This is a genomic window from Priestia sp. SB1 (assembly GCF_038898415.1).
This window is the reverse complement of record NZ_JBBJSS010000001.1, coordinates 862819-920489: the sequence shown is the minus strand read 5'-3', so window position 1 is coordinate 920489 and position 57671 is coordinate 862819. Positions and strand designations below refer to the sequence as shown.

The 57671-nt window shown below is 38.3% G+C and carries 56 protein-coding genes and 2 other annotated features (2 of these 58 only partly in view); of the genes, 49 read left to right on the top strand and 7 right to left on the bottom strand.

Annotated elements, in window-relative coordinates:
• Window positions 1-107: the beginning of a branched-chain amino acid transport system II carrier protein gene (gene brnQ / locus WKH56_RS04740; RefSeq protein ID WP_014458014.1), read on the bottom strand. 1249 nt of this gene lie to the left of the window's left edge; 107 of the gene's 1356 nt are visible here — the first part of the coding sequence; it begins with the start codon at window positions 105-107; its stop codon lies beyond the left edge, outside the window.
• Window positions 108-329: 222 nt separating this feature from the next.
• On the opposite strand from brnQ, the gene WKH56_RS04735 reads away from it, so the two are divergent.
• The 4 genes from WKH56_RS04735 (at window position 330) to WKH56_RS04720 (ending at window position 4683) form a co-directional block, all read left to right on the top strand.
• A complete protein-coding gene (locus tag WKH56_RS04735) occupies window positions 330-1472 on the top strand; it encodes a cysteine desulfurase family protein (protein WP_342834731.1) in 1143 nt (380 codons plus the stop codon).
• Window positions 1473-1478: 6 nt separating this feature from the next.
• Window positions 1479-2690 carry a tRNA uracil 4-sulfurtransferase ThiI gene (thiI, locus tag WKH56_RS04730; protein WP_014458016.1) on the top strand — a complete coding sequence of 404 codons (1212 nt, stop codon included), beginning with the start codon at window positions 1479-1481 and terminating at the stop codon, window positions 2688-2690.
• Between the two features lie 88 nt (window positions 2691-2778).
• Window positions 2779-2967 (top strand): alpha/beta-type small acid-soluble spore protein, encoded by a 189-nt coding sequence (locus WKH56_RS04725; protein WP_013059477.1) that lies wholly within the window; start codon window positions 2779-2781, stop codon window positions 2965-2967.
• 123 nt (window positions 2968-3090) lie between these two features.
• Entirely contained in the window at window positions 3091-4683 is a 1593-nt protein-coding gene (locus tag WKH56_RS04720) for an amidohydrolase (protein ID WP_310884115.1), read from the top strand.
• Between the two features lie 23 nt (window positions 4684-4706).
• Here WKH56_RS04720 and WKH56_RS04715 read toward each other — a convergent pair whose 3' ends face one another.
• The gene (locus WKH56_RS04715; RefSeq protein ID WP_048019687.1) at window positions 4707-5507 is read right to left on the bottom strand and encodes an NAD kinase; all 801 of its coding nucleotides are present in this window, start codon (window positions 5505-5507) and stop codon (window positions 4707-4709) included.
• Between the two features lie 149 nt (window positions 5508-5656).
• Here WKH56_RS04715 and sppA point away from each other — a divergent pair, with 149 nt between their 5' ends.
• The 8 genes from sppA (at window position 5657) to WKH56_RS04675 (ending at window position 12954) form a co-directional block, all read left to right on the top strand.
• A complete protein-coding gene (gene sppA, locus WKH56_RS04710) occupies window positions 5657-6667 on the top strand; it encodes a signal peptide peptidase SppA (RefSeq protein WP_028411801.1) in 1011 nt (336 codons plus the stop codon).
• Between the two features lie 10 nt (window positions 6668-6677).
• Entirely contained in the window at window positions 6678-7181 is a 504-nt protein-coding gene (locus WKH56_RS04705) for an RDD family protein (protein ID WP_033579607.1), read from the top strand.
• 320 nt (window positions 7182-7501) lie between these two features.
• Window positions 7502-8200, top strand: a complete 699-nt coding sequence (locus tag WKH56_RS04700) for a DUF2953 domain-containing protein (RefSeq protein ID WP_047749746.1) — start codon at window positions 7502-7504, stop codon at window positions 8198-8200.
• 13 nt (window positions 8201-8213) lie between these two features.
• Window positions 8214-8681 carry a GerW family sporulation protein gene (ytfJ, locus tag WKH56_RS04695; RefSeq protein ID WP_028411798.1) on the top strand — a complete coding sequence of 156 codons (468 nt, stop codon included), beginning with the start codon at window positions 8214-8216 and terminating at the stop codon, window positions 8679-8681.
• Between the two features lie 177 nt (window positions 8682-8858).
• Window positions 8859-9353, top strand: coding sequence for a thiol peroxidase (tpx, locus tag WKH56_RS04690; protein WP_310884114.1), 495 nt, complete (start codon window positions 8859-8861; stop codon window positions 9351-9353).
• A gap of 147 nt (window positions 9354-9500) precedes the next feature.
• On the top strand, window positions 9501-10493 hold the full coding sequence (locus WKH56_RS04685) for a class I SAM-dependent methyltransferase (protein WP_310884113.1): 993 nt from the start codon (window positions 9501-9503) through the stop codon (window positions 10491-10493).
• Window positions 10494-10689: 196 nt separating this feature from the next.
• On the top strand, window positions 10690-11880 hold the full coding sequence (locus tag WKH56_RS04680; RefSeq protein WP_013059468.1) for an acetate kinase: 1191 nt from the start codon (window positions 10690-10692) through the stop codon (window positions 11878-11880).
• 228 nt (window positions 11881-12108) lie between these two features.
• Window positions 12109-12954 (top strand): EcsC family protein, encoded by an 846-nt coding sequence (locus tag WKH56_RS04675; RefSeq protein ID WP_223260323.1) that lies wholly within the window; start codon window positions 12109-12111, stop codon window positions 12952-12954.
• Window positions 12955-12979: 25 nt separating this feature from the next.
• Here WKH56_RS04675 and WKH56_RS04670 read toward each other — a convergent pair whose 3' ends face one another.
• The gene (locus WKH56_RS04670) at window positions 12980-13294 is read right to left on the bottom strand and encodes a hypothetical protein (protein ID WP_028411794.1); all 315 of its coding nucleotides are present in this window, start codon (window positions 13292-13294) and stop codon (window positions 12980-12982) included.
• Window positions 13295-13607: 313 nt separating this feature from the next.
• Here WKH56_RS04670 and WKH56_RS04665 point away from each other — a divergent pair, with 313 nt between their 5' ends.
• From WKH56_RS04665 to WKH56_RS04635, 7 genes are all read left to right on the top strand, one after another.
• Window positions 13608-14816, top strand: coding sequence for an argininosuccinate synthase (locus WKH56_RS04665; RefSeq protein WP_033579611.1), 1209 nt, complete (start codon window positions 13608-13610; stop codon window positions 14814-14816).
• Window positions 14813-16201 carry an argininosuccinate lyase gene (gene argH / locus WKH56_RS04660; protein ID WP_014458026.1) on the top strand — a complete coding sequence of 463 codons (1389 nt, stop codon included), beginning with the start codon at window positions 14813-14815 and terminating at the stop codon, window positions 16199-16201. The genes WKH56_RS04665 and argH overlap by 4 nt, the downstream gene beginning before the upstream one ends.
• A 164-nt stretch (window positions 16202-16365) precedes the next feature.
• Window positions 16366-16533 (top strand): hypothetical protein, encoded by a 168-nt coding sequence (locus tag WKH56_RS04655; protein ID WP_013059463.1) that lies wholly within the window; start codon window positions 16366-16368, stop codon window positions 16531-16533.
• Between the two features lie 150 nt (window positions 16534-16683).
• Window positions 16684-17805, top strand: a complete 1122-nt coding sequence (gene ald / locus WKH56_RS04650) for an alanine dehydrogenase (RefSeq protein WP_014458028.1) — start codon at window positions 16684-16686, stop codon at window positions 17803-17805.
• Window positions 17806-17918: 113 nt separating this feature from the next.
• Entirely contained in the window at window positions 17919-18596 is a 678-nt protein-coding gene (locus WKH56_RS04645; protein WP_033579823.1) for a metal-dependent hydrolase, read from the top strand.
• 232 nt (window positions 18597-18828) lie between these two features.
• Complete coding sequence (locus WKH56_RS04640) at window positions 18829-19065, top strand: hypothetical protein (RefSeq protein WP_033579613.1); 237 nt, start codon at window positions 18829-18831, stop codon at window positions 19063-19065.
• Window positions 19066-19146: 81 nt separating this feature from the next.
• Window positions 19147-20463 carry a CBS domain-containing protein gene (locus WKH56_RS04635; RefSeq protein ID WP_028411790.1) on the top strand — a complete coding sequence of 439 codons (1317 nt, stop codon included), beginning with the start codon at window positions 19147-19149 and terminating at the stop codon, window positions 20461-20463.
• A gap of 270 nt (window positions 20464-20733) precedes the next feature.
• Here the strand turns inward: WKH56_RS04635 and WKH56_RS04625 are convergent, their stop codons facing one another.
• On the bottom strand, window positions 20734-21030 hold the full coding sequence (locus WKH56_RS04625; protein WP_028411789.1) for a YtpI family protein: 297 nt from the start codon (window positions 21028-21030) through the stop codon (window positions 20734-20736).
• 251 nt (window positions 21031-21281) lie between these two features.
• On the opposite strand from WKH56_RS04625, the gene WKH56_RS04620 reads away from it, so the two are divergent.
• A complete protein-coding gene (locus tag WKH56_RS04620; RefSeq protein ID WP_033579614.1) occupies window positions 21282-22220 on the top strand; it encodes a DHH family phosphoesterase in 939 nt (312 codons plus the stop codon).
• Between the two features lie 38 nt (window positions 22221-22258).
• On the opposite strand, the gene ytrI is transcribed toward WKH56_RS04620, so the two are convergent.
• Window positions 22259-22777 carry a sporulation membrane protein YtrI gene (gene ytrI, locus WKH56_RS04615; RefSeq protein ID WP_014458035.1) on the bottom strand — a complete coding sequence of 173 codons (519 nt, stop codon included), beginning with the start codon at window positions 22775-22777 and terminating at the stop codon, window positions 22259-22261.
• A complete protein-coding gene (ytrH, locus tag WKH56_RS04610; protein ID WP_013059455.1) occupies window positions 22774-23109 on the bottom strand; it encodes a sporulation membrane protein YtrH in 336 nt (111 codons plus the stop codon). The genes ytrI and ytrH overlap by 4 nt, the downstream gene beginning before the upstream one ends.
• Window positions 23110-23250: 141 nt before the next feature.
• Here ytrH and dnaE point away from each other — a divergent pair, with 141 nt between their 5' ends.
• The 7 genes from dnaE to WKH56_RS04575 all read left to right on the top strand — a co-directional run bounded on the left by dnaE (window position 23251) and on the right by WKH56_RS04575 (window position 33509).
• Window positions 23251-26601 carry a DNA polymerase III subunit alpha gene (gene dnaE, locus WKH56_RS04605; RefSeq protein WP_310884112.1) on the top strand — a complete coding sequence of 1117 codons (3351 nt, stop codon included), beginning with the start codon at window positions 23251-23253 and terminating at the stop codon, window positions 26599-26601.
• A 202-nt stretch (window positions 26602-26803) separates the two neighbouring features.
• Window positions 26804-28033: an NADP-dependent malic enzyme gene (gene ystJ, locus WKH56_RS04600; RefSeq protein ID WP_028411786.1), complete on the top strand. Its 1230-nt coding sequence runs from the start codon at window positions 26804-26806 to the stop codon at window positions 28031-28033.
• Between the two features lie 67 nt (window positions 28034-28100).
• Window positions 28101-28715, top strand: coding sequence for a FadR/GntR family transcriptional regulator (locus WKH56_RS04595; protein ID WP_342834729.1), 615 nt, complete (start codon window positions 28101-28103; stop codon window positions 28713-28715).
• A gap of 226 nt (window positions 28716-28941) precedes the next feature.
• Entirely contained in the window at window positions 28942-29823 is an 882-nt protein-coding gene (accD, locus tag WKH56_RS04590; protein ID WP_028411784.1) for an acetyl-CoA carboxylase, carboxyltransferase subunit beta, read from the top strand.
• The gene (accA, locus tag WKH56_RS04585; RefSeq protein ID WP_047749772.1) at window positions 29817-30794 is read left to right on the top strand and encodes an acetyl-CoA carboxylase carboxyl transferase subunit alpha; all 978 of its coding nucleotides are present in this window, start codon (window positions 29817-29819) and stop codon (window positions 30792-30794) included. Before accD ends, accA begins: the two co-directional genes overlap by 7 nt.
• A 479-nt stretch (window positions 30795-31273) precedes the next feature.
• The gene (pyk, locus tag WKH56_RS04580; protein WP_033579617.1) at window positions 31274-33034 is read left to right on the top strand and encodes a pyruvate kinase; all 1761 of its coding nucleotides are present in this window, start codon (window positions 31274-31276) and stop codon (window positions 33032-33034) included.
• Window positions 33035-33116: 82 nt separating this feature from the next.
• The gene (locus WKH56_RS04575; RefSeq protein WP_033579618.1) at window positions 33117-33509 is read left to right on the top strand and encodes an FxsA family protein; all 393 of its coding nucleotides are present in this window, start codon (window positions 33117-33119) and stop codon (window positions 33507-33509) included.
• Window positions 33510-33548: 39 nt separating this feature from the next.
• On the opposite strand, the gene ytvI is transcribed toward WKH56_RS04575, so the two are convergent.
• Window positions 33549-34658 (bottom strand): sporulation integral membrane protein YtvI, encoded by a 1110-nt coding sequence (gene ytvI / locus WKH56_RS04570; RefSeq protein ID WP_154991851.1) that lies wholly within the window; start codon window positions 34656-34658, stop codon window positions 33549-33551.
• A gap of 113 nt (window positions 34659-34771) precedes the next feature.
• Here ytvI and WKH56_RS04565 point away from each other — a divergent pair, with 113 nt between their 5' ends.
• The 22 genes from WKH56_RS04565 to rplT all read left to right on the top strand — a co-directional run.
• A complete protein-coding gene (locus WKH56_RS04565; protein ID WP_033579620.1) occupies window positions 34772-35233 on the top strand; it encodes a DUF441 domain-containing protein in 462 nt (153 codons plus the stop codon).
• A 360-nt stretch (window positions 35234-35593) separates the two neighbouring features.
• On the top strand, window positions 35594-36712 hold the full coding sequence (gene citZ / locus WKH56_RS04560) for a citrate synthase (RefSeq protein WP_033579621.1): 1119 nt from the start codon (window positions 35594-35596) through the stop codon (window positions 36710-36712).
• Window positions 36713-36786: 74 nt separating this feature from the next.
• The gene (gene icd, locus WKH56_RS04555) at window positions 36787-38079 is read left to right on the top strand and encodes an NADP-dependent isocitrate dehydrogenase (protein ID WP_255255780.1); all 1293 of its coding nucleotides are present in this window, start codon (window positions 36787-36789) and stop codon (window positions 38077-38079) included.
• A 28-nt stretch (window positions 38080-38107) separates the two neighbouring features.
• Window positions 38108-39046 carry a malate dehydrogenase gene (gene mdh / locus WKH56_RS04550; RefSeq protein ID WP_013059443.1) on the top strand — a complete coding sequence of 313 codons (939 nt, stop codon included), beginning with the start codon at window positions 38108-38110 and terminating at the stop codon, window positions 39044-39046.
• Window positions 39047-39179: 133 nt separating this feature from the next.
• Window positions 39180-39656: a MaoC family dehydratase gene (locus WKH56_RS04545; protein WP_098112321.1), complete on the top strand. Its 477-nt coding sequence runs from the start codon at window positions 39180-39182 to the stop codon at window positions 39654-39656.
• 178 nt (window positions 39657-39834) lie between these two features.
• Window positions 39835-40551, top strand: a complete 717-nt coding sequence (locus WKH56_RS04540) for a response regulator transcription factor (protein ID WP_013085192.1) — start codon at window positions 39835-39837, stop codon at window positions 40549-40551.
• A complete protein-coding gene (gene pnpS, locus WKH56_RS04535; protein ID WP_028411777.1) occupies window positions 40544-42316 on the top strand; it encodes a two-component system histidine kinase PnpS in 1773 nt (590 codons plus the stop codon). Before WKH56_RS04540 ends, pnpS begins: the two co-directional genes overlap by 8 nt.
• Before the next feature lie 329 nt (window positions 42317-42645).
• The gene (gene polA / locus WKH56_RS04530) at window positions 42646-45273 is read left to right on the top strand and encodes a DNA polymerase I (protein ID WP_155007625.1); all 2628 of its coding nucleotides are present in this window, start codon (window positions 42646-42648) and stop codon (window positions 45271-45273) included.
• A 21-nt stretch (window positions 45274-45294) separates the two neighbouring features.
• The gene (gene mutM / locus WKH56_RS04525) at window positions 45295-46128 is read left to right on the top strand and encodes a DNA-formamidopyrimidine glycosylase (protein ID WP_028411775.1); all 834 of its coding nucleotides are present in this window, start codon (window positions 45295-45297) and stop codon (window positions 46126-46128) included.
• Window positions 46129-46188: 60 nt separating this feature from the next.
• Window positions 46189-46818, top strand: coding sequence for a sporulation membrane protein YtaF (gene ytaF, locus WKH56_RS04520; protein ID WP_033579623.1), 630 nt, complete (start codon window positions 46189-46191; stop codon window positions 46816-46818).
• Window positions 46819-46841: 23 nt separating this feature from the next.
• The gene (gene coaE, locus WKH56_RS04515; protein WP_033579624.1) at window positions 46842-47438 is read left to right on the top strand and encodes a dephospho-CoA kinase; all 597 of its coding nucleotides are present in this window, start codon (window positions 46842-46844) and stop codon (window positions 47436-47438) included.
• Between the two features lie 275 nt (window positions 47439-47713).
• Complete coding sequence (locus WKH56_RS04510; RefSeq protein ID WP_013059435.1) at window positions 47714-48745, top strand: glyceraldehyde-3-phosphate dehydrogenase; 1032 nt, start codon at window positions 47714-47716, stop codon at window positions 48743-48745.
• A gap of 424 nt (window positions 48746-49169) precedes the next feature.
• Entirely contained in the window at window positions 49170-49550 is a 381-nt protein-coding gene (speD, locus tag WKH56_RS04505; RefSeq protein ID WP_013059434.1) for an adenosylmethionine decarboxylase, read from the top strand.
• 93 nt (window positions 49551-49643) lie between these two features.
• Window positions 49644-50030 carry a hypothetical protein gene (locus tag WKH56_RS04500; RefSeq protein ID WP_028411774.1) on the top strand — a complete coding sequence of 129 codons (387 nt, stop codon included), beginning with the start codon at window positions 49644-49646 and terminating at the stop codon, window positions 50028-50030.
• Between the two features lie 243 nt (window positions 50031-50273).
• A complete protein-coding gene (gene nrdR, locus WKH56_RS04495; protein WP_013059432.1) occupies window positions 50274-50735 on the top strand; it encodes a transcriptional regulator NrdR in 462 nt (153 codons plus the stop codon).
• Between the two features lie 72 nt (window positions 50736-50807).
• The gene (locus tag WKH56_RS04490) at window positions 50808-52235 is read left to right on the top strand and encodes a replication initiation and membrane attachment family protein (RefSeq protein WP_048019696.1); all 1428 of its coding nucleotides are present in this window, start codon (window positions 50808-50810) and stop codon (window positions 52233-52235) included.
• Between the two features lie 32 nt (window positions 52236-52267).
• Window positions 52268-53200 carry a primosomal protein DnaI gene (gene dnaI, locus WKH56_RS04485; RefSeq protein ID WP_013059430.1) on the top strand — a complete coding sequence of 311 codons (933 nt, stop codon included), beginning with the start codon at window positions 52268-52270 and terminating at the stop codon, window positions 53198-53200.
• A 96-nt stretch (window positions 53201-53296) separates the two neighbouring features.
• Entirely contained in the window at window positions 53297-54157 is an 861-nt protein-coding gene (gene ytxC, locus WKH56_RS04480) for a sporulation protein YtxC (protein WP_048019697.1), read from the top strand.
• Between the two features lie 60 nt (window positions 54158-54217).
• Window positions 54218-54466, top strand: a binding site (T-box leader).
• Between the two features lie 43 nt (window positions 54467-54509).
• Entirely contained in the window at window positions 54510-56468 is a 1959-nt protein-coding gene (gene thrS / locus WKH56_RS04475) for a threonine--tRNA ligase (protein ID WP_260508405.1), read from the top strand.
• A gap of 171 nt (window positions 56469-56639) precedes the next feature.
• Window positions 56640-56762 (top strand) — a sequence feature (ribosomal protein L20 leader region).
• Window positions 56763-56831: 69 nt separating this feature from the next.
• Window positions 56832-57335 (top strand): translation initiation factor IF-3, encoded by a 504-nt coding sequence (gene infC / locus WKH56_RS04470; RefSeq protein WP_013059427.1) that lies wholly within the window; start codon window positions 56832-56834, stop codon window positions 57333-57335.
• Window positions 57336-57356: 21 nt separating this feature from the next.
• On the top strand, window positions 57357-57557 hold the full coding sequence (gene rpmI / locus WKH56_RS04465) for a 50S ribosomal protein L35 (protein WP_013059426.1): 201 nt from the start codon (window positions 57357-57359) through the stop codon (window positions 57555-57557).
• Between the two features lie 39 nt (window positions 57558-57596).
• On the top strand, window positions 57597-57671 hold the beginning of the coding sequence (gene rplT, locus WKH56_RS04460) for a 50S ribosomal protein L20 (protein WP_013059425.1). Its footprint extends 285 nt past the window's final position; 75 of the gene's 360 nt are visible here — the first part of the coding sequence; the start codon lies at window positions 57597-57599; the stop codon falls past the right edge of the window.

Here is a 57671-nt window from a genome sequence, read left to right as displayed (position 1 = left end):
TGTCCGAGCAAAGGAGGGAAAATCATATTTCCCGCTCCGAAAAAGAGAGCAAACAGCATAAGACCGATGGCAAGTATTTCTTTGTTAGTGAGTGCTTTGGTTTTCATAATGCCTCCTAGTGTTTCTTATGTTGATGATTAAATTTTCTGACTTTTTAAAAACTAAAAGTACGTGATACATACTACCACATTTATGGAATCATATATAGGTTTTTTTGAAAAAATCTAAATAGTTTATTAATAATAAAAGGAACGCCTAATTTAAAAAAATACCAAGGTGTGGTATGATAATACGTTGTTCCGAAAAAATGAAGAAGGGGGCGCGCATCCTTGATTTATTTAGATAATAGCGCTACAACAAAACCCTATAATGAAGTCATACAATCTTTTACCAAAGTAGCTACAACTTATTATGGCAATCCATCGTCCCTCCATCAATTTGGCGTACAGGCGGAGAATTTGTTGAGCCGTTCACGTGAGCAAGTAGCAGAATTGCTGCACGTATCGTCAAATGAAATTATCTTTACATCAGGAGGAACAGAAGGGAATAATTTGGCTATTAAAGGCGTAGCGATGCAATATAAAAGCCGAGGTCAGCATATCATTACGACAAATATTGAACATGATTCCGTTCATGAACCATTTAAGCAGTTAGAAGCACTAGGATTTAACGTTACGTATGTTCCGGTAGATTCAAGTGGATTTGTGTCACCTGCGGCTATTGAATCAGCTATTACGGATGAAACCATTTTAGTATCTGTTATGCATGTAAATAATGAAATTGGCACCATTCAGCCAATTGAAGAAATTGGACAGATGCTCACGAACTATTCGAAGGTGCTTTTTCATGTCGATCATGTGCAGGGGGTTGGAAAAGTTCCGCTTTCTTTAGCAAATCATAAAATTGATTTATGCACATTATCAGGACACAAAATTCACGGCTTAAAAGGAACGGGAATTTTATATAAACGAAATGGAGTTCAGCTTCATCCGTTGCTTAGCGGAGGCTCTCAGGAAATGCAGCATCGATCAGGCACGGAAAATGTTCCGGGAATCGTAGCATTTGCTAAAGCACTTCGTTTAACACTTGAACATGCAGCTCAGAATCAGCAAAAAATGCAGAAAATAAAAGCAGAACTGATGGACAAACTTTCTGCTCACGAAAGAATCACGATTAATACGCCGAATGAGCATTCAGCTCCCCATATTATAAATTTTACAGCGCAAGGTATTAAAGGTGAGGTTTTTGTTCACGCTCTTGAAGAAAAAGGAGTGTTTGTATCAACTACATCTGCCTGCTCATCAAAACGAAAAAAGCCAAGTAAAACGCTTTTAGCTATCGGTAAAAATTACGAAAAAGCCGATCAGTCCATTCGTTTGAGCTTGTCAGGATTAAATGACTATAATGAAGTAACGCCCATTATAAATGCTATTTTCACAGTAATTGAAGATCTAAAGAAAGTAATGAGGTAAATAACTATGATATATAACCATATTTTAATTCGATACGGAGAAATCTCCACTAAAGGACAAAATAGAAAAAAATTTGTTGCGCAGCTAAGAAAAAATATTGTAACGGCTCTTAGTGCATTCCAAAACATTCACGTAAAATACACAAGAGACCGCATGTATATTCACTTAAATGGTGAAAATCACGAGCCTATCATTGAACGTCTTCAGCAAATCTTTGGTATTCAAAGTTTTAGTTTAGCATTAAAAGTTGAAAATGAACTTGAAGCCATTCAAGAAGCAGCGCTAGAAGCAATGAAAGAATTTGATATAGAAGGAAAAACGTTCAAAGTATCTACTCGAAGAGCGTACAAACAATTTCCTCTTGATACAAACGAATTAAATTATGCAGTAGGAAGTCATATTCTACGAAATACAGAGCATCTACAAGTAAATGTAAAAGAGCCAAGCGTAAATGTACGAGTAGAAGTGAGAAGTGAAGCAACGTATATTACATGTTTTGATTATCGCGGAGCAGGGGGTCTTCCAGTTGGTACGAGTGGAAAAGCGATGCTCATGCTTTCTGGAGGAATCGACAGCCCGGTTGCAGGATACTTAGCTATGAAGCGCGGTTTAGAAATAGAAGCGGTTCATTTTTATAGTCCGCCTTTTACAAGTGAACGTTCTAAGCAAAAAGTAATTGATTTAACGCAAAAATTAACGGCTTATCACGAAAAAGTAAAGCTTCACATTGTACCGTTTACAGCTGTACAGCAAGCGATTCAAAAGCAAATTCCAGAGAATTATACCATGACCTCTACACGCCGTATGATGCTTCGAATTACGGACCTTATTCGTGAAAAAAATGAATCGTTAGCTATCGTAACTGGCGACAGCTTAGGGCAAGTAGCTAGTCAAACGGTTGAGAGCATGTATGCGATTAATGAAGTGACGAATACGCCAATTTTGCGTCCGCTTGTGACAATGGATAAAACGGAGATTGTGGAAATTGCCCGTAAAATTGACACACATGAAATTTCGAATCGTCCGTATGAAGACTGCTGTACCATTTTTACGCCAAGCTCACCAAAAACTAAGCCAAAGCGTGAAAAAATAAATCGATACGAACAATTTTATGATTTTGAAACATTAATTCAAGAAGCGGTAAATAATGTAGAAACGCTTGAGATGACAGCTTCTTCGGCTACAAATACCGCAGACAGCGTAGAAGATTTGTTTTAAAAGTAAAATTTCATAAAATTACCAAAAAAATAATGTATGATGCCATGTGTTTTGACACAATCTATATTCAACAAGGAGGTGAAAACACATGGCAAACACAAACAAATTAGTAGCTCCTGGTTCAGCAGCTGCTATCGACCAAATGAAATACGAAATCGCTTCTGAATTCGGTGTAAATCTTGGACCAGAAGCAACAGCTCGCGCTAACGGATCTGTTGGTGGAGAAATCACTAAACGCTTAGTTCAAATGGCTGAGCAACAACTTGGTGGTAAATAAGTCATATTAATTAAATAATGATGGCTAAAAAGAGTGGGGGAAACCTCACTCTTTTGTCTTGTTTGTTTTGTCACGTATAATAGAGACAAGATCAAGCTTTATAAAGTAAAGGAGATGTTGGCGATGGGGACTTTATTTTACGGCGGCAAAATATATACGATGCTAAAAGAAGGTGAGCATGTAGAAAGCGTATATGTTGAAAAAGGATTCATTGAAGATATAGGCGCAGAAGAAGATCTAAGAATCAAATGGGGTGCTGAGATTGACAAAGAAGTACACCTCAAAGGACACCCAATGTATCCGGGCTTTGTAGATAGCCATCTTCACTTAATTGGTCACGGTGAAAAGCTTCTTCGGCTTGATTTGTCTCAAGCTACTTCTCGGGAAGACGTGTTGAGGCGTGTTCGACAAAAAGTAGAGAGTACACCAAAAGGAGAATGGGTGATCGGGGAAGGCTGGGATGAAAATCAGTGGGAAGATTCCTCATTGATTCAGTATCAAGATCTTGATCAGCTTTCAACTGAACATCCTATTATGTTGAAGCGAGTTTGTCGTCACGGATTAGTAGCGAACGGAACAGCTCTTAAAATAGCCGGAATTACAGCTGAAACACGTGATCCGGAAGGAGGTATTATCCAGAGGGATGAAGCTGGAAATCCTACCGGTTTTTTGGCTGATCAAGCGCAAGAATTAGTAACGACTCATATTCCTCAAGTATCAGAAGCCTACATTCGACAAGCGCTTTCAGTGGCCATTAAAGATTGTGTTCGGCACGGATTAACGGGTGGACATACGGAAGATTTAAATTATTATGGAGGCTTTCTGCGTACATATCAAGCATTTCAAGACGTTATTCATAAAGAAAAGCAGCTGTTTCGTGCTCATTTACTTGTTCATCATGAAGTTGTAGATGATATGTATACATACTGTGAAGAAAAGAAAGACACATCCGATTTTATCGAAATAGGACCAATGAAGATTTTTGCTGATGGTTCGCTTGGCAGTCAATCTGCGCTTTTAAGCTTTCCCTACAAAAGCGACCCTTCTACAAGAGGTGTAGCTATTCAATCACTAGATGAATTAAAGCAGCTAGTGCGGAAAGCGAGAGAATTGGGCATGACCGTTGCAATTCATGCGATTGGTGATTTAGCGTTTCAATATGTAGTAGAAAGCATCGAGCAATATCCTCCTCAAACAGGGCAAAGAGATCGTATCATTCATGCGCAGATTTTACGAAAAGATTTAGTTGATCTTGTAAAAAATCTTCCTGTTGTATTGGATATTCAGCCTCGATTTTTAGCCAGTGATTTTCCATGGGTTATTGAAAAAATTGGAGAAGAGCATTTGGATTATTGCTATGCGTGGAAAACGTTATTGGACGAGGGCGTTATGTGTGCAGGGGGATCGGATGCGCCTATTGAACCTATCAATCCAATGTTAACGATTCATGCAGCGGTTTCAAGAAAAACTTCTCCAAACAGCTCGGTCGTTTACATACCTTCTGAGCGACTGACTGTATTTGAAGCTGTTCAGCTGTTTACGTTAGGAAGCGCGCAGGCCATTCATCAAGAGCATAAAAAAGGATACGTTCAAAAGGGTTATGTAGCTGATTTTACCGTATTAGAAAGAGATCTGTTTGAGATACCTGCAGATGATATTCCATGGGTACGGGTGCAGATGACTGCTATTGATGGAGAAATTGTATATCAAAAATAAAAAGCGCCCAAGGGCGCTTTTTGTTATAGAAATGTACGCTTAACTCGTTGCCAGAAAGAGTTATCTTTCAGCTTAACCGTTTTAATTTGACGGTCGCTTAAACGAATTTGAACTTGATCAACTTGACGTGCATTTAATGCTTCGTTATCTATTCCAATAATTGGATTGTGGTTGTTGTCATTGGATAGTTTTAAAGTGAGCGTATGCTCAGCGCTTAGGATGAATGAAGATCCTAATGTACGATAGTTATTATTATTTAACGATGCCAATTCGCTGACTTGCATACAAGGAATTAACGGATCAACTACGGCTCCATTTACCGATTTATTATAAGCCGTACTGCCTGTTGGTGTTGAAATAATCATCCCATCCCCACGGAATGTTTCAAAGTGATTTTCGTTAATAAAAACATCTAGACTGAATGTTTTTATAACACCTGATCGAATGGAACATTCATTTAAGCAATAAAAAGAAGTTCCTTGATCAATTTGAGTTTGTAAAACGGGAAATCGACGTACTTCTATATTTTCTGTTGTAATAGCTTCAATCATTTTATCCGTTTCATCAATATGAAAATCGCAGTAAAAGCTTAGCTGATCTGAAGTTGTGACACCAGCATATAAGCAGTCATCTCGAAAGCCAGATTGACGGACAGCCTGCAAGAAAGCTCCGTCACCGCCAATACTTACAATGATGTTAGCGCTGTCGAAATGGTCTACTACATGAAAATCATATTGTTTTGCAAGTTCAATAAGTGGACTTACGAGCGTCTTTGTTTCCTGGTTTTTTGGATGAAAGAAATAAACGTTGCGACGATTTGGCATAGATAGTTCCCCCTTGTTTGTCTGATATGTAAAATATTAGCGATAAAGTAAACTTTTTAAAAAAAGTTTGTTACAATAATTATAGCATTATTGCTTTAAAAATTAAAAGAATAATCTTTTAATTCTGACACCTAAAAAGGAGGATTTTCATGAACAAAAAAAGGTGGATTGCTCTTTTGATTGCGGCCTGCTTATTCATTTTCTCTGCGATTGTTAATGTTGGTTTTTCAGTCAAAGAAGAAAAAGATGACGGTCTGGCAGGCATATTTGGAGGAGACGACAGTGAACTATCAGAAACAGTTATCGAAAAAGGGAATGCAGCTAAGAAAATTGCAGTACTAGAGGTCAATGGAACGATTCAAGATACAGGAAGCGGTTCCTCTCCGCTTATGTCTCAAAATGGTTATAACCACCAAGCATTTTTAAAGCAGCTAGAGGCTGCAAAAAATGATAAGGCAGTTAAAGGAGTCATTATTAAGGTGAATTCACCGGGCGGGGGCGTCGTTGAAAGTGCTGAAATACATAAAAAAATTGAAGAGCTGAAGAAAGACACGAAAAAGCCAGTTTATATTTCAATGGGATCAATGGCTGCTTCAGGAGGCTATTACATTTCAACAGCTGCTACTAAAATCTATGCAATCCCTGACACTTTAACAGGTTCACTAGGTGTAATTATGCAAAGCGTTAACTATGGCAAGCTGGCGGATAAACTAGGAGTAGAATCTGTTGTTATTAAAAGCGGGGCTCATAAAGATATTATGTCTCCAACAAGAGAAATGACCGGAGAAGAAAAAGAAATTATGCAAACACTTGTAGACAACTCGTATGATGGTTTCGTCAATGTTATCTCTGAGGGACGCCACTTGTCTAAAGAAAAAGTGCGTTCTATTGCAGATGGACGAGTGTACGATGGACGTCAGGCTAAAGAGCTGAAGCTGGTCGATCAACTAGGCTATTTTGAAGATACGGTAAAAGGAATGGAGAAAGATTACAAGTTAAAAGGTGCACAAGTAATTCAATACAATCAAGGATTCGGACTGCCTTCTTGGCTTTCAATGAGCATGCAAAAAGTAATTGGTGGAGATGAACAAGTTACCGCAATGTTAAAAACATTTGCGCAGCCAAGCTCTCCGCGCTTGATGTATTTATATGCAGAATAGAGGTGGGAACATGGAAAATCAATCTCATTCAACCGAATCAAACGACACTATAAAACATGAGCCAGCGGTAAGTGCTCCAATAGGTAGTGAATTCCATTATGCAGGCTTTTGGATGCGCTTTTGGGCATATCTTTTGGATCTAGCTGTAGTAGCTAGCTTGAACTCCCTGCTGATCAAACCCATTTTCCATTTAGCAGATATTCCTCAAGGGGATGGATTTTTTTCTCCCTATACGATTGTGACGGTGATTATCTTTTATGGTTATTTTGTTTTAATGACCAAGTATTTTGGACAAACGCTTGGAAAGATGGTGTTTGGGCTTAAAGTAGTATCACTGAAAGACTCCACTTTAACTTGGCCTGTTGTGCTGTTTCGTGAAGGAATTGGACGTTATATTTCTAAAACAGTTTTTTTACTTGGCTATTTGTTAGTTGCTTTTTTACCTAAAAAGCAAGGAGCGCATGATTACTATGCAGATACAACCGTTATACATGAAGGTACAATAAGCAGATAATAAAAAGAGGCTGGGGCAAAAGTATTTAGACAAATTGAAAAACGAACCATTGATCAAGGTGTTTGATTAGTGGTTCGTTTTTTTGGTTATGGTAAACGTAGGTTTCATGTGTGTAGGTCTTTCTAGCAGTTGATTGGAGGGAAAGCGAAGCCTTGCACGGAAATCAACTGCGGTGTCGCAAGCGGTTAAGCTCATGTATACTATTTGTTCGTCTTTAAATTGGATTCATTTCGTTATGTCTCAACCTCTTTTTATTGTTTTCATAAGGTTTAATATTCTGTGTTTTGGAGATAATGTGAAGCTAAGAAGGAGTGAAGGATGTGCTATGGCTTTTATGGATATTGCTAGCACTTTTAATTGTTATTGTACTTATTGTATGGACAAACATCACGCTATTTGTAGAGCTTCATCATGTCCGAGATAACGATTATTACAGAGTGAGACTCAGGGCTTGGTTTGGTCTTATTCGCTATACATATGAAATTCCGGTAGTGAAAGTAAAAAAAGATTCTCCTCGTTTGCTTGTTGAAAAGAAGAAAGGAATGGGTGATCAAGGAAAAGAAGACGAGAATTCATGGAGTGATTATTCTGTAGAAGACGGGTTAAGCATGTTAGAAAATGCGAAGCAATTCCTTGAACAGGTAGTCGGTTTTCATAAAATTTTTCGTCGTTTCTTACAGAAAGTGACGGTAAGGGATATTAAATGGCACAGCCGTTTCGGCTTAGGTGATGCTGCGTTAACAGGCGTACTTACCGGGGCTGTATGGTCTGCAAAGGGGGGCATAGTTGGTATAATCAGCCGTTATATGAAACTAAAAGATATGCCTGTAATGAGCGTTACCCCTGTATTTCAACATCTTTGGTCAGAAACGGTATTTGAGTGCATAATTTCTTTTCGAGTTGGTCAAGCTATTCTAGTAGGTTTACGGACCTTGAGATACTGGCGGCATACGTCCAAAAAGCGTCGCAAAAGATGGAAGTCGTCAAATAAGAACAAGACACACTCTGTGAAAACATAAGGAGGTTATCTTAATGGCAGAACATCCAATTAAAAGTTTAATGTCGACAGCTATGGAAAATTTAAAGGAAATGATTGATGTTAATACAATCATTGGTGATCCCGTAGAAACACCTGATGGCAGCGTTATTTTAACTGTCTCAAAAGTAGGTTTTGGCTTTGCAGCGGGCGGAAGCGAGTTTGGAGTAGAAGGGCATGCGCCATCTTCTCCAGGGCAGCATCAGCAAGAATCAGGTCATCCATTTGGCGGAGGTAGCGGTGGCGGTGTATCAATTACGCCAATTGCCTTTTTAATTGTGAGTGGAAGCGGAATTAAAATGCTTCACCTTAATGAAAGTACACATTTATATGAAAAGATTTTAGATACAGCACCTCAAGCAATTGAACGCGTGCAGCAAATGTTCAAGCGAAATAACCATCAGCAGGATCATCATAATCAACAAAATCAGCATCATGACGGTGCAAATGATTTTAATTTGTAGGGATAAAATAAAGCTTTGCTTGCTTCTTTGAACGATAAAAGAAGCAAGCAAAGCCTTTTTTTATTGGGCATGTTTTCTAGCATATAGCGTTATAGTATGTATGTCATTTAATTGCAATATAGAGACAGACAAGCTAATATGAACAGTGTACATACTTATTTAAAGGAGGAATTATTCGTGACTAAATTTAAAGGTAACGATGTAACATTATTAGGAAATCAAGTAAAGGTTGGAGACAAGGCGCCAACCTTTACCGTTTTAGCAAATGATTTATCAGAAGTAACGCTTGACAGTACAAAGGGTTCTGTTCGCCTAATCAGTGTAGTTCCTTCTATTGATACTGGAGTTTGTGATGCGCAAACTCGCCGCTTCAACGAAGAAGCAGCTAAATTAGATAACGTAAAAGTATTAACAGTGAGCGTAGATTTACCGTTTGCTCAAAAGCGCTGGTGTGGTGCTAATGGCATTGATAATGTTCAAACATTATCTGACCACCGCGACTTATCTTTCGGCGAAGCATATGGTGTAGCTATTCAAGAATTACGCTTATTGGCTCGTTCAATCTTTGTAGTAGACTCAAATGACAACGTAACGTATGTTGAGTACTTACCAGAAGTAACTGAGCATCCGAACTACGAAGCAGCAATCGAAGCAGCTAAAGCAGCTAAGTAAGATTGTCGATGGCGTTCGGCAGAAGGCGGAAAACAATGTTTTTCGCCTTCTTTGTGTTTTAAGAAGCTTTTATGATAAAATATGATGTTCCAAATAGGACGTTTACTCATTTATATAGATATCATTTCATTACACAGGAGGCAGAATATGAGTCAATTAGCTAGTATGGAAAAGCTATTTGGTGTAATTGATCAAACAGCTATTATTTTAAGAAAAGAACTAAACTGCGTATATTTAGAAGCAGTAGCTGAAACGGGAGAAAACTTGTTTCAAGGAACTATTTTGCAAGAAGAGCTAGATGAGGTAACCAAAAAACGTTTAAAAAAAGAATACGATTCAATCACGCTTGATCATTTTGAAAAAGAAACGATTCGAAAAGCATATCAGCTAGCTATTTTAAAAGGGATGAAAGAAGCAGTTCAGCCTAACCACCAAATGACCCCTGATGCTGTAGGACTATTTGTCAGCTACTTAGTTGGAAAATTCATGGCAGGAAAAGATAAGTATACGCTTTTAGATCCAGCAGTAGGAGCTGGAAACTTATTAACAACCATTTTAAATACACACGCTGCGTCAATTGAACATGTATACGGTGTAGATGTGGATGATTTATTACTTCAACTGACATATGTAAATGCAAACTTACAGAAGCACAGCGTTCAATTATTTAATCAAGACAGCTTACAGCCGCTTTTTATTGATCCTGTTGATTTAGTTGTCTGTGACCTGCCGGTTGGTTATTATCCAAACGATGAAGGGGCAAAAGAGTATAAAGTAAGAGCTGAAGAAGGTCATACCTATGCTCATCACTTATTCATTGAACAAAGCTTGCGCCATGTAAAAGACGGAGGATACGTAGTAGCTCTTATTCCAAATAACTTGTTCGAATCTGAACAGTCTCATTTATTACAGCCGCTGCTAAAAGAGGAAGCAATCGTTCAAGGAATCGTTCAGCTGCCGCTTTCAATGTTCAAACAAGAGCAGGCTGCTAAGAGTATTATCATTCTTCAAAAGCAAGGAGAAGGGGTAACGGCACCTGAGAACGCGCTGCTTGTGAATTTGCCTAAGTTCAGTAATCGAGAAGCAATGAGTGATATTATGGCTCAAATGGACCAATGGTTTCGCGTTAATAAAAAGTAAGTCTTTTTCGAAAATAATGAATATTTGCCGGTAGCGTTTTCATGATGTATAGCTCTTGAAATCTATTGTCGTGAATGATTAAATGAATAAGGATAGAAATCGTGTCGAAATGCATAGAATATTGTAGAGATTACACTTTTATGTTCTGTTCGTTATGTTTATGATGCACGTATAATAAAGAAGGAGCTGTTTTTTTATGTCAAAAATCATGGCAATCAACGCCGGCAGTTCTTCACTTAAGTTTCAATTATTTGAAATGCCAAGTGAGACGGTATTAACAAAAGGTTTAGTAGAACGAATTGGTTTAGATAACGCTGTTTTCACGATCTCGGTAAATGGTGAAAAACAAACGGATATTACAGAAATCCCTGACCATGCTGTTGCAGTTAAAATTTTAGTTGAAAAGTTACTTTCTCAAAACATCATTCAATCATACGATGAAATCACTGGTGTAGGTCACCGTGTCGTACACGGCGGAGAGAAATTTGCTGACTCTGTTTTAATCACAGATGAAACACTAGCGGAAATTGAAGCTTTATCTGATTTAGCACCGCTTCACAACCCAGCAAACATTGTGGGAATTAAAGCGTTCCAAGATATTCTTCCAAATGTTCCAGCTGTAGCAGTCTTCGATACAGCATTCCATCAAACAATGCCAGAAAAATCATTCTTGTACAGCTTACCGTACGAGTACTATGAAAAGTATGGCGTTCGTAAATACGGTTTCCACGGCACATCTCATAAATATGTTTCTGAGCGTGCAGCTGAGCTTCTTGGACGCCCAATTGAACAATTACGCTTAATCTCTTGTCACTTAGGTAACGGTGCAAGTATCGCTGCAATTGAAGGCGGAAAGTCAATTGATACATCAATGGGCTTCACACCATTAGCTGGTGTAGCAATGGGAACTCGTTCAGGTAACATTGACCCTGCATTAATTCCATTTATTATGGAGAAAACAGGAAAAACTGCTGACGAAGTATTAAATGTATTAAATAAAGAAAGTGGTCTTTTAGGTGTATCTGGTATTTCTAGTGACCTACGCGATCTAATCAAAGCAAGCGCTGAAGGCAATGAACGCGCTGAAACAGCACTTGAAGTATTTGCTAGCCGTATTCATAAATATATCGGTTCTTATGCTGCTCGTATGTCTGGTGTAGATGCAATCATCTTCACAGCAGGTATTGGAGAAAACAGTGATGTTGTACGTGCTCGCGTTCTTCGTGGTTTAGAGTTCATGGGCGTTTATTGGGATCCAGCTTTAAATAGTGTACAAGGAGAAGAAGCATTTATTAGCTACCCTCATTCTCCAGTTAAAGTTATGGTTATTCCTACAGACGAAGAAGTTATGATTGCACGTGACGTTACTCGTTTAGCGAATATTTAAGTTCATAAAGTGCCTCTTCAATGCATGAATTCTCATAAATTGTCAGGCAAACTAACGAAAAGCTGATTTCCTTGTTAGGAAATCAGCTTTTTTATATAGCGTAAGGAGCTGACGGTTGAAAGAAGGTTTACAACGTATAGAAGAAAGAAATAATATAGGAAGCAAAATGTAACGGATGCATTATTTGTTATAATAAAAATAAAACTACTTATTTCTTGAAAGGGTGACATGATGATATTAACGAATCGCGAAGAACAGCTTTTAGAAGAAATCTATAAATGGGAAGAGAGCTTACAGAGCGTAGAAGCAACTGAGATGGAGTTATTGTACGAAGAATGGTTAGAAAAAGGGCTTAACTTAATTCCTGCTTCTGTTCGTGAGACCTATTTACATAAAATTGATGAGGGACTCTTTCAGTTAACTGCATTAATTCAAGGTACGGAAATGCAAACTCAAGCCACAAAACGAATTATTGAAACCGCCCGTGTATTCAAAGAAGATATCACAGATCTGTCAGAAATGAATTCCCTTCAAGTAGATCAGCTTTCTTATATATGCGAACAGCAAATGGCCAAGCTGCGGTTGTATGCGCTGAGTCAAGGAGCACTTTCAGGAACCGGCCAATCGCTGCTAGTCGGTATTGATATACCCGCTGTTTTATGCATGAATATTCAAGCGGTGCAACAGGCAGCAATGAGCTACGGCTATCATATCCAGACTCCTTCAGAGCTTATGCTAACGCTAAAAGTTTTTCATGCAGCAACGTTACCTAGACACCTTCAGGCTGAGGGGTGGCATCAATTAAAGAGTGAGCTAAGCCAAGAATTTGACCCGTATTTTTATGAAGGTGTTGATCAAATTGTAGATAAGACGTGGCTGCAAAAAATCGTTGTGCAAATTGGAAAAACGCTAGCTATATTTGCTGCGAAGCGAAAAGTTTATAATCGTTTGCCAATTGTGAGTATGATGGTTGGCGGAGGGATGAATTATCGAATGGCCAAACAAGTGACAGATTATGCGAAGCGCTTTTACCAATACCGCTATTTGCTGGATAAGAAAAACGAGTCTCATTAATTTTTCATGAGACTCGTTTTTTTGTCTATCCGTGAACTTTTTTTGATATTTCCTCATTTGTTCGATACCAAATCCACAAATCATTAATAATAGAAGCAAGTTCTCCTATCTCGCTATTTAATTCACAGGAGCGGATAAAATTAGTCTCATCTTCTAACGCCGCTTGTTTTTGATTAATCCTCTTTTCTACAGATTGAATTTTGTCTGGAATTTGCCCTCGAATGGATTCCCATGTTAGGAGGATATCCTGCTGGACTTTTTCAGAATAGAATGTCCATTCTCTTTCAAGAGCAGGAATTTTTATACCGAGTCTGTTGTCATAAGTAAAAAAGCGCTCCATTTTTTCACCTCTTCCCTTCCATTTTATACAATGAAAAAAGCCAGAGCTACTTTAAGTGAAAAATAAATCATTTATACTTGATTTATGCATATAAATATACAATGCATTTAAGGCAGGAATATTCATTCACGTCTATTTTTACAGTATTTTAAAAGCTTTTATCCTATTAAATTAAAAAAAACGTGAATTTATATACTTTTTTTTGAATAACTATTGAAAATAGATTAAAAAGTTGTTAAAGTAATAGTAGATTAAATGAATAAAAATTAAAACGTTTGTATTAATATATATATAATTGTAGGAGGAATAGATGATGAGTAATCCAAAAGTTGTTTTAGCATATTCCGGAGGTTTAGATACATCAGTTGCAATTAAATGGTTACAAGAAAAAGGGTACGATGTGGTAGCTTGCTGTTTAGACGTAGGCGAAGGAAAAGATTTAAAATTCGTTAAAGAAAAAGCCTTAACAGTTGGAGCGGTATCGTCATATGTGATTGATGCAAAAGAAGAATATGCTAATACATTTGCATTAGCAGCACTTCAAGCACACACGTTATATGAAGGAAAATATCCATTAGTATCTGCACTATCTAGACCGCTAATCGCTAAAAAGCTTGTAGAAGTAGCAGAACAAGAAAATGCAGTAGCTGTCGCACATGGATGTACGGGAAAAGGAAATGACCAAGTGCGTTTCGAAGTATCAATTAAAGCATTAAATCCACACTTAGAAGTTTTAGCTCCTGTTCGTGACTGGAAATGGTCTCGTGAAGAAGAAATCGAGTATGCAAAAGAAAAGAATATTCCAATTCCAATTAACTTAGACAGCCCATTTTCAATTGACCAAAACTTATGGGGAAGAAGTAACGAGTGCGGCGTTCTTGAAGATCCTTGGGCAGCTCCACCTGAAGAAGCATATGACCTAACGGCTTCTCTTGAAAATACTCCGGACACAGCCGATGTAGTAGAAATTGAATTCGTTGAAGGTGTTCCAGTAGCATTAAATGGTCAATCTTATACGCTAGCTCAGTTAATTCTAGAATTGAATGAAATTGCAGGTAAGCACGGAGTGGGACGTATTGATCATGTAGAAAACCGTCTTGTGGGAATCAAATCACGTGAAGTATATGAGTGTCCAGCTGCTATGACATTAATCAAAGCACACAAAGAGCTTGAAGATTTAACATTAGTGAAAGAAGTCGCGCACTTCAAACCAGTGATTGAGAAAAAATTAACAGAAGTTATCTATGAGGGTTTATGGTTCTCTCCATTAACAAATTCCCTGCTTGCATTCTTAAAAGACACGCAGCAATATGTGAACGGAACAGTGAGAGTAAAACTATTTAAAGGGCATGCTATCGTAGAGGGACGTAAATCTCCTAATTCTTTATACAATGAAAAACTTGCAACATATACAAAAGAAGATGAATTTGATCACAATGCAGCAGTTGGTTTTATCTCATTATGGGGTCTTCCAACACAAGTGAGCAGCATGGTAAATCAAAAGAAGGTGACAACGGTATGACCAAACTTTGGGGAGGGCGTTTTACGAAACGCCCTGAACAATGGATTGACGAGTTCGGTGCGTCCATTTCATTTGATCAGCATCTTGTAGAAGAAGATATTGAAGGCAGTTTAGCACATGTAACAATGCTTGAGAAATGCAGCATTCTTTCTGGAGATGAAGCGTCACAAATTAAAAAAGGCCTTCAAACACTGCTTGAAAAAGCTAAGAAGAAAGAATTAACATTTTCTGCTCAATATGAAGATATTCATTTGAATTTAGAAAAGCTATTAATTGATGAAATTGGTCCGGTTGGAGGTAAGCTTCATACGGGTCGAAGCCGTAATGATCAAGTTGCTACAGATATGCACTTATATTTAAAAAAGCATGTTCAGCAAATTGTAGGACTGATCGAAAATCTAGAAGATGTGCTGCTTACAAAAGCAGATCAGCATGTCGAAACTATTTTTCCAGGCTACACACATTTACAGCGCGCGCAGCCGGTTTCTTTTGCTCATCATCTAATGGCTTATGTTTCAATGTTTAAGCGTGATGCTGAGCGTTATGCGGAATCACTAAAGCGTATTGATTTATCTCCTTTAGGAGCAGGAGCTTTAGCTGGTACGACATTTCCAATTGATCGTCATTACAGCGCGGAGCTTCTAGGCTTTAATGGAATTTATCAAAACAGTATGGATGCTGTCAGCGACCGTGACTTTATTTTAGAGTTTTTAAGCAACAGTTCTATTTTAATGATGCATTTATCTCGTTTTTGTGAAGAGTTAATTTTATGGTCTAGTCAAGAGTTTCAATTTATTGAAATGGATGATACGTATGCAACTGGCAGCAGTATTATGCCTCAAAAGAAAAATCCTGATATGGCAGAGTTAATTCGTGGTAAAACAGGACGAGTATATGGTCATTTATTTAGCTTGTTGACTGTGTTAAAAGGCACGCCTTTAACATACAACAAAGACTTGCAAGAAGATAAAGAAGGCATGTTCGATACGGTTACAACGATTGAAGGCTGCTTAACAATCTTTGCTGGCATGATTGAAACAATGACAGTAAAAACAAATGTTATGGAAAAAGCTACGAAACAAGATTTTTCAAATGCAACGGAGTTAGCTGACTATCTTGCTGCAAAAGGTATGCCGTTTCGTGAAGCACATGAAGTGGTTGGGAAACTAGTTCTCGTTTGTATTCAGAAAAATATCTACCTAATGGATTTGCCGCTCGAGCAATATAAAGAAGCGTCAGATTTATTTGAGGAAGACATCTACCATGTATTAAGTCCAAAAACAGCTGTTAATCGCCGCAATAGCGCGGGAGGAACAGGGTTTGAACAAGTGAAAAAAGCAATTCAGCTAGCTAAAGATGAATTGCATGAAAAAGCTTCAATATAAAACAGTTTTCAAAACGTCCGCAGAAAATTCTGCGGGCGTTTTTTGATGTGAGATAAATGGTATAACTAAAGCAATTAAGAAGAAAATAGAAAAGATCATGTAAGGGATTATGAAATAAAGTTCACATTCGTAAAGAAAATAGAGTGAAAAAGGAGAAGTGACATATGAAAGACAAAAAACATCCGCAGCATGTATATGAATATGATTTTGAAGGAGAAAAAGAGACATCAAGACAGCTAATGGATTCTTATTCAAGCGGCGTTATTGGCGATGCTATGGCTTCTGTAGTTGAAAATCCAGAAGCACAGAGTGATAACGAACTATATGAATAACTACATGCATATACTGTATATAGACTAAGAAAAGCAGGATTATGCTGAGCTCTATCGAAAGGTAACGTCATAGTAAATCCGGTTTTCTAAAGGATTTGGTGTGGCGTTCTTTTTTCAGTTAATCACTGATATAAGAAAAGAGGGATAAAGGTGAAAATTGGAGTGCCGAAAGAAGTAAAAAATAATGAAAATCGCGTGGCTATTACTCCAGCTGGTGTTACAGCTTTAGTTAACGGTGGGCATGATGTATATATTGAAACACAGGCAGGAGAAGGCTCTGGATTCCATGATGAAGATTACACAAATGCAGGAGCTTCTATTGTAAATACTGCAAAAGAAGCATGGGATGCTGAAATGGTTATGAAAGTAAAAGAACCGATTTCAGAAGAATACGGATATTTTCGTGAAGGACTTATTTTGTTTACGTATTTACATTTGGCAGCTGAAGAAGCGTTAACGAAAGCATTGATTGATAAAAAGGTAGTGGGTATCGCTTATGAAACGGTACAGCTTCCAAATAAAAGCTTGCCTCTGTTAACGCCGATGAGCGAAGTTGCAGGAAGAATGTCTTCTCAAATTGGAGCTCAATTTTTAGAAAAAACCAAAGGTGGCAAAGGGATTTTGTTAAGTGGAGTGCCAGGCGTGCAAAGAGGAAAAGTAACAATTATTGGAGGAGGAGTAGCGGGAACCAACGCTGCTAAAATTGCGGTCGGATTAGGGGCTGATGTCACAATAATTGATTTAAACGCTGATCGCCTTCGCCAGCTGGATGATTTGTTTGGTAAAGAAGTGACAACATTAATGTCAAATCACTACAATATCGCACAATCTGTAAAAGAGTCAGATTTAGTGATAGGAGCGGTTCTCATACCGGGAGCTAAAGCGCCAAAGCTTGTCACCGAGGAAATGGTTCAAACGATGTCAAAAGGGTCAGTTGTGGTTGATATTGCCATTGACCAAGGCGGAATTTTTGAAACAACTGATCGTATTACTACTCACGATAACCCGACTTACTCGAAGCATGAGGTCTTGCATTATGCTGTTGCTAATATGCCAGGGGCTGTTCCCCGCACGTCGACCTTAGCGCTGACCAACGTAACGGTTCCTTATGCTTTGCAAATAGCAAATCAGGGATATAAAAAAGCGTGCTTAAAAAACCCTTCCCTTCTTCAAGGCATCAACACCCTAAATGGGTTTGTCACTTACGCGGCTGTTGCAGATGCACACGGTCTAACTTACGCTGATGCAACAACTTTATTAGAGCAAGCATAATAAGGCATGTTTTTGCGCAGTTTGTGATATGATAGCCGCGTATTCACTTGTTTTGTAACCAAAACAGACGGGTAGAATATAGAAAAGGTTAGTGTAAAAGGAGAGAATATATGATGCACGTTTCTTATCATGGACATTCTGTTGTTAAAATTGAAACAAAAGGAAAAACAATCTTAATTGACCCGTTTATCACTGGAAATGAATTAACAGATTTACATGCTGAAGATGTAAAAGCAGATGTGATTTTACTGACTCATGGCCATAATGATCATGTAGGCGACACGGTGGAAATTGCTAAGCGCAGCGGTGCACTTGTTGTGGCAGTAGCAGAATTAGCTACATATCTTAGCTGGCAAGGCTTAAACGTACATCCAATGAGCATAGGCGGAGCCTATACATTTGATTTTGGTACGGTAAAATTGACACAAGCTTTCCACGGTTCAAGTTATACAGAAAATAATGAGAAAATTATTTATACAGGAATGCCGGCTGGTTTGCTTTTAACGATTGAAGGAAAGACAATTTATCATGCTGGAGATACGGCTTTATTTTCTGATTTAAAGTTAATTGGTCGCCATGAGCCTGACGTAGCATTTCTTCCAATTGGAGATAACTTTACAATGGGACCTGAAGATGCGGCTATCGCAGCGGAATGGGTGCAGGCAAAGCTTGTTGTGCCAATTCACTACAATACATTTCCTGTAATTAAGCAAGATCCTCATCAATTTGTTGAGTCTTTATCCGGTATTGAAGGAAAAGTATTAAAAGTTGGAGAAGGATTGGATCTTTAATCATAAATAAAGGCTGGGACAAAACGATTTCAGTTAAAGTTAAAAAAGAACGAGTGATTGATAATATCGATCACTCGTTCTTTTTTTATTGTTAAGGTGAACGTAGGTTTCACATTTGTTCATCTTTAGATTGAATCGATGCAGTTATGTCTTAATCTCTTTTTATTTGCAAAGAAACGTTCTGCTTTTTTTACTTTCCCGCATACGATAGTAATAATAAGGAGGGAGAGTTATGGAAAAAAATCGAGTTATTTTATCGCTTTTACTATGCGGAGTGATGCTTTACTATGCAATGCCGCACTTAGTGTTAACAACTGCGAGTTTGCAAGGGATTTTTAGTATAAGCTGGCTTACCTTTGCTCTTTTTGTAGCCGGAGGCAATTTGTCATCACTACTTTATGCACCGCGCCGTAAAAAGACAGGTATTCAAAAAAATAGTGCGAGAAAGCCTTTGCGTCAAAGAGGTTAGATTGAATCCATTTCACTTCCCCCGTATAATAAAAGAAAAGACATATGAAACGTAAAAACGTTTTAGAAGGGTGAAGTACACGTGGCGACAAAACATGAGCAAATTTTACAGTATATCGATTCGCTTCCAATTGGTGAAAAAATTTCAGTGCGCCAAATTGCCAAAGAACTGACTGTCAGTGAAGGCACGGCGTACCGAGCAATAAAAGATGCGGAAAATAAAGGATATGTTTCAACGATTGAACGAGTAGGGACTATTCGAATTGAACGAAAGAAGAAAGAAAACATTGAAAAGCTCACGTTTGCCGAAGTAGTAAACATTGTAGATGGACAAGTGCTGGGCGGACGTGAAGGTTTGCATAAAACGTTAAATAAGTTTGTTATTGGAGCGATGAAGCTTGATGCTATGATGAGGTATACCGAGGCCGGAAACCTTCTTATCGTAGGGAATCGAGTAAACGCTCATGAATTAGCCCTTGAAGCAGGCGCAGCCGTTTTAATTACGGGCGGCTTTGATACGGAAGAATGGGTTAAGAAGCTTGCGGATGATCTTAAGCTTCCTATTATTTCAACGAGCTATGATACATTTACAGTTGCAACGATGATTAATCGGGCTATCTATGATCAGTTGATAAAAAAAGAAATTGTGCTTGTAGAGGATATTTTAACACCCGTCTCTGAAGCGGTTAGCTTGCAGTTAACCGATACGATTGAAAAATGGCACGAATGTAACGATCAAACGCACCACAGTCGTTTTCCTGTAGTAGATCAACATATGAAAGTTCATGGAATGGTTACCTCAAAAGATGTTATTGGATATGATCTTTCCACTTCGATTGAAAAAGTGATGACGAAAAATCCGATGACCGTTCACGGGAAAACATCGGTCGCTTCTTCCGCTCATATGATGGTATGGGAAGGGATTGAAGTGCTGCCTGTAGTGGACGATTACCACCGACTAGAAGGCATTATCAGCCGTCAAGATGTCTTAAAAGCGCTGCAAATGATTCAGCGTCAACCACAGGTAGGAGAAACCATTGATGACATTGTAACGAATCAATTTATGGACGTACAAGAGACAAAGGAAGCACCTGTCTATCGCTGTGAAGTAACGCCACAAATGACAAATTATATGGGAACTATTTCATACGGAGTTTTTACTACTATTGTGACGGAAGCTGCCAATCGTGTTCTGCGCTTATATAAAAAAGGTGATTTGGTTATTGAAAACATTACCGTTTATTTTATTAAACCGGTTCAAATTGAAAGTGTAATTGAAATTCGCCCTAAGCTATTAGAACTTGGTCGGAAGTTTGCTAAATTAGATGTAGAAGTCTACAACGCCGGAGTTGTAGTGGGAAAAGCGATGATGATGGCTCAGTTATTGGACAGAGTATAAAAAAAGAAGCTGGGACAAAAGTATGTTAGACGAAGTGAAAAACGAACCACTTATCAACCATGTTGATGAGTGGTTCGTTTTTTTTGTTAGGGTAAACGTAGGTTTCACCTGTTGAAATTCTTCTAGCCATTGATTGGAGGGCAAGACGAAGACTCCCGCGGAAAGCGAAGTCTTGCACGGAAATCAACGGCGGTGTCTCAAGCGGTTCAGCTCATGTCTCCCATTTGTTCGTCTTTAGATTGGATCCCTCTCGTTATGCCTCAGCCTTTTTTACATTTGATCTGCTTCTTTTATTGCATAAGGCTGATAGTACTTATAAGCTTTGACACCTGCTATTATGCTACCTGAACCGAATAATACAAATAATATGCCGATGATAAGCGAAAGGTTTGTTTCGTAAATAAACCATTGATTGATCCCAAAAAATAATACAAAAGAGCCAAGACAAATACTCGACTTAGCGGAAATCCACTTTCGTTCCATTGGGCGTTTTGAACGTACGTATTTTACTTTTAAATACATGTAGAAAACAAAGGACACAACGATTAAAATCATAAAAAATGGCACAGACGCCCCTCCAGTCCGGTGTATTTCTATCCGTAATGTTCCTAGATGCTAGTAATGCGTAGTGTTGAAAGTGTTTACAGTAGTATCTATTATTTTACAGGTCAATAACAGAAAATTCTACTATTGATTGATTCTTCTTTTAAAAAGGAGAAGAGATATGATTTAATAAAGATTATGGATACAGCGCTGTGGAAATATAAGTGCATGTGGTACGTACATAAAACAAGAACAGTATTGACAGGAGAGAGAAAATGAAAGCACAAATATTAGAAGCTATTAAGCAGTTTGACACCATCATTATTCACAGGCACATTCGTCCAGATCCAGATGCATACGGATCTCAGTGCGGATTAGCGGAATTGTTAAAAACATCTTTTCCGGAGAAGAAGGTATACGTAACGGGAGAAGAAGCGGAGTCGTTAAAATTTTTATACCGTATGGATGATATCGCCGATGACACCTATGAAGATGCGCTTGTCATCGTTTGTGATACGGCGAATGAAGCGCGTGTATCAGATCAGCGCTACGCAAGTGGAAAAATGATCATTAAAATCGATCACCATCCGAATCAAACTCCTTACGGTGATTTACTTTGGGTTGAGACGTCTGCTTCTTCAACAAGTGAAATGATTTATGAATTTTACTTGGAAGGAAAAGAAAAGGGGTTAGCTCTTAATGATGAAGGAGCAAAGTTAATTTTCACTGGTATTGTCGGTGATACGGGCCGATTTTTATTTCCAAATACAAAGCCGAAAACGTTTTGCTATGCAAGTGAATTGATTCAATATGGCTTCAATTTTAAGGATGTATATGATCAGCTATACAAAACAAAAGAAAACGTCGCTCACTTACATGGATATGTGCTGCAAAACTTCACGATGTCTCCAGCGGGAGTTGCTCACATGAAAATTCCGAATGAAATTCTTCGCAAATATGATGTGACACCTGCTGATGCCTCTCAGCTAGTCGGCTCGTTAGGACAAATTGATGGAGTGAAAACGTGGGTATTTTTTGTAGAAGAAGAAAATCAGATTCGGGTCCGCCTGCGTTCAAAAGAGCTTGTGATTAATACAATTGCTAGAAAATACAACGGAGGAGGCCATCCTCTTGCGTCCGGCGCTTCCATTGACTCATGGGAAGAAGTAGAGCCTTTACTACTTGATTTAGAAGAGCTCTGCAGTCAGGAGTAATCTGTAAAATAAGCCGTTGATTTTAAATCAGCGGCTTTTTATAGTACTTTTTCCATCTTTTTAATTCGAACTTCAATCGAAAGCGTTGTATAAAAATAAATTTGATGAACTTCAACTTCATAAATCGTTTTATCGAATTCGTATTTTTTGTTTTCAATTGCTTTTTTTAAGATATCCCTGCTTCGATACGCACTTTCAATATCTTGGGCAATTAAGTGCTGCGCTTCTTCGTCGACGCTTTTTTGAATATTGTATTCCACCACAGAGTTTACTTTATAACGATGGCCGTTCACTAATTTTACTTTCACATTTTGAATAATCAAATGCTGCTTCATTTCCTTGTTTAATGCTTTTACATCTTCTTGCCATGCGCTAATTTGCAAATTTGCTTTTTTTAGCTTATCATTAGCAATTCGAATCTCCTCTAGCTCTCTATCTCTTGAAACGCCGTAAATTGTTAAAAACACTCCCCAGCTGACAATTGCTCCAATGACAATACCGGCGAAAAAACGCTGCCAGTCGGAGCGCTTGAACATTCGCTCGCTGGGTACTCTCATACAAAGTGCTCCTGCGTTAACCACTTGATGATCAGAGCCCCGGTCTGAGCTCCTCCCATAGCGGATAGAATTAAAAGAATTTGTTTGAATACATCTTTTGTCGCTCCTTCAAAGAGTCCTCGCTCAAAGCTGTAAAACGTATCAAATGTTCCTCCGATGGCTCCGACAATTGCCCAGATTTTTAAGCTATTGCTGAGGGTATGCATAACGTACAGGGGAGATTTTCCAATTAAAAACCCCGCAAATGCTCCGATTAATGAACCGCCTAAAATAATACCTAATGAAGTAAAGTAACTCCAAATGAAAAGAGACATAAAAGGCTCTTTTGTCATGACGCGTCCTCCTTTACTATTTTATTGATAACTCATGCTTCCTACATATATATGGACAAACGTTCAGAGTTATGTAATTTGTCTACGCCCGCAACAAAATTTATAATGAGAATAAAGAATTAAAGAAAGGTGGGAAGTCCTGTGCCTTTTGTTCACTTACAGCTTCAAAGTTCTTATAGCTTACTAAGCAGTTCCGTTCGTATTCATGAACTTGTAGAAACAGCTAAAAAAATGAACTATGAAGCGATTGCTTTGACCGATGAAAATGTAATGTACGGAGTCATTCCTTTTTATAAAGCCTGCGTGAAAGCGGGGATTAAGCCGATTATTGGGCTTACACTATCAATTTTGGAACATGAAGAAAGCGAGCAAGCGTATCCTTTAGTTTTGCTAGCAGAAAATGATAAAGGCTATGAAAATCTATTAAAACTAAGCAGTTTAGTTCAAACAAAGGAAAAACACGGTGTAAAGAAAAAATGGCTCCAGCATTATAGCAGCGGGCTGATTGCTATTACACCTGGCGTAAGGGGAGAAGTAGAAACTCTGCTAGCAGAAAACAAACTTCAAGATGCAAAGCGAGTGCTTCAATTCTTTAAAAAAGTATATTCTCAGTCTTTGTATATATCTATACAGCGCCACGGGCAGGATGAAGCTTTGATAAATCAGCAGTTAACGGAGCTTGCTGCTGAAGAAAATGTCCCGCTCGTAGCAACGAATCAAGTGAAATATTTAAAAAAAGAAGATCGGGACGCATATGATTGCTTAGCGGCTATTCGAGACGGAGAGAAATTACATAGCGGTGAACAGGTGCAAGAAGAAAGCAGCGAGTACTATTTCAAATCACCTCATGAAATGGAAGTTCTCTTTCATGGTCAGCATTTTTTAATAGAAGAAAGTATAAAAATCGCAAGACGATGCGAGCTTAAAATTTCTCTAGGCGTCATGTCTATTCCAAAATACCCTGTTCCTCCGTCCGTTACATCATCAACCTACTTACGCACTCTTTGCGAGAAAGGACTGCAAGAAAGAGTTCAAGTGATCACGGAACAATACCAGAAACGCTTAGATTATGAGCTGAACATTATTGAAAGTATGCGCTTTAGCGATTACTTCCTTATCGTGTGGGATTTTATGAATTATGCTCATGAACATGGTATTTTAACAGGTCCAGGTCGTGGCTCAGCAGCGGGCTCACTAGTTTCATACGCCTTACGAATTACAAATGTTGATCCAATTCAGCATCAGCTTCTCTTTGAGCGCTTTTTAAATCCTGAACGTATTTCGATGCCTGATATTGATATCGATTTTCCTGATAATAAACGGGATCAAGTCATTCAGTACGTGGCTCAAAAATATGGAGCGCTGCATGTAGCTCAAATTATTACATTTGGAACATTAGCGGCTAAAGCAGCCGTACGTGATGTAGGAAGAGTGATGGGATTTGATCAAGAGGCGTTAAATAAAATGTCTAAAGCGATTCCAACTAAACCAGGTACAACGTTAAAAAGCGCTCTTCGTGATTCAAGAGTTCTTCAAACTTATTTAGCAGAAAATGAAGCCAGAAAGCAATGGTATAACATTGCCATGAAGATAGAAGGACTGCCAAGGCATACTTCCACACACGCAGCAGGCGTTGTGATCAGTGAGAAGCCGCTGACGCAATCTATAGCTGTACAAGAAGGACATGATGATGTATATCTGACTCAATATCCAATGGAAGCTCTGCAAGACGTTGGGCTTTTGAAAATGGACTTTTTAGGTTTGCGTAACTTAACCATTTTAGATCACATTTTAAAGAAAATTGAGCGGGACATGAACCAAAAGCTGTCACTGTCTGGTATTCCATTTAACGATCAGAAAACTTTTGAACTGCTGAGCAAAGGAGATACGACAGGGATTTTTCAGCTAGAGTCAGATGGAATGAGAAGGGTTCTTCAGCAATTAAAACCCACAGAGCTAGAAGATATTGTAGCAGTTAACGCGCTGTATAGACCCGGTCCGATGGAAAATATTCCAACCTATATTAAGCGCAAGCACGGAGTGGAGAGCGTCATATATGACCATCCCACGCTTCAAGGCATTTTACAATCCACCCATGGCGTTATCGTGTATCAGGAGCAAATTATGCAGATTGCTTCAAAGATGGCTGGCTTTTCTCTTGGAGAAGCAGATTTATTGAGAAGAGCAGTTAGTAAAAAAGAACGATCCGTGCTTGATCGTGAACGAGCACATTTTGTTCAAGGAAGCGAGAAGAAAGGATATGACCTATCCGTTGCTAATCGAGTATATGACCTTATTGTGCGCTTTGCTGATTATGGCTTCAACCGGAGCCATGCCGTTGCTTACAGTATGGTGGCCTATCAGTTAGCTTATTTAAAAACACATTATCCGCTACAGTTCTTTTCAGCGTTGTTAACGAGCGTTATTGGAAACGAAGGGAAAATTGCTCAATATATTAATGAACTCAAAAGAAAAAAAATACAAGTTCTCCCACCTTCTATTAACAAGAGCATGTATTCGTTTAATGTAGAAGGTGAAAGAATAAGATATAGCCTTGCAGCGATTAAACATATTGGTGCGGCAGCTATGCAGGAAATAACAGAAGAGAGAAAGAAAAAAAGATTTGAAGACTTATTTGATTTTTGTGCACGTGTTTCACCAAAAGCCGTGAATAAAAAAGCGCTTGAAGCTTTGATTTTGTCCGGAGGCTTTGATGAATTTGGAGAAAATCGAGCAACTTTATTAGCAACCATTGATGTAGCATTTGAACATGCAAGCTTGGTCCTCCCTGATGATGATTTTGGATTTGGAGCTGAATTTTCGTTAAAGCCTAAATATATGGAAAAAGAGGAACTGAAAATAGAAGATCGGCTTCAGTATGAAAAAGATATGCTAGGTTTTTATTTATCAAGCCACCCTGCTTCTCAGTATGAAGCACTGAATTCCTTTTATTCTGTTGTTTCTCTTCACGATATGAAAGAACACGCTTCAGGAAAAGCGGTCTCTCTTTTAGTATTTGTGTTGGAAATTCGCGTCATTCGCACGAAAAAAGGAGAGCAAATGGCCTTTTTGCGCATTACGGATGAAAGTGGAGAAGGAGAAGTTGTTGCATTTCCCCGCGTATTTGAGCAGAATCGTCTGCTGTTTGAACAAGGTAAGGTTTTACTGATACATGGAAAGATAGATGAAAGAAATGGGCAGCAGCAAATTGTTTGTCAACGTGCTGAAGCTGCTAGCGAAGCGGTTCAAAAATTACCGTCAGAAGAATTGTACTTACGTATAGAAACAAAGCAAGGTACGGAAAAGCTGCTTCATACTATTTATCAGCATTTTCAGTCTCATAGAGGGAAAATCCCCGTGAAAATTTATTATGAGGCAGAACGTCAATTGGTCAAGCTTCCTGTTCACTATTCTGTTGAACGAAGCGATGAGTTGATCAAAACGTTAAAAGCAATGCTTGGAGAGAAGCACGTTGTGTTCAAGAAGATATAGTCTTTACAGATTTCATGTGATGTTATATGGTAAAATAGTTAAAAAAGTGGTCTGACCACCGTTTTTTTTATAAAATATACGAATTAGATGCGTTTTTCTTGAAATGAAATTCAATTGGATTTATAACATCATATGAGTGTGGGAAAGAACATGGTTCAGGCACAGTATTTGTTATCATTTTGTTTATTGGGAGTGAAATTCATTGTCTTTACGTGAAGAAGCATTGCATATGCACCGCATTAACAAAGGTAAACTAGAATCAAAGTCCAAAATTCCTGTTCGAAACGCAGAGGATTTAAGCCTTGCTTATTCCCCTGGTGTAGCAGAACCTTGCAAAGAAATATATGATGATGTAAACAATGTATATGAATATACGATGAAAGGAAATATGGTAGCTGTTGTATCTGATGGCACTGCCGTATTGGGCTTGGGCAATATAGGCCCTGAAGCTGCTCTGCCAGTAATGGAAGGGAAAGCTGTCCTTTTTAAAAGTTTTGCCGGCGTAGATGCATTCCCAATTTGTTTAAACACGACAGATGTGGACAAAATTATAGAAACTGTTAAATTGCTAGAACCAACTTTTGGAGGCGTTAATTTAGAAGATATTGCGGCTCCTAACTGTTTTGAAATTGAAGAGCGGTTGAAAAAGGAAACAAATATCCCGGTTTTTCATGATGATCAGCATGGGACGGCTATTGTTACGGTAGCGGGTCTTCTTAATGCCCTGAAGCTGACAGGAAGAAAAATGTCACAAATCAAAGTAGTAGCGAATGGAGCAGGGGCTGCTGGCATTGCTATTATTAAATTATTATACAGCTATGGAGTGCGCGATATTATTATGTGTGATTCCAAAGGAACGATTTATGACAAGCGTCCTCACGGCATGAACCGTATAAAAGATGAAGTTGCAGCCTATACAAATCGAAGCAAAGTAGAAGGTACGTTAGCCGATGCGTTAGAAGAAGCTGATGTATTTATTGGAGTTTCGGTTGAAGGAGCACTCACATCGGAAATGATTGGAAAGATGAATCCAGACCCAATCATTTTTGCAATGGCAAATCCAGTGCCTGAAATTATGCCAGAAGAAGCTAAAAAAGCTGGCGCGAAAGTAATCGGCACCGGACGTTCAGATTTTCCTAATCAAGTGAACAATGTCTTAGCGTTTCCGGGGATATTCCGAGGTGCACTGGATGTGCGTGCTACTCATATTAATGAAAAAATGAAAATGGCTGCAGTTGAGGCCATTGCTAATTTAATTACGGAAGAGGACTTGAATACAGACTATGTAATTCCAGGGCCATTTGATGCACGAGTGGCTCCGGCAGTAGCCGCAGCTGTTGCAAAAGCAGCTATGGAAACAGGCGTTGCCCGAATAAAAGTAAAGCCAGAAGCCGTAGCTGAAAATACACGCCGTTTAGCGATTATTGAATAAGGTTACATCAACTGTTCTTTGACAGGCATGATGCTTCAAGCATGCCTGTTAAAGTAATGTAAAGTGAGTGGTAATAAACTTGAAGAATGAACGTTCAAAAGTATATGTAGAAATTCTAAAACAAATTCGCCAGCTAATGGAAGATGATCGTTTAACTACGGGTGATAAAATCCCGTCAGAACGAGAGCTTTCTGAACGGTTAGGCGCAGGACGTTCTTCCGTTCGAGAAGCGCTCAGAGCGTTAGAGCTAATTGGGCTAATTGAAACTAGAAGAGGTGAAGGTACGTTTATTAAAGAAGTGGGAGATCATCAATTTATTGATTTATTAGCTACTTTTTTAATACAAGACGGCAAAACAAAGTCAGACTTAATTCAGACGAGATATATTCTGGAAAAAAGCTGTTTGTTTTCTGTTTTAGCGGAACAGAACAAAATCAATGTTTCAAAAGTAATTCAAAAGCAGAATGACGATCGCTTAAAGAACTTGTTTGACTATTTGTTTTCTTTGCAGGCTAATCGGCTATTGCACCGAATTTGGCTGATTATTTGCCGCTTTTCTCAAACCTTTCAACAAAACTCAGCGCCAAGCGACACTCTTATAAATGAATTAGTAGAGGCGCTAGTTAAAAAAGATGAAGCAGCTGTATTAAATCTTCACCATCAGTGCTACAAACAAGTGTGAAAGAAGGAATTTGTCGAAAGAGACATGCCATCTTTCTACACAAAATCAAACCGTCATCTAGTAAAGTAAATAGCAACTAATAAAGTGAAGCGAATAATTCATCCAATTTTTTCTTATATGTCGCTTGTTTTTGCTTTTGAGACGGGCTTTCATAACGTGTAAAGTAGAAGAAGAGGAAGAAGAAAGGTTCTTATGTTAAAGAAAAGAACCAAAAGGAGGTTACACCTTGTTACGAGATTTATTTACAAAAAACACAAAAACTCCAAAAAAACGAAAATATGCTACGATTCCTTCTGAGCATATGAGACAAGATGTACCTGAAGGGATTATGACCAAGTGTAAAAAGTGTAAGAAAATCATGTATACAAAAGAGTTAAATAAAAACTTAAAAGTATGCTTAAACTGTGGATACCATCATCAAATGACAGCACCAGAGCGTATTGAAAGCTTGATTGACAGCGGTACGTTTGTTGAATACGACAAAGATATGACGTCAGAAAATCCTCTTGGATTCCCGGATTATCTTGAAAAGCTCGAAAAAGATCGTGAGAAAACTAATTTAAGTGAAGCGATTGTTACGGGTGAAGGAGATATTGAAGGAATTAAAGTAGTGGTTGCTGTTATGGATTCACATTTCCGTATGGGAAGCATGGGTTCTGTAGTAGGTGAGAAAATTACTCGCGCCATTGAAAAAGCAAAGGAAATGCATGTCCCATTCCTTATTTTTACAGCTTCAGGCGGTGCACGTATGCAAGAAGGTGTTCTGAGCTTGATGCAAATGGCTAAAACTAGCGCAGCCCTTAAAATGTTCAGTGACGAAGGCGGCTTAATCATTTCGATCATGACACATCCTACTACGGGAGGAGTGTCAGCAAGCTTTGCTTCGCTAGGCGATTATAATTTAGCCGAGCCGGGCGCGTTAATTGGCTTTGCTGGAAGACGTATTATTGAACAAACAATTAGAGAAGAGCTTCCAGAAGATTTTCAGACGTCTGAATTTCTGTTGAAGCATGGTCAATTAGATGGAGTTATTGACCGTCACGATTTAAAAGACACGTTAACAACTATTTTAGATATACACGTAGCAGGAGGTGACATCGAGTGGTAAGTGAATTAGAGTTTGAACGTCCAATTGTTGAGTTACGCGACAAGATTGCAGAACTGAAAGAGTTTGCTAAAAATACAGAAGTGGATTTATCTAGCGAAATTGATAAGTTGGAAAAGCGCTTAGAAAAAGTAGAAAACGATATTTACAATCATCTAAGCCCGTGGAACCGTGTTCAAATTGCTCGTCATCCTGAGCGTCCTACAACACTCGATTATATTACTCGCTTGTTTACAAACTTTTTAGAGTGTCATGGCGATCGCTTTTATGGAGATGATGAAGCAATCGTAGGAGGAATTGCCAAGTTTAATGGCGTGCCTGTTACCGTGATTGGACATCAGAGAGGTAAAGATACGAAAGAAAATATTCGTCGTAATTTTGGTATGCCTCATCCTGAAGGCTACCGTAAAGCACTGCGTCTAATGAAGCAAGCGGAGAAATTTAACCGCCCAATTATTTGCTTTATTGATACAAAAGGAGCTTATCCAGGAAAAGCGGCAGAAGAACGCGGACAAAGCGAAGCTATTGCGAAAAATCTTTTCGAAATGGCTGGCTTAACTGTACCTGTTATTTGTATTGTCATTGGAGAAGGAGGAAGCGGAGGAGCCTTGGCATTAGGTTTAGGAAATCACCTTCATATGCTTGAGAACTCGACGTATTCAGTTATTTCTCCAGAAGGAGCGGCTGCCATTCTTTGGAAAGATTCTTCTCTTGCGAAAAAAGCTGCTGAAACGATGAAGATTACAGCACCAGATTTGAAAGAACTGGGTATTGTAGATGAAATGGTTTCAGAGGTAAAAGGCGGAGCTCATCGAGATATCGATGCACAAGCTGGATACATGGAAAGCATTATTAAGAAGTCATTGAAAGAACTGATGAATTTATCAAAAGAAGAGCTAGTGGAAGAGCGTTATTTAAAATACAAAAAAATCGGACAATTTGCAGCTGAAAACGATGCCATTACTATAAAATAAAGAAACGTGCACTCTTGAAAAATAAGGGTGCGCGTTTTTGTGCGGTTTGTATAGCCCTTCTCTATTGTGTTTACAAGTTCTTCGTGGTATTTTATAGACAGCAAAAACCTTTAAGTAAAAGTAGAAAAAGAGTGTTTTTAAAAAAATTCCTATGGTTATTAGCAGCTGTGCGAGCGTTTGTCTTTTCTCTAAAACGTGAGATATATAAGACAAATCAGGCAGCAAGTATTGCTGTATGAATTGCAGGGAATAGTAAAACAAGAAGCAAACGATGAAGAAATTCATCGTTAAAGTGCTGTGTATTTGTTTGCTATTTGATTCAGCGCTATGTAGGTATTTCATAAGTTACACGTAAAGCAAGGTGAACAGGTTAAGGCAACAAAATATTTGTTCACAGCCTGCTTGTAAAAGGTTAGTAAAGGAAATAGCTGTTTGCTCTACCTAAAGAGTAAATAGTAAATATATAGGAGGAAATTTGAATGCGTAAAACTAAAATTGTATGTACTATTGGACCAGCGAGTGAAAGTGTAGAAAAATTAGTTGAACTAATTAACTCAGGCTTAAACGTTTGTCGCCTAAACTTCTCTCACGGTGACTTTGAAGAGCATGGTGCACGTATCGTTAACATTCGTGAAGCTGCGAAACAAACAGGTAAAACAGTAGGTATCTTACTTGATACAAAAGGACCTGAAATTCGTACAAACACAATGGAAAATGGTGCAATTGAGTTAGAAGAAGGCGCTGAAATCATTGTTTCTATGACAGAAGTAGTGGGAACAACTGAAAAATTCTCAATTACATATCCAGGTCTAATTGATGACGTACACGTAGGATCAAAAATCCTTTTAGATGACGGTTTAATCGGTCTTGAAGTACTAGACATCAATAAAACTGATGGTGAAATCAAAACGAAAGTACTTAACCCTGGTACATTAAAAAATAAAAAAGGTGTAAACGTGCCAAACGTAAGTGTAAACCTTCCTGGTATCACTGAAAAAGATGCAAACGATATTGTATTTGGTATCGAACAAGGCATTGATTTTATCGCTGCTTCTTTTGTGCGTCGTGCATCTGATGTATTAGAAATTCGTGAACTACTAGAAAAACACAATGCAGCTCACATTCAAATCATCTCAAAAATCGAAAACCAAGAAGGCGTAGATAACATCAAAGAAATCCTTGAAGTTTCAGACGGCTTAATGGTTGCTCGTGGTGACTTAGGAGTAGAAATTCCTGCTGAAGAAGTACCATTAGTACAAAAAGATCTAATCAAACAATGTAATGCACTTGGCAAACCAGTTATTACAGCTACACAAATGCTTGATTCAATGCAACGCAACCCGCGCCCGACTCGTGCGGAAGCAAGTGACGTTGCCAATGCTATTTTTGATGGTACAGATGCAATTATGTTATCTGGTGAAACAGCTGCGGGTTCTTACCCAGTTGAAGCTGTACAAACAATGCATTCAATCGCTTCTCGTGCTGAGCAAGCTCTAAACTACTCTGAGATTTTACAACAGCGCAGCAAGCAAGTTGGCCCATCTATTACAGATGCAATCGGACAATCTGTTGTACACACAGCGCTTAACTTAAACGCTAGTGCAATCGTAGCGCCAACAGAAAGTGGTTATACAGCGAAAATCGTTTCTAAATATCGTCCGCAATCTCCAATCGTAGCTGTTGCAGCAAACGATTCTGTTGCACGTCGTCTTTCTCTAGTATGGGGTGTTACACCAGTTGTTGGTGAGCGCGTAAGTACAATTGACGATATGTTAGATCACGCTGTAAATGACGCAGTAAAAACAGGCGTTGTAGCACACGGTGATTTAGTTGTTATTACTGCTGGTGTTCCAGTTGGAGAATCAGGTGCAACGAACTTAATGAAAGTTCAAGTTGTAGGTGACGTTCTGGCTAAAGGACAAGGAATTGGTCGTAAAGCAGCAGTTGGTAAAGTAGTTATTGCTAAAACTGCTGAAGAAGCAAATGCAAAAATGACTGAAGGTGCTATCCTTGTTACAAACAGCACAGATCGCGATATGATCAGTGCAATCGAAAAAGCAGGGGCTCTTATTACGGAAGAAGGCGGTCTAACAAGCCATGCAGCTGTAGTAGGATTAAACTTAAGCATTCCTGTCATTGTAGGTGTAGAAAACGCAACAAGCGTATTCTCAGAAGATCAAGATATTACAGTTGATGCTTCACGTGGTGTTGTATACAACGGACACGCAAGCGTACTGTAAGAAACACGTAGATGATTGAAAAAAAGAGAAGGGGAAATCCTTCTCTTTTTGTTTAGGCAATTCAATAAGCGAAGAGGTGATGATGGTGAGGAAGCTTCTTCCGCTCCTTCTTATTGTACCTGCTGTTGAGGTAATGATTTTGATTTATTCAAGTCATCTCATTGGTGTAATGTCAACATTTTTACTGATTATTGCTACCAGTTTTATTGGTGCGTTTCTAGCGAAAAAACAAGGAACATCTCTTTTTCAAAAAGCACAGCGTCAGATGAGCCAAGGACATGTTCCAAGCGGTGAAATCCTTGATGGTATGTGTGTACTATTTGGCGGTTTGTTTCTACTGTTTCCAGGCTTCTTGACAGATGTTGTAGGCTTTATCTTTTTACTGCCGTTTACACGCAAAATCGTTAAGCCTTTCCTTTTAACGTGGCTAAGAAGATTTTTTCAAGGACGTAATCGAATGACGATTATTCGTTAACTAGAAAGTGTGTGAAAGAAGCTTCTTTCACACACTTTTTCATTTTCCTATAATAAACTGCCACGTTTCTTTAAAAACTCCCGTTGTATGAAGTGTTTTTAGAATAACAAGAATAACAGGGCCAACTATTAATCCAAAAAATCCAATCAATTGATATCCTACAAATAAAGAAATTAATGTAGCAAGAGGGTCAAGACCAATGCTCGATGACAGAATCTTGGGCTCCATAATTTGTCGCTGCACAAGTACTACAGCATATAGTACCGAAAGTCCTACAGCAAATGACACATTATCTGTTGCAAACGCATAAATCATCCAAGGAACAAAAACCAGTCCTGTTCCGAGGTAAGGAAGAATATCTACTAAGCCGATTAATAAAGCGACTGTAATAGCATAATCAACCTTAAGAACAAGTAAACCAAAAAGAACGATGATGGTGGTAATCGAAATAAGCGTAAGCTGAGCTTTAATAAAACCAAACAGTGCATTTTTAAGCTCCATAACAACTGTCTGTCCATTTTCTCTTACTTTTTTAGGAATAAACACGCTGCTTTTAGCCATCAGCTTGTACCAATCTTTACTAATAAAAAAAGTAGCCAGCAATGAAAAAATAATCACAGTAGCTGCATTAGGCAATACGGATAAAAATACTGGGATGCTTTGCAATACATTTTGCAGAAAATCGCCCACCGTTTGAGCGATATGGTTGCCTACCCCTTTAATGTTCGATAAAATAGTTGCTTGCTGACCGGTATTTAAGTTATTAAACATAGAAGTAATGCGTTCATAAAACGGAAGTATTTGTTCTGTAGCAATATTTTCAATAAATATGACCACTTCTTTGAAATTTGTGGGAACAACTTTCGCTAAATACGTACTTCCTGCAATAATCTCTGTGATAAGTAACGTAATAAGTCCAGCCAAAAGAGAGAAGATAAGAACCATTGACAGTAAAACAGCTAAGTAGCGTGGTAAGCGCAGCTTTAATTCAAATAGATTAACCATAGGATTTATAAAAAAAGCGATGCAGCAGGCGATAATAAATGGATAGAGGAGAGAAGAGACATAATAACTAAGAAATACAGCTGCTGCAATAATTACCAACACACAAGCTAAGCGAAATAGGCGATGTAAATGAAGCTTGTACACAATAAATAGAGGCCTCCTTGTAAACGATAGTCAACAAAAGAAAAAGCTACTCATAAAATAGTTACGTAATACGCTTTAGAATTATCACAATAAAAAAAGAAAGGATGAGTAAAATGTTTTCACAACCGATGCTTTTTTTAGCTGTTTTACTCGTAATTGGATTAGTGGCTAAAAATCAATCATTAATCATTGCAGTTGCATTTTTACTTATTTTAAAATTAATCGGGTTAGACAGTAAGGTTTTTCCGTTTCTACAATCAAAAGGAATTAATATTGGGGTAACGGTGATTACAATTGCCGTTCTTGTGCCAATTGCAACAGGAGACATAGGGTTTAAACAATTAGGAGAAGCTGTGAAATCTTCTTATGCCTGGATTGCTCTAGGAGCCGGCATTGCTGTAGCAATTATTGCCAAATATGGGCTTACGCTCTTGGAAGATGATCCGCATATTACGACCGCTTTAGTTTTTGGCACAATTCTTGCTGTGGCGCTGTTTCAAGGGGTAGCAGTAGGTCCGTTAATCGGTGCTGGAATTGCTTATTTATTTATGAAATTAACTGAACTTTTTTCGTAGAAATTTTTGTATAATAATAATTTTTTTAAAATTTCTTCTCTCTTTTGATTCACAAAAGTCAGATAATTGTTTATAATATATTTTGAGGCCGCATCTTTTTACATACAATTGTATGTTTTACCTATAGGGCTGTAACAAAGCAATGACACATGCAGATGTTTTAATTTTGTGTGTTATTGAAACAAATGGAAATGTAAGCATTTTCTTTACGTGGGGTGAAGGAATGTTCTTCCAAGATATATATTCAAAAGAGGCGCTTCGTATATCATTTAATGTCTAGTTGAGCAGAAGCTCAATTTTGTTTTTCACGTTTTACACAGAAAGGTATGGGGAATTTTTTCTGTAAAGGAGTGGAGATTTATGACAGCAACTCGAGGTCTAGAAGGGGTAGTCGCTACAACGTCAGCAGTAAGTTCAATTATTGATGACACTTTAACATATCAAGGCTACAATATTGATGATTTAGCGAATTATGCAACATTTGAAGAAGTGGTGTATTTACTATGGCACGGAAAATTACCTAATAAAGAAGAATTATCTGTGTTTTCTAGATTACTAGCAGAAAACGCTAAATTACCCCAAGAAGTCTTAAATCATTTCAAAACTTATCCAATTCAAGATGTTCATCCAATGGCAGCTTTAAGAACAGTCGTATCACTATTGGGGTTGTACGATCCTGAAGCTGATTTAATGGATGAAGAAGCAAATTATCGCAAAGCTGTTCGTTTGCAAGCACAATTACCAACAGTGGTGACGGCTTTTTCAAGAGTTCGCAACGGATTAGAGCCAATTGAGCCAAACGAAAATTATAGCATTGCCGCTAACTTTTTATATATGTTAACCGGCGAAGAGCCAACTGATATCCAAGTAGAAGCGTTTGATAAAGCACTTGTCTTACACGCTGACCATGAGCTAAATGCTTCAACTTTTACAGCGCGTGTCTGTGTGGCAACGTTATCCGATATTTATTCAGGGATTACAGCCGCTATTGGGGCGTTAAAGGGTCCTCTTCACGGGGGAGCGAATGAAGCTGTTATGAAAATGTTGTCTGACATTCAAACAGTTGAAAACGCAGAACCTTACATTCGCGAAAAGCTCGCGAAAAAAGAAAAGATTATGGGATTTGGACATCGTGTGTATCAGCAGGGTGATCCTCGTGCCAAGCACTTGAAAGAAATGTCTGAAAAACTTACAAAACAAGCAGGAGATACAACGCTATACGATATGTCAGTGAAAATTGAGGAAATCGTAACAGGCGAGAAGAAGCTTCCGCCAAACGTTGATTTCTATTCAGCTTCTGTATACCACAGCTTAGGTATTGATCACGATTTATTTACTCCGATTTTTGCCGTAAGCCGCGTATCAGGATGGATTGCTCACATTTTAGAGCAGTATTCAAACAATCGTTTGATTCGTCCAAGAGCTGATTATATCGGTCCTGGAAAACAAACGTACATTCCGCTTGAAGAGCGCAGCTAAACAATGTGACGAAGGTGCTCACGTTCGTTGAGCACTTTTCCATAAGTGAAAGTAGACAATTTTTTAAGGAGGTCATTCTCATGACAAAAGGTGAACAAATTTCTGTAGCAAACGGCGTTTTAAACGTACCAAATAACCCAATTATTCCATTTATCGAAGGTGACGGAATTGGTCCGGATATCTGGGCAGCAGCTTCCCGCGTATTAGAAGCAGCAGTTGCAAAAGCATACAATGGTGAAAAAGAAATCGTTTGGAAAGAAGTATTAGCAGGTGAAAAAGCATTTAATCAAACTGGCGAATGGTTACCGGAAGAAACGTTAGATGCAATTCGCGAATACATAATTGCAATCAAAGGACCATTAACGACACCAGTAGGCGGTGGAATTCGTTCTCTAAACGTGGCATTGCGTCAAGAATTAGACTTATTCACATGCTTACGTCCTGTTCGCTACTTTGACGGCGTACCTTCTCCAATTAAGCGCCCAGAAGATACAGATATGGTTATCTTCCGTGAAAATACTGAAGATATTTATGCTGGTATTGAATATGCGAAGGGTTCTGAAGAAGTACAAAAACTTGTTTCATTCCTACAAACGGAATTAGGCGTAAATAAAATCCGTTTCCCTGAAACTTCTGGATTAGGTATTAAGCCTATTTCTTCTGAAGGAACAGAGCGTCTTGTGCGTGCAGCAATCAACTATGCGATTGAACAGGGCCGCAAGTCTGTTACGCTTGTACACAAAGGTAACATTATGAAATATACAGAAGGCGCATTTAAAAATTGGGGCTATGAGCTAGCTGAAAAAGAATTCGGCGATAAAGTATTTACTTGGGCTCAATATGACCGCATCGTTGAAAAAGAAGGTGCACAAGCTGCAAACAAAGCTCAAGCAGAAGCGGAAGCAGCAGGAAAAATTATTGTAAAAGATTCTATTGCAGATATCTTCTTACAACAAATTTTAACTCGTCCACGTGAATTCGATGTAGTAGCAACAATGAACTTAAATGGAGATTACATTTCAGATGCATTAGCAGCACAAGTTGGCGGTATCGGAATTGCTCCAGGAGCAAACATCAACTATGAAACTGGACATGCTATCTTTGAAGCAACTCACGGTACAGCACCTAAATATGCTGGTTTAGATAAAGTAAACCCATCTTCTGTATTATTATCAGGTGTGTTAATGCTTGAACACCTTGGCTGGAATGAAGCAGCGGATCTAATCATGAAATCAATGGAAAAAACAATTGCTTCAAAAGTAGTAACATATGATTTCGCACGTTTAATGGACGGCGCAACAGAAGTGAAGTGTTCAGAGTTTGCTGATGAATTAATTAGCAATCTAGGAAAACAAGTAACAGTTTAATAGCTATTCATTTAGGGGAGGAATTATAATGGCAAATATGCGTAAAAAAGTATCTGTTATCGGAGCGGGCTTTACAGGAGCTACAACTGCTTTTTTAATTGGTCAAAAAGAATTAGCTGATGTTGTATTAGTTGATATTCCGCAATTAGAAAATCCAGCTAAAGGTAAAGCGCTGGATATGTTAGAAGCAAGTCCTGTACAAGGCTTTGACGCTAACATTACAGGAACAGCCAACTACGAAGACACAGCTGATTCTGACATTGTCATTATTACAGCTGGTATCGCGCGTAAGCCAGGTATGAGTCGCGATGATTTAGTCACAACGAACCAAAAAATTATGAAGTCTGTTACTCAAGAAGTTGTTAAATACTCGCCAAACTGTCACATTATCGTGTTAACAAACCCGGTAGATGCTATGACGTACACAGTATTTAAAGAATCTGGTTTTCCTAAAAACCGCGTAATCGGTCAATCAGGCGTATTAGATTCTGCACGTTTCCGTACGTTCGTAGCGCAGGAGTTAAACATTTCAGTGAAAGATATCACAGGTTTTGTACTTGGTGGACATGGCGACGATATGGTACCTCTTGTACGCTACTCATATGCTGGCGGTATTCCTCTTGAAACGCTTATTCCAAAAGCGCGTCTTGAAGCAATTGTTGAAAGAACACGCAAAGGCGGCGGCGAGATCGTTAACTTATTAGGCAACGGAAGTGCGTACTACGCTCCTGCTGCTTCTTTAGTGGAAATGACAGAAGCGATCTTAAAAGATCAGCGTCGTATTTTACCAGCGATTGCTTACCTAGAGGGTGAATATGGTTATAACGGCATCTACTTAGGTGTTCCGACCGTATTAGGAGCTGCAGGAATTGAGCAAGTAATTGAATTAGAACTTACTGATTCTGAAAAAGCTGCGTTAGATCAATCAGCAAAATCAGTCAAAACTGTCATGGGTGTATTAGCTTAATACAATAAAGTAGGTTTGAGTATAGGTTTTTATAGATATTCAAACAATAGTCACAAGGAAAATTCGAGGGAAACCTCGAATTTTTCTTGTATATAAAGAAAAACTATTACTTTATACAAAAGGTGGAATGATGATGGTATTAGGTAAAAAACAAAAAATAGGTCGAAGTCTTGAAGATATAAAAGTTGGAGAAAAATTAACGCTAACTGAACGAATTGAAGATAAAGATATCTTATTGTACTTAGGGCTGACAAATGATTCTAACCCTTTATACATTCAGCATGATTATGCATCTCAGACACCTTTTAAGAAACCTATTGTGCCAAGCATTATGATTACCGGTATTATGACAGCAGCCATTTCAAAGTACTTGCCCGGACCTGGAAGCCATGTTGCAGAACATACGGTTGCCTTTCCTAAAAAAATTCATCATTATAGTACGATTGAATTTTTATTTGAAGTCACAGAGGTAGATGTTTCTTCTAAAACTGTTACGATTGAAGTAGAAGCGGTCAATGAACAAAAAGAGAAAGTAGTAACGGCTCGGTTTCTTGTGTATCCGCCGCTTAGACTTCCATCAGTAGAGACACATGACTTTGAAAATTTTTAAAACGCCCTAAATATTGATAAATATAGAAGAAGCTCTTTAGCCATATTTTCTGAAAATGTTGAAATGTATTGGAGAACGAGGCTAAAACATTGTATGATAAGAGAAGATAAATAGAAAATAATATCATTTGGGTGAAGCTGCGGTTTAATTTAACTAGATGGAGGCTTATATCGTTAATATGAGTAAGAAATTATTAGTCGTAGATGATGAACAATCAATTTCAACATTATTACAATATAATTTACAACAAGCTGGCTTTACAGTAGAAACAGCTGAAGATGGGGAAGAAGGATACAACAAGGCATTAGAAGGAAAACCTGATTTAATTGTGTTAGACTTGATGCTTCCTAAAATGGATGGAATTGAAGTTTGTAAAAAGCTTCGTCAGCAAAAAGTGATGACGCCTATTTTAATGTTAACTGCAAAAGACGATGAGTTTGACAAGGTATTAGGGCTAGAACTTGGCGCAGATGACTACATGACGAAACCATTTAGTCCTCGAGAAGTAGTAGCCCGTGTAAAAGCCATTTTACGCAGAACACAAATTATTGCTCAGGAAAATGAACAGGAGGAAGATGGCGAACGCATCATGATTGGTGATTTAAAAATTCTTCCAGATCATTATGAGGCCTACTTTAATCAAGAGCAGCTTGAGCTTACTCCGAAAGAATTCGAGTTATTATTATATTTGGCAAAATACAAAGGACGGGTATTAACTCGTGATCAGCTGCTGAGTGCAGTGTGGAATTATGATTTTGCCGGAGATACGCGAATTGTAGATGTGCACATCAGCCATCTGCGTGAGAAAATTGAACATAATACGAGAAAACCGGTTTATATAAAAACGATTAGAGGATTAGGATATAAGCTGGAGGAACCAAAGGTAGATGAATAAATTTCGTTCAAGGCTACTTTTGGCTCTATTAGTACTTATTATTATTGTATTAGTAGGTCTTGGCCTGCTGCTGGGGCAGTTGTTTAAAAACTTTTATTTTCAAACGTTTCAAGAGCGAATGGAAAAAGAAGCAAAGCTTGTGGAAATGTACATTAGTGAAGAAGGCATCACAAGTCCTGCTTTAAAATCTAAAGTTGATCAAATCAGTCATTCGCTAAGTGTACGAACGACTGTCGTTCAAAAAGATGGAAAAATATTAGTTGACTCAAATCCAGGTAGCAAGCAGCAAAGAATCGAAAAAAGTATTGTAATCCAACAAGTATTAAAAAAGCAGTTAAACAGCAAAAAAAGCTTTGATCAAATTAAAGAAGATTACGACTTATATTACTATGGTATCCCGCTTATTATAGAAGGTAAGCAAGAGGGATTTGTTGTTTTGAGTACATCGTTTGATTCATTAAAACAAGTAAATCAGCAAATCTGGGGGCTTCTTATTGGAAGCTTAGGTCTAGCTTTGATTGTGATTTTACTCTTAGGTGTAAAGATTATGGGGCGCTATACCCGTCCTATTGAATCGGCAACCAAGGTGGCTATGGAACTTGCAAAAGGGAATTATAAAGCTCGTACATATGAAGATTATGTAGATGAAACAGGGATGCTGAGTCAGTCTATTAACGCACTTGCTCGTAATCTGCAAGAGTCTATCACTAATCAAGAAATGCAGCAGGACAGGCTGCGCACGCTAATTGAAAATATGGGAAGCGGTATGCTTCTTATCGATAGTCGAGGCTATATAAACTTAGTGAACCGAGCTTATAAAGAGCAGTTTCATATACATCCGGACGACTTCCTTTATCACTTGTATTATGAGGTATTTGAGCACAAAGAAATCATTAAACTTGTGGAAAAAATATTTATGACCGAAGTAAAGGTTCGAAAACAAGTCGTTTTGCCTTTAAATATTGAACGAAGATATTTTGATGTTTACGGAGCGCCGATTATTGGCTTAAACGATGAATGGAAAGGCATTGTGCTTGTTTTCCATGATATTACCGAGCTGAAAAAACTAGAACAAGTGCGCCGTGACTTTGTAGCGAATGTGTCTCATGAACTAAAAACACCTATTACGTCCATTAAAGGGTTTAGTGAGACATTGTTAGACGGTGCCATGGAAGATCCAAAGCTGCGAGAGCAGTTTCTATCTATTATTCTAACGGAAAGCCAGCGCATGGAGAGCCTGATTCAAGATCTTTTGGATTTATCTAAAGTTGAACAGCAAGGTTTTAAACTAAGCATTCATTCAGTAGATTTGAATACCCTTCTCTATGAGGTCATAACAGTGCTATCGAACCGAGCGAATGAAAAAGAAATCACTCTAACGTTAGATACGCTTCCTGAAGAAGCGTGGATTGATGGTGACAGTCAGCGCCTTATGCAAGTGTTCGTTAACTTAATTGGCAATGCGCTCATGTATACAATGCCTGGAGGAACCGTTCACGTTTCGCTTGAAGAGGAAGAAGAAACGATTACGGTTCATGTTCAAGATACAGGTATCGGTATTGATTCTGATGAAATTTCACGTATTTTTGAGCGTTTTTACAGAGTAGATAAAGCAAGAAGCCGCAATTCCGGAGGAACAGGTCTTGGATTAGCAATTGTTAAACATCTTGTTGAAGCTCATAAAGGGGAAATTGAAGTGAAAAGTGAAGTCAATAAAGGGACAACTTTTTCGGTGAAGCTGCACAAGTATTTGCCGCAGATGTAAAATGTTTACGTTCCTTTTACAATTTATTTAATGTAGCTTAATAATTAATTGATACAATTTTTCATGGAAACCCCTTCATCCAAGGAGCCAATATGTAAGGCGAAAATAGCTTTAACCGTGCTATTTTCGCCGATTCTTTTTGACAATTTCTATCCATTCACATGCTACACCGCCTAAAATAACCAGGCGGTGTTTTTTATTTTATGATGTATAGATCTTATCACCATATGAAAATAAAACGTTGAATTCAAGAGTACTTTTTGTTCTTAAAGCTTATTGTTTGCTAAAATAAAGGTAAGATAAGAAGAGAGCGAAATGGAGGAACATGAATGACACAAAAACTAGTATTAATTGACGGGAATAGTATTGCCTACCGTGCATTTTTTGCTTTGCCGCTTTTAAACAATGATAAAGGAATACATACAAATGCCATATACGGCTTTACTACAATGCTGACACGTATTTTAGAGGAAGAGAAGCCAACGCATTTACTGGTGGCTTTTGATGCAGGGAAAACAACGTTTCGTCACAAAACATTTACAGAATATAAAGGAGGCAGACAAAAGACGCCTCCTGAACTTTCAGAGCAGTTTCCCTTTATTCGTGAGTTATTAGATGCATATGGAATTAAGCGCTATGAACTGCCTGAGTACGAAGCAGATGATATTATCGGTACACTTTCAAAACAAGCAGAACAAAAAGGAATGGCCGTGAAAGTCATTTCCGGTGATAAAGATTTACTTCAGCTTGTGTCAGAGCATGTAACCGTAGATATTACGAGAAAAGGAATTACGGATGTGGATTCCTATACGCCTGCAGCCATTGATGAAAAATATGGAATCACGGCTGCGCAAATCATTGATATGAAGGGTCTTATGGGAGACAGCTCAGATAATATCCCAGGTGTGCCTGGAGTTGGAGAAAAAACAGCCTTAAAGCTATTAAAAGAGTTTGAAACCGTTGAAAATGTATTGCAATCTATCGATCAAGTCAGCGGTAAAAAATTAAAAGAAAAGCTAGAAGATAATCGTGAATCAGCCATCATGAGTAAAAAGCTTGCAACTATTTATTGCGAAGCGCCTCTTGAAGTATCTGTAGAAGATGCGAAATATGACGGGTTTGAATCTTCAAAGGTCATCTCTTTATTTAAAGAGCTTGGGTTTAATTCTCTGCTTGCTAAATTTGGTGAATCAGCAGAAGAGGAAGCAGATTTTGAAGAACTGACGTTTGAAATAGTGCAGGAAGTTCACGATGATATGTTAACAAGCGAAGCAGCTCTGATCGTAGAAGGTTATGAAGAAAACTATCATCACAATCAGCTGCTCGGTTTTGGAATCAGCAACAAAAACGGCCACTATTTTATTGATAAAGACACAGCTCTTTCATCTTCCAAGTTTACAGCATGGCTAGAAGATGAAGATGTAAAAAAGACGGTATTTAATGGAAAACGTACGATTGTATCGTTAAAATGGGCGGGGCATGAAATTAAAGGAATTGAACATGATGTAATGGTTGCTTCTTACATCTTAAATCCCGCTGAAGCAAATGATGACCTAGCGACAATTGCAAAATTAAAAGGATATCATCAAGTGCAATCAGATGAAGCTGTGTATGGAAAAGGAGCTAAGCGAAGCATTGCGGAAGCTGCTCAGCTAGCTGAGCATGTTATAAGAAAAGCAGCCGCCGTAGCTTATTTAAAAGAAGTGTTGGAAAAAGAATTGGTTGAAAATGAACAGTTTGAGCTGTTTGAAAAGCTTGAAATGCCTCTTGCCATTGTCCTTGCCGATATGGAATATCAAGGGGTGAAAATTGATCGGGCGCGTTTGGATGAAATGGGCGAAGATCTTCGAGAACAGCTTGAAAAAATTGAAGCGAAAATCTACGAATACGCTGGACAAGAATTCAATATTAATTCACCAAAGCAGCTAGGAGTTGTTCTTTTTGAAAAAATGCAGCTTCCAGTCATAAAGAAAACAAAAACAGGCTATTCCACATCAGCTGATGTATTAGAGCAATTAGCTAGCGCCCATGATATTATCCCAGAGATTTTACAATACCGTCAGCTAGGAAAATTACAGTCTACGTATATCGAAGGGTTAAAAAAGGTTATTCATGAAAGCGATGGAAAAGTTCATACCCGCTTTAATCAAACGTTAACTCAAACGGGAAGGTTAAGCTCAGTAGATCCTAACTTGCAAAACATCCCGATTCGTCTTGAAGAAGGTAAAAAAATAAGAGGTGCGTTCGTGCCTTCACAGCCTGATTGGTTAATATTTGCGGCGGATTATTCACAAATTGAGCTGCGCGTACTGGCTCATATTGCAAATGATGAAAAGCTAATTGATGCGTTTAAGCATGACTTAGATATTCATACGAAAACAGCGATGGATGTGTTCCACGTCGAAAGAGAAGAAGTAACGTCGAATATGCGCCGTCAGGCTAAAGCAGTTAATTTTGGAATCGTCTATGGCATCAGTGATTACGGTTTATCGCAAAGTTTAGGAATTACAAGAAAAGCAGCGGCTACTTTTATTGAACGCTATTTAAAAAGCTTCCCGGGTGTACAGGAGTATATGGATACGATTGTGCGCGATGCAAAAGAAAAGGGATACGTAACAACGCTCTTGCACCGCCGCCGTTACTTGCCTGAAATCACGAGCCGAAACTTTAACCTCCGCAGCTTTGCTGAGCGTACAGCTATGAATACGCCTATTCAAGGGACAGCAGCTGACATTATTAAAAAAGCAATGATCGAAATGGATAAGCGCTTAAAAGATGAAAATCTTCAGGCTAAGCTGCTGCTTCAAGTACACGATGAGCTGATTTTTGAAGCCCCAGAAGAAGAAATTAAAATTTTAGAGAAAATCGTACCAGAAGTAATGGAGCATGCTTTAGAGCTAGAAGTTCCGTTGAAAGTAGATTATTCTTACGGAAAGACTTGGTACGAAGCAAAGTAGTGGAAAAAGGATGTGACAAACGTGCCAGAATTACCAGAAGTTGAGACCGTCAGACGTACGTTGATTGAATTAGCCAGTGGTAAGACCATTGAGCGTGTAACCGTTAAATGGCCTAATATTATCAAACGTCCTGAGCAAGTTGAGCAGTTTTGTGACGCGCTTGTTGGACAAACCATTCGAGATGTTGAACGCAGAGGTAAGTTTTTGAAAATTGTACTCGATGATTATACGATGGTTTCTCATCTGCGTATGGAAGGAAAATATGCTCTCCATGAAAATGCAGACGAACCAGATAAGCATGTACACGTCTTTTTTCACTTCACCGACGGAACAGAATTACGATACCGGGATGTAAGGAAATTTGGTACCATGCACTTATTTAAAAAGGGAGAGGAAGATCTGTTTCCTCCTCTTATTGGCCTTGGACCTGAACCGTTTGACGAAACATTTAATCCAAGTCAGTTAAAAATGCGAATCGGCAAAACCTCTCGAAAAATCAAGCCGGTTTTACTCGATCAAAATGTCGTGGTTGGGCTAGGGAATATTTATGTAGATGAAGCACTATTTCGCGCAGGGATTCACCCTGAACGAGTGGCCAGCCAATTAACAGACGAAGAGTATGAAAAATTGTACGAAGAAATTGTAGCGACCCTTCAAGAAGCGGTGAAACAAGGGGGAAGCACAATTCGCACGTATGTAAACACACAGGGGCAAATAGGCATGTTTCAGCAGCAGCTTTACGTGTACGGAAGAAAAGGCGAATCCTGTAAAATTTGCGGTACCCCAATTGAAAAATTTGTTGTAGGCGGTAGAGGAACACATATCTGCCCAAATTGTCAGCCGGCTAAAAAATAACAATGGATGGGCTCCTTTCATATACTACGTATAGACAGAAAGGAAAGGAGTCCTCTCATCATGATAACATTTTCTTTACTTATTCTTGCTTTTGCCGTAAGTCTTGACAGCTTTAGCGTTGGCCTGACATACGGACTTCGAAAGGTGAAAATCCCGCTGAAATCCATTTTTATTATTTCATGTTGCTCAGCATTTTCTTTAATGTTTTCTATGTTTTTAGGAAAGGTACTTACGCATCTATTTTCAGTGGATGTACTAAATAAAGTAGGCGGAGGTATTCTTGTTCTACTTGGAATGTGGATTTTATACCAGTTTTTTTGTCCGGCAGATTCATCTCGAGTGAAAGAAGAAAAAACATTAGTGAAAATTGAAATTAAGTCAATTGGCTTAGTCATTAACGTATTGAAAAAACCAACGGCAGCAGATTTAGATAATTCAGGTTCCATCACTGGGATTGAAGCATTTATACTTGGAATTGCATTATCTCTTGATGCATTTGGAGCAGGGTTTGGAGCAGCTTTATTAGGTTATTCGCCGTATGCTTTAGCAATTGCTGTAGCTCTTATGAGTTCACTTTTTTTAAGTGCTGGCATACAGTTTGGCAAAGTTTTTTCACGTTTATCATGGATGAAAATGTTTTCCTTTTTACCGGGAGTTCTGCTTATTATTTTAGGTATTTTTAGATTTTAAATAAAGCGATAAAGGAGAGGCCAATGTCAATTGTAATTGGATTAACGGGCGGAATTGCTAGTGGAAAAAGTACGGTAACCGGAATGCTGAGAGATATTAATATTCCAGTAATCGATGCTGACCACATTGCAAAAGAAGTCGTCGAACCAGGAAAAGAAGCATATAACCAAATCGTAGAGACGTTCGGCCGTGCCATTCTTCACGAAAATGCGGAGATCAATCGAGCGGCTTTAGGGGGAATTGTGTTTTCTCAAGAGGAAGAACGTAAAAAGTTGAATGCAATTGTACACCCTGCGGTAAGAAAAGAAATGCTTTCTCAAAAGGAAAGGTATATCGAGGAAGGATATGATGCTGTGGTATTAGATATTCCGCTGCTGTTTGAAAGTGATTTGACGCATTTAGTCGATAAAGTAGTGGTTGTATATGTCGATGAGCCTGTGCAGCTAGAAAGGTTAAAATCTCGTAATGATCTCTCGACGAAAGATGCCTATGCACGTATCCACGCACAGCTGCCTTTGATTCAAAAAGTAGCCTTAGCCGATGCGGTGATCAATAACAACGGACCTGTAGAGGAAACAAAACAACAGCTTTTAAGTATATTAGCCCTATGGCTAGATTAAAGAGGCTGAGATAAACGTATGTTAGCTGAAGGGAAATCCGAACGAGCTTGATTCTTGAGGTAGAATCAAGCTCGTTCGGATTTTTTTATTGAGAATATTTACGAGCTTCTAAAAAAGAATGTGTTAAATATCTGTTCTCGCTATATACATATAGTAAAACTTAATTAAAATAATTTATTAAAAAAAATTAATATTATTCACTTTTTAAATATTTATGTTATACTATTCAATATAAAAAGTTAAATAGTATAACACATATAGAGAGGGGTATAGCCATGAAAGCACGTATTGCCATTAATGGTTTTGGGAGAATAGGAAGAATGGTTTTTCGCACAGCGATTATAGAGGAGAATTTAGATATTATTGCTATAAATGCATCTTATCCAGCAGAAACATTAGCACATTTAATCAAATATGACTCTATACACGGACCATTTAATGGAGATGTTAAATGTGATGATGATGCGCTAATTGTTAACGGTAAAAGAATCCAGCTATTAAATTCACGCGATCCGCTGAATTTGCCTTGGAAAGAGCTTGGGATTGATTTAGTTGTTGAAGCAACAGGGAAATTTAATTCAAGAGAAAAAGCGCAGTTACATATTGAAGCAGGTGCTAAAAAAGTTGTCTTAACGGCACCGGGTAAACAAGAAGATATTACTATTGTGATGGGCGTAAACGAACGAGAGTTTGATGTGAATCAGCATAACATTATCTCTAATGCCTCTTGTACGACAAATTGTCTAGCTCCAGTTGTCAAGGTGTTAGACGAAGCGTTCACAATTGAAAACGGTTTAATGACGACCGTTCACGCATATACAAATGATCAAAAGAATATTGATAACCCGCATAAAGACTTGCGAAGAGCCCGTGCGTGTGCTCAATCAATTATTCCTACAACAACTGGGGCAGCCAAGGCGCTTTCATTAGTTCTTCCTCATTTAAAAGGAAAGCTTCATGGAATGGCGCTGCGCGTTCCTACGCCGAACGTATCGCTTGTCGATTTAGTTGTGGATGTAAGGAAACCTGTGACGATGGAAGATGTTAATCTAGCGTTCATTAAAGCTGCTGAAGGACCTTTAAAGAATATTTTAAATTTAACAATGGAACCACTCGTATCAATTGACTTTAATACAAATCCTCATTCAGCGATTGTAGATGGACTATCGACTATCGTAATGGAAGATCATAAAATTAAAGTGTTAGCTTGGTACGATAACGAGTGGGGCTACTCTCAGCGCGTAGTCGATTTGGTAAGATATATTGCTGCAGAAATGCGTAATGGATCAAAGATAAGAGTAAGCTAAGAAAGCTATAGATTGCTTTTTAAAAAAACAGGGAGCTATCGCCCTGTTTTTTTTGTTTTTATTCAGAAGAATAGGGAAAAGCAATAAGATAATCATGCAAAGGAGTGTTTCTTTTCCTCAATTTTATTAAAAAAATGAATAGTCGTTTAGCAGCGTTTACACACTGTCTCACGAGAACACAGTGGTAATTTGTATAGGTCTATCTGCGGGAACAATCTTTAATAAAATCAAAACACGTATTGCAAAATAAATGTAAACAAAGTATACTATGTTTCGTGAACTTCTTGTGTACCTTTCGGTGATGTGGCTACTTAAAGGGTTAGGACCTCTTTGGACTAACTTTCCCCCGTGGTAGTTAACATGCTATATGGCGAAAGAACTTCATGTTTAACGATTAAAAATTGTTAAAGGGGGAAATATCATTATGGAAACAATGGGTCGTCATGTCATCTCAGAATTATGGGGATGCGATTTCGATAAGTTAAATGATATTGATTATATTGAAAAAACGTTTGTTGATGCAGCTTTAAAATCTGGTGCGGAAGTTCGCGAAGTAGCGTTCCATAAATTTGCACCTCAAGGTGTAAGTGGCGTTGTTATTATTTCAGAATCACATTTAACGATTCACAGCTTCCCAGAGCATGGTTATGCAAGTATCGATGTTTATACTTGTGGTCATTTAGATCCTACAATCGCAGCAGATTATATTGCAGATGCTCTAAGTGCACAGACACGTGAAACAATTGAATTACCACGTGGAATGGGTCCTGTTCAGGTAAAACAAACTAAAGCGAATGCACTTTAATAGTGTCGATTGATTACGTAAGTTAAGAGGTGTATTACACACCTCTTTTTAGTATATAAATTTTTAATATGCAAAAACAAAGGTGATAACAACATGGGGGTAGTACAAGTAGTTAAATCTTTATTTTCTAATCATGTAGAAACAAGCGATCGTCATTCAGATCCGACTCTAAAAACGCATTATTACAAAACAACGGCTGGGAATGCATTTAAGCAAGTTCATGAAATGTTGAAGCATATGCAAGGGATAGAGATACTTGCTGCGTATGAAGAGCGAGGAGAAATTAGCTTAAACGTTGTAAAAGGAAGAAAAGCTTTTGTTGTGATTACCATTATTAGCGTACGTCCTCTTGAAACCGCTATCGATTTTTCTGCTACAACAGAGTCAAAAGTGGTGCCAGTTGATTTTGGTTTTAGCAAAGAACTTGTACGTACGCTTTATAAGAGCTTTGATCAAAAACTTATTCCTCTTTCTTCGTAAGTTCCTTATCATTTTTGAATTTCAGGAAATAAAATGGGGAAATTCCTTTTCCTTTACTTGTATTCAAGCCTTGTTTTCTATAAGATGGAATAAAGTAAATCCTTTAATATAGCATCGTGTTTGATAAAGGAAATGATGATGACAATCATAATAAATGGCGAATAGCCGGCTAACATAGATGAAAATTAACTTATATGAGAGAAAATAAAAAGAAAAACAAGGTTTATTATTGGAGCTGAGAATATGAAGTGCCCATCCTGTCATTACAATGGAACGAGAGTGCTGGACTCGCGCCCTGTAGAAGAAGGCCGCTCTATTCGTAGAAGACGTGAATGCGAAGAGTGTCACTATCGTTTTACAACTTTTGAGAAAGTAGAAGAACTTCCGTTAATTGTTGTAAAAAAAGATGGAGCGAGAGAAGAGTTCAGCAAAGACAAAATCCTTCGAGGGTTAATTAAGGCGTGTGAAAAACGCCAAGTAAGCTTAAAACAACTGGAAGATACCGTACACGATATTGAAACAGAGCTGCGCAGTCAGGGTACATCAGAGGTGCAGTCAGATGTGGTAGGAGAAATGGTGATGGAGCGATTAGCTGCTATCGATGAAGTCTCTTATGTTCGATTTGCTTCGGTATACCGACAATTTAAAGACATCAATGTATTTATTGATGAATTAAAAGATTTAATTAAGAAGGAACGACTGTAAAAGAGCTATTGAAGTATTCTTTAGGCTCTTTTTTTGTCATTTCTATTACTTTAAAAGTAGGTAGGGAACGACATGAAAGAACAACATTGGAAAGAAATGATACCGGTCGATCGTTATGTTGTTCGTTCGAGCGGCATACTGCAGGAATACGACCGAAAGATTTTAACAATGCTCTATCAGCCGTTGGTGGGTACGACGTGTTTTGGTTTGTATATGACGCTATGGAGCGAGCTGGAACAAGATCGTTTATGGGGAAAAGAGTCTACGCATCATCACCTAATGTCAATGATGCAAATTAATTTGAAAGCTATTTACCATGAGCGGTTAAAATTAGAAGGTATTGGTTTGTTAAAAACATATATTAAGGAAGAAGATGATGTTCGTGTGTTCATTTATGAGCTCATTCCTCCTCTTACGCCCCATCAGTTCTTTAACGATGGCGTGTTAAATGTATATTTATATAACCGACTAGGAAAATCCATCTTTCAAAAAATAAAAAATTATTTTTCGGATTCACTCGTGGATGATCAATCGTTCAAAGATGTGACGCATTCATTTAACGATGTATTTAAATCAGTTAAAGCAACGGAGCTGGCTCCAAGTTTTCAGTCTGAAAGCAAGGATGTATTTTCTCCTGATGCTCAAACGGACTTTATAGATTCTTCAAACCGTGCTTCTATTGAGATGAGCCCGGATTCCTTCGATTTTGATTTATTTTTAGCAGGCCTAACAGATTCAATGATTTCGAAAAGGTCAATTACATCTAAAGTAAAACAAGCGATTGAAAAGTTAGCTTTTTTATACGGCATTGATCCTCTTCAAATGAAAAATGTAGTGCTCGATTCGCTAAATGAGAATGATCAAGTTGATATTGAATTGCTTAGAAAAGCAGCACAGTCCTTTTACCAATTTGAAAATGGAGAAGCACTTCCCAATCTAAGCGAACAAATTCAGCCTCCTATGCTTCGTACCATGCAGGAAAAGCAGCCTCAGACTAAGGAAGAGCAGCTCATTCAACAGCTAGAAGTCACCTCTCCTCGACAGCTATTGATCGAGTTTTCAGGGGGGGCAGAGCCATCAAAAGCAGATTTGCAAATGATTGAAGAAGTGATGTTTAATCAAAAGCTTTCACCAGGGGTAGTAAATGTTCTGATTTACTATGTTATGCTAAGATCCGATATGAAATTATCTAAGAGCTATGTAGAGAAAATTGCTGGACACTGGGCGCGCAAAAAGGTACAAACTGTTCAAGATGCCATGAATTTAGCTAAAAATGAACAGAAAGAATATCAGAACTGGACTGAGGCAAAGCAAAATAAAAAAACGGCCGGACGAAAAATTGTGCGTAAAGAAATGGTGCCAGAGTGGTTGAGCGATGAAGAAAAAGAAGAGAAAAAGCAGCCTTCAAAAGAAGCGGATGAATTTGAAGAAGAAAAACGAAAGCTACAAGAAGAGCTCAAGCAGTTAGATCAAGAGCTAAAACAAAAGCATAAAGAATAAAAAGCAGGTATGATAGAGATGAGGTGAAAAAGATGAAGCCTATCAATGATTCACTAAATCAGTTAGTGAACAAAAAGGATTTTAAAGCACGTTTAGAAGCATTAAGAAACAGTATTCTGTCTAATCCCGAAGTTAAAACGTTTCTGCAAGAGCATCGCCATGAGTTAGATGAGCAAATGGTCGACCGAGGCTTGATGAAGATGCATGAATTCATCGACCAGAGCAAATGCTGTGACAAATGCCCTTCTCTGCAAAGCTGTGTCAATATGGTGAAGGGGTATCACCCTCAGCTGGTTGTAAAAGGCCGTAATATTGATTTACAGTATGAACGCTGTCCTAGAAAAGTACAAGAAGATGAGCGAAAAGAACAAGAATCTTTTATTCAGTGTATGTACGTGCCCAAAGAAATTTTACAGGCAACGATGTCTGATATTGAAATTGAGCAGGGAAGATTTGAAGCCATTAAATTAGTAAGAGATTTTGTGCGAGAATATGAGCCAAATAAGAAAATGAAAGCTTTATATTTACACGGTTCGTTTGGTGTGGGGAAGACGTATTTTCTTGGAGCAATTGCCAATGCGTTAGCCGAAAAGAAAGTGAAATCTACGATTCTGTATGTCCCGGAGTTTTTGCGTGAGTTAAAAGGTTCGTTTCAAGATCAAAGCTTCAATGAGAAAATAGAGTATGTCAAAAAAGTACCGGTTCTTATGCTTGATGATCTCGGAGCAGAATCTGTAACGAGCTGGATGCGAGACGATGTGCTCGGAACCATTTTACAATTCCGCATGCTCGAAAATTTGCCGACATTTTTCAGCTCGAATTTAAATTTTAAAGAGCTTCAACATCATTTGACTTATACCCAACGAGGCGAGCAGGAAGAGCTCAAAGCCGCTCGTGTCATGGAACGAATTAAGTCTCTAGCCATTCCCGTTGAAATGAATGGAGAGAATAAACGAAATAGATGAGCAGGTCGTTTTACATTTCTTGTAACGACTTGCTCATTTTTTTGCATGTTGCCCCATATACATTAATAAAGCGTGTCCAAAGGGGGGCTATGAGGAATGAAAATATTCTTTAAATATGTAGAAGACGCAGTCATTGTATATGAGTCTTTATGCGCGAAGCGAAGCGCTTTATCATATGGTTCACAGTGCTTGAAGTTGGTGAATAATCAGCTTTTAGTTATTGATGAGACATACAATCGAGAGGCCATTTTACAAGACATGGTGATACCGGTATTAACGCACGTGATTTTAAAAAAGAAAGAAAAAAAGATGATGGTAAACATATTAAAAGAACAATTTTTCTATTCAGAAGAGGAAGAACAAGATTTGCTGCTTCAAATTATGAGGGGGATTATGGAAGGAGAGAGAGGCGAAATTCCGCAAAAAACATTTTCCCTTCCAAGAGAATTACTTATCCGCCAGGCTCTTCAAGACTTCTTCATTCATAATGTAACGTTCACCTTTGAGTCTTTTCTCCAATTCCGTTTAAAAGAATATCAAGAGCGGCTGCGCTATTATGCTGAGCTGGCGATTGATGAATATAAGCTTGAACAAGACTATCAAATTCTTATTCATCAGCTGCGTCAAGCAGCTAATGAAAGACAGTCATCTACAGGCGATGTGTATGTAATGCATTTGAATAAAAACAAGTTTGTATTGTACGACCAAAGCAGTAGATATGTTCCGGAGCGTGAATGTGCAGCCCTAGCAGAGGCCTTTCTATCTGAACAAGAATCAGTATACATAGACTCAACTATCATCGCGCCTTTGCTGAGTTTATCTCCAGCTGCTATTCATCTGTATAGCGACCAGCATGATCATGATTTTGTTTATACCATTCAAAATATTTTTCAAGAAAAAGTGATGTTATACGAAAAAAATGAATTTCCGTTTGATCAAAAGCAAAATATAACGTGAAAGGTTGATTTCTATTTTGAAAATGAATATAATAAATGCATATTGAAAAACAGCTATATGTCACAAGTTATGATGAGGACATGAGTGTATATTTACGGTTTATAGAGAGGGAGATCTAGGCTGAAAATCTCCTAACACGGAATATATTCTTACCACCTCTAAACTTCAGTAGTAAACGAGCAGCGTCTCTAGTAATTACTGACGGAATTTCCGTTATAAAACCTCGAGCCGCTTCGGGTTATTTGGGTTATCCAAGATACGAAGAGGAAACAAGGGTGGTACCGCGTGTATACACAACTCGTCCCTTTTTATAAGGGACGAGTTTTTTGTTTTTACAAAAAGTTTATTAGTTATGTTAAAGGAGTGGAAAGTTGTGTCAGAAGTAATCAAAATGACATTTCCTGATGGAGCTGTTAAAGAGTATCCAAAAGGATCATCAACAGAAGATATTGCGGCTTCTATTAGCCCGGGATTAAAGAAAAAAGCATTAGCAGGTAAAGTAAACGGCGAGCTGCTGGATTTACGTACGCTAATCGAACAAGATGGCAGTCTTGAAATCATTACGCAAGATGCTCCTGAAGCGCTTGAAATTATGCGCCATAGTACAGCGCATTTAATGGCTCAAGCAATCAAACGTTTATACAAAGATGTAAAAGTACAGCTAGGTGTAGGCCCGGTTATCGAAAATGGGTTTTACTATGACATCGATATGGAAGAATCAATTACTCCTGAAGATTTAGGTAGAATTGAAAAAGAAATGAAAAAAATCGTTAATTCAAATATTGAAATTGAACGAAAAGAAGTTTCTCGTGAAGAAGCCATTCAACTTTTTAAAGAAGTTGGCGATGAACTAAAGCTTGAATTGATTGATGCGATTCCAGCAGGTGAAAAGGTGACGATTTACCAACAAGGCGAATTCTTTGATCTTTGCCGAGGTGTGCACGTGCCGTCAACAGGCAAAATTAAAGAGTTTAAACTATTAAGCGTAGCAGGTGCTTATTGGCGCGGAGACAGCGACAATCAAATGCTGCAGCGTATTTACGGTACAGCATTCTTTACAAAAGCAGATTTAGACGAGCATCTTCGTCTTCTTGAAGAAGCAAAAGAACGTGACCACCGTAAACTTGGTAAAGAGTTAAACTTATTTACAAATTCTCAAAAAGTAGGACAAGGTCTTCCTTTATGGCTTCCAAAAGGTGCGACGATCCGCCGTATTATCGAGCGTTATATCGTAGATAAAGAAGTAAGCCTTGGTTATCAGCACGTTTACACGCCGGTGCTTGGAAGTGTAGAACTTTACAAAACGTCTGGTCACTGGGAGCACTATCAAGATGACATGTTCCCTGCAATGGAAATGGATAACGAAGACCTGGTTCTTCGTCCAATGAACTGTCCTCATCACATGATGGTGTACAAACAAGGTATTCACAGCTATCGTGAGCTTCCAATCCGTATTGCTGAACTTGGAACAATGCACCGCTACGAAATGTCAGGAGCATTATCAGGACTTCAGCGCGTTCGAGGCATGACGTTAAATGATGCACATATCTTTGTACGTCCGGATCAAATCAAAGAAGAATTTATTCGTGTGGTTCGCTTAGTTGAAGCGGTTTATAAAGATTTTGGATTTGAAAATTATTCATTCCGTCTATCTTATCGTGATCCTGAAGATACAGAAAAATACTTCGATGATGATGCAATGTGGGAAAAAGCACAAAGCATGTTAAAAGATGCAATGGATGAGCTTGACCTCGATTATTATGAAGCTGAAGGCGAAGCGGCATTCTACGGTCCAAAACTAGATGTTCAAGTTAAAACAGCTCTTGGTAAAGAAGAGACGCTATCTACGGTTCAATTGGATTTCTTACTTCCTGAACGCTTTGATTTAACGTATGTAGGGGAAGACGGAAAACAGCATCGACCTGTTGTTATTCACCGCGGCGTGGTGTCAACAATGGAACGTTTTGTAGCTTTCTTAATCGAAGAATACAAAGGAGCTTTCCCAACGTGGTTAGCACCTGTACAAGTTCAAGTGATTCCGGTATCACCTACGGTTCACCTTGAGTATGCAAAAGAAGTGCAAGAACAGCTTCAGCTTGCGGGTATTCGCGTGGAACTTGATTCTCGCGATGAGAAAATTGGCTATAAAATCCGTGAGGCTCAAATGCAAAAAATTCCTTACATGCTTGTTGTAGGGGATAAAGAAGTAGAAGATAAAGCAGTAAACGTACGTAAATATGGTGAGCAGAATTCAGAAACAGTGGATTTCCAAGCCTTTTTACAAAATGTAAAAGCAGAAGCATCTCGTTAATGAAAAAAGCAGAGAATTGAAATTCTCTGCTTTTTTATCTAACATTTATAAAAAACTGTTGCATAAATGGTTTTCCTTTGATACAATAACTTTTGTTGTGAAAAAAGAACGAAATCATTGACTTTTGTCTTTGTTGATACTATAATAGCTTAAGTAATTGAATACTTGTTTATACAGAAGAAGAAGCACCCGCTTCTCACCTGAGTGACGCATAAAGCAGTTAGCAGGTACATCGTATCTTAATTAAAACGATAGAAGTGTGGGTGCAGTATGTACTCACACTTTTTTGTGTGAGTTAATAATCGGTCTAAGCAAGCGTATTCGCTCATTAAACCTTGGAGGTGGCTACTTATTAGCAAGGACATGATGGTAAACGAGGGCATTCGAGCTCGCGAAGTTCGTCTAATTGATCAAAATGGTGAACAATTAGGAATTAAATCAAAAAATGAAGCATTAGAAATTGCTTCACGAGTAAATCTTGACTTAGTAATGGTTGCTGCAAATGCGAAACCGCCGGTATGTCGTATTATGGACTACGGTAAATTCCGCTATGAGCAACAACGTAAAGAAAGAGAAGCTCGTAAAAACCAAAAAGTTGTAAACTTAAAAGAAGTTCGTTTAAGTCCAACAATTGATGAACATGATTTTAACACTAAACTTCGTAACGCACGCAAGTTCCTTGAAAAAGGTGACAAAGTGAAAGCGTCTATTCGCTTTAAAGGTCGTGCCATTACTCATAAAGGGATTGGCCAAAAAGTACTTGAACGTTTTTCACAAGCTTGCGAAGATGTAAGTTCAGTTGAATCGGCTCCTAAAATGGAAGGCCGCAGCATGTTCTTAGTCTTGGCACCTAAAAACGAAAAGTAATAGAACGAGGAGGAACACCCCATGCCAAAAATGAAAACACATCGTGGCGCTGCAAAGCGTTTCAAAAAGACTGGAAGCGGTAAATTAAAACGTGCTCGTGCTTACACAAGCCATTTATTCGCTAACAAATCTACAAAACAAAAGCGTAAATTACGTAAAGGTTCTTTAGTAAGCAAAGGTGACTTCAAACGTATCCGTCACTTATTAGATAACATTAAGTAATTTGGGTTGAGATAGAAACAATACAGGAGGTAAACAATTATGCCACGCGTAAAAGGCGGTACAGTAACACGCAAACGTCGTAAAAAAGTTTTAAAATTAGCTAAAGGTTTCTTC

Coding starts and splice junctions, on each gene's coding strand:
- WKH56_RS04645 (WP_033579823.1), top strand. CDS start 17,919: ATGCACGTTTCTTATCATGGACATTCTGTTGTTAAAATTGAAACAAAA.
- pyk (WP_033579617.1), top strand. CDS start 31,274: ATGCGTAAAACTAAAATTGTATGTACTATTGGACCAGCGAGTGAAAGT.
- nrdR (WP_013059432.1), top strand. CDS start 50,274: ATGAAGTGCCCATCCTGTCATTACAATGGAACGAGAGTGCTGGACTCG.
- mdh (WP_013059443.1), top strand. CDS start 38,108: ATGGCAAATATGCGTAAAAAAGTATCTGTTATCGGAGCGGGCTTTACA.
- WKH56_RS04545 (WP_098112321.1), top strand. CDS start 39,180: ATGGTATTAGGTAAAAAACAAAAAATAGGTCGAAGTCTTGAAGATATA.
- polA (WP_155007625.1), top strand. CDS start 42,646: ATGACACAAAAACTAGTATTAATTGACGGGAATAGTATTGCCTACCGT.
- ytfJ (WP_028411798.1), top strand. CDS start 8,214: ATGGCAGAACATCCAATTAAAAGTTTAATGTCGACAGCTATGGAAAAT.
- rpmI (WP_013059426.1), top strand. CDS start 57,357: ATGCCAAAAATGAAAACACATCGTGGCGCTGCAAAGCGTTTCAAAAAG.
- WKH56_RS04705 (WP_033579607.1), top strand. CDS start 6,678: ATGGAAAATCAATCTCATTCAACCGAATCAAACGACACTATAAAACAT.
- WKH56_RS04540 (WP_013085192.1), top strand. CDS start 39,835: ATGAGTAAGAAATTATTAGTCGTAGATGATGAACAATCAATTTCAACA.
- WKH56_RS04565 (WP_033579620.1), top strand. CDS start 34,772: ATGTTTTCACAACCGATGCTTTTTTTAGCTGTTTTACTCGTAATTGGA.
- thrS (WP_260508405.1), top strand. CDS start 54,510: ATGTTAAAGGAGTGGAAAGTTGTGTCAGAAGTAATCAAAATGACATTT.
- WKH56_RS04675 (WP_223260323.1), top strand. CDS start 12,109: ATGATGATATTAACGAATCGCGAAGAACAGCTTTTAGAAGAAATCTAT.
- WKH56_RS04670 (WP_028411794.1), bottom strand. CDS start 13,294: ATGGAGCGCTTTTTTACTTATGACAACAGACTCGGTATAAAAATTCCT.
- WKH56_RS04665 (WP_033579611.1), top strand. CDS start 13,608: ATGAGTAATCCAAAAGTTGTTTTAGCATATTCCGGAGGTTTAGATACA.
- ytrH (WP_013059455.1), bottom strand. CDS start 23,109: ATGACAAAAGAGCCTTTTATGTCTCTTTTCATTTGGAGTTACTTTACT.
- WKH56_RS04510 (WP_013059435.1), top strand. CDS start 47,714: ATGAAAGCACGTATTGCCATTAATGGTTTTGGGAGAATAGGAAGAATG.
- speD (WP_013059434.1), top strand. CDS start 49,170: ATGGAAACAATGGGTCGTCATGTCATCTCAGAATTATGGGGATGCGAT.
- WKH56_RS04725 (WP_013059477.1), top strand. CDS start 2,779: ATGGCAAACACAAACAAATTAGTAGCTCCTGGTTCAGCAGCTGCTATC.
- WKH56_RS04655 (WP_013059463.1), top strand. CDS start 16,366: ATGAAAGACAAAAAACATCCGCAGCATGTATATGAATATGATTTTGAA.
- WKH56_RS04680 (WP_013059468.1), top strand. CDS start 10,690: ATGTCAAAAATCATGGCAATCAACGCCGGCAGTTCTTCACTTAAGTTT.
- WKH56_RS04715 (WP_048019687.1), bottom strand. CDS start 5,507: ATGCCAAATCGTCGCAACGTTTATTTCTTTCATCCAAAAAACCAGGAA.
- dnaI (WP_013059430.1), top strand. CDS start 52,268: ATGAAGCCTATCAATGATTCACTAAATCAGTTAGTGAACAAAAAGGAT.
- ytxC (WP_048019697.1), top strand. CDS start 53,297: ATGAAAATATTCTTTAAATATGTAGAAGACGCAGTCATTGTATATGAG.
- WKH56_RS04500 (WP_028411774.1), top strand. CDS start 49,644: ATGGGGGTAGTACAAGTAGTTAAATCTTTATTTTCTAATCATGTAGAA.
- WKH56_RS04640 (WP_033579613.1), top strand. CDS start 18,829: ATGGAAAAAAATCGAGTTATTTTATCGCTTTTACTATGCGGAGTGATG.
- infC (WP_013059427.1), top strand. CDS start 56,832: ATGATGGTAAACGAGGGCATTCGAGCTCGCGAAGTTCGTCTAATTGAT.
- WKH56_RS04720 (WP_310884115.1), top strand. CDS start 3,091: ATGGGGACTTTATTTTACGGCGGCAAAATATATACGATGCTAAAAGAA.
- ytaF (WP_033579623.1), top strand. CDS start 46,189: ATGATAACATTTTCTTTACTTATTCTTGCTTTTGCCGTAAGTCTTGAC.
- WKH56_RS04685 (WP_310884113.1), top strand. CDS start 9,501: ATGAGTCAATTAGCTAGTATGGAAAAGCTATTTGGTGTAATTGATCAA.
- sppA (WP_028411801.1), top strand. CDS start 5,657: ATGAACAAAAAAAGGTGGATTGCTCTTTTGATTGCGGCCTGCTTATTC.
- WKH56_RS04490 (WP_048019696.1), top strand. CDS start 50,808: ATGAAAGAACAACATTGGAAAGAAATGATACCGGTCGATCGTTATGTT.
- coaE (WP_033579624.1), top strand. CDS start 46,842: ATGTCAATTGTAATTGGATTAACGGGCGGAATTGCTAGTGGAAAAAGT.
- WKH56_RS04620 (WP_033579614.1), top strand. CDS start 21,282: ATGAAAGCACAAATATTAGAAGCTATTAAGCAGTTTGACACCATCATT.
- argH (WP_014458026.1), top strand. CDS start 14,813: ATGACCAAACTTTGGGGAGGGCGTTTTACGAAACGCCCTGAACAATGG.
- citZ (WP_033579621.1), top strand. CDS start 35,594: ATGACAGCAACTCGAGGTCTAGAAGGGGTAGTCGCTACAACGTCAGCA.
- WKH56_RS04575 (WP_033579618.1), top strand. CDS start 33,117: ATGGTGAGGAAGCTTCTTCCGCTCCTTCTTATTGTACCTGCTGTTGAG.
- ytrI (WP_014458035.1), bottom strand. CDS start 22,777: ATGAGAGTACCCAGCGAGCGAATGTTCAAGCGCTCCGACTGGCAGCGT.
- thiI (WP_014458016.1), top strand. CDS start 1,479: ATGATATATAACCATATTTTAATTCGATACGGAGAAATCTCCACTAAA.
- pnpS (WP_028411777.1), top strand. CDS start 40,544: ATGAATAAATTTCGTTCAAGGCTACTTTTGGCTCTATTAGTACTTATT.